The 55,626-nt window shown below is 68.8% G+C and carries 61 protein-coding genes; 14 read left to right on the top strand and 47 right to left on the bottom strand.

The window, feature by feature from the left end:
* The 22 genes from ACTWP8_RS19500 to ACTWP8_RS19605 form a co-directional block, all read right to left on the bottom strand.
* Positions 1-599, bottom strand: a 599-nt coding sequence (locus ACTWP8_RS19500; RefSeq protein ID WP_443323420.1) for a hypothetical protein, incomplete at its 3' end; no start/stop codon positions are given.
* Between the two features lie 258 nt (positions 600-857).
* Positions 858-1,751, bottom strand: coding sequence for a phosphoadenosine phosphosulfate reductase domain-containing protein (locus ACTWP8_RS19505; RefSeq protein ID WP_443323421.1), 894 nt, complete (start codon positions 1,749-1,751; stop codon positions 858-860).
* A gap of 617 nt (positions 1,752-2,368) precedes the next feature.
* Positions 2,369-3,223, bottom strand: a complete 855-nt coding sequence (locus tag ACTWP8_RS19510) for a hypothetical protein (protein WP_443323422.1) — start codon at positions 3,221-3,223, stop codon at positions 2,369-2,371.
* Between the two features lie 198 nt (positions 3,224-3,421).
* On the bottom strand, positions 3,422-4,657 hold the full coding sequence (locus ACTWP8_RS19515) for a DUF6884 domain-containing protein (protein WP_443323423.1): 1,236 nt from the start codon (positions 4,655-4,657) through the stop codon (positions 3,422-3,424).
* Between the two features lie 318 nt (positions 4,658-4,975).
* Positions 4,976-5,485, bottom strand: a complete 510-nt coding sequence (locus tag ACTWP8_RS19520; protein ID WP_443323424.1) for a hypothetical protein — start codon at positions 5,483-5,485, stop codon at positions 4,976-4,978.
* A 248-nt stretch (positions 5,486-5,733) separates the two neighbouring features.
* Complete coding sequence (locus ACTWP8_RS19525) at positions 5,734-5,943, bottom strand: hypothetical protein (protein ID WP_443323425.1); 210 nt, start codon at positions 5,941-5,943, stop codon at positions 5,734-5,736.
* A 183-nt stretch (positions 5,944-6,126) separates the two neighbouring features.
* On the bottom strand, positions 6,127-6,387 hold the full coding sequence (locus tag ACTWP8_RS19530) for a hypothetical protein (RefSeq protein WP_443323426.1): 261 nt from the start codon (positions 6,385-6,387) through the stop codon (positions 6,127-6,129).
* Between the two features lie 215 nt (positions 6,388-6,602).
* A complete protein-coding gene (locus ACTWP8_RS19535) occupies positions 6,603-7,682 on the bottom strand; it encodes a DNA cytosine methyltransferase (protein WP_443323427.1) in 1,080 nt (359 codons plus the stop codon).
* Positions 7,683-7,963: 281 nt separating this feature from the next.
* Positions 7,964-8,917 (bottom strand): hypothetical protein, encoded by a 954-nt coding sequence (locus tag ACTWP8_RS19540; RefSeq protein WP_443323428.1) that lies wholly within the window; start codon positions 8,915-8,917, stop codon positions 7,964-7,966.
* Positions 8,918-9,339: 422 nt separating this feature from the next.
* Positions 9,340-10,557 (bottom strand): DNA cytosine methyltransferase, encoded by a 1,218-nt coding sequence (locus ACTWP8_RS19545; RefSeq protein WP_443323429.1) that lies wholly within the window; start codon positions 10,555-10,557, stop codon positions 9,340-9,342.
* Between the two features lie 314 nt (positions 10,558-10,871).
* On the bottom strand, positions 10,872-11,807 hold the full coding sequence (locus tag ACTWP8_RS19550) for a hypothetical protein (protein WP_443323430.1): 936 nt from the start codon (positions 11,805-11,807) through the stop codon (positions 10,872-10,874).
* Positions 11,808-12,427: 620 nt separating this feature from the next.
* Positions 12,428-12,916 carry a hypothetical protein gene (locus tag ACTWP8_RS19555; protein WP_443323431.1) on the bottom strand — a complete coding sequence of 163 codons (489 nt, stop codon included), beginning with the start codon at positions 12,914-12,916 and terminating at the stop codon, positions 12,428-12,430.
* Positions 12,917-13,508: 592 nt separating this feature from the next.
* Positions 13,509-14,048, bottom strand: coding sequence for an RDD family protein (locus ACTWP8_RS19560; protein ID WP_443323432.1), 540 nt, complete (start codon positions 14,046-14,048; stop codon positions 13,509-13,511).
* A gap of 379 nt (positions 14,049-14,427) precedes the next feature.
* Positions 14,428-14,745 (bottom strand): hypothetical protein, encoded by a 318-nt coding sequence (locus tag ACTWP8_RS19565; protein WP_443323433.1) that lies wholly within the window; start codon positions 14,743-14,745, stop codon positions 14,428-14,430.
* Positions 14,746-15,072: 327 nt separating this feature from the next.
* On the bottom strand, positions 15,073-15,897 hold the full coding sequence (locus ACTWP8_RS19570; RefSeq protein ID WP_443323434.1) for a hypothetical protein: 825 nt from the start codon (positions 15,895-15,897) through the stop codon (positions 15,073-15,075).
* 90 nt (positions 15,898-15,987) lie between these two features.
* On the bottom strand, positions 15,988-16,368 hold the full coding sequence (locus tag ACTWP8_RS19575) for a hypothetical protein (protein WP_443323435.1): 381 nt from the start codon (positions 16,366-16,368) through the stop codon (positions 15,988-15,990).
* A 191-nt stretch (positions 16,369-16,559) separates the two neighbouring features.
* On the bottom strand, positions 16,560-16,811 hold the full coding sequence (locus ACTWP8_RS19580) for a hypothetical protein (RefSeq protein WP_443323436.1): 252 nt from the start codon (positions 16,809-16,811) through the stop codon (positions 16,560-16,562).
* Between the two features lie 229 nt (positions 16,812-17,040).
* Complete coding sequence (locus tag ACTWP8_RS19585) at positions 17,041-17,169, bottom strand: hypothetical protein (protein WP_443323437.1); 129 nt, start codon at positions 17,167-17,169, stop codon at positions 17,041-17,043.
* A gap of 850 nt (positions 17,170-18,019) precedes the next feature.
* Positions 18,020-18,223, bottom strand: a complete 204-nt coding sequence (locus tag ACTWP8_RS19590; protein WP_443323438.1) for a hypothetical protein — start codon at positions 18,221-18,223, stop codon at positions 18,020-18,022.
* Between the two features lie 11 nt (positions 18,224-18,234).
* Complete coding sequence (locus ACTWP8_RS19595; protein WP_443323439.1) at positions 18,235-18,480, bottom strand: hypothetical protein; 246 nt, start codon at positions 18,478-18,480, stop codon at positions 18,235-18,237.
* 144 nt (positions 18,481-18,624) lie between these two features.
* Positions 18,625-19,053, bottom strand: coding sequence for a hypothetical protein (locus ACTWP8_RS19600; RefSeq protein WP_443323440.1), 429 nt, complete (start codon positions 19,051-19,053; stop codon positions 18,625-18,627).
* 258 nt (positions 19,054-19,311) lie between these two features.
* A complete protein-coding gene (locus tag ACTWP8_RS19605; protein WP_443323441.1) occupies positions 19,312-20,040 on the bottom strand; it encodes a hypothetical protein in 729 nt (242 codons plus the stop codon).
* A gap of 338 nt (positions 20,041-20,378) precedes the next feature.
* Here ACTWP8_RS19605 and ACTWP8_RS19610 point away from each other — a divergent pair, with 338 nt between their 5' ends.
* Positions 20,379-21,074 carry a hypothetical protein gene (locus ACTWP8_RS19610; RefSeq protein WP_443323442.1) on the top strand — a complete coding sequence of 232 codons (696 nt, stop codon included), beginning with the start codon at positions 20,379-20,381 and terminating at the stop codon, positions 21,072-21,074.
* Positions 21,075-21,181: 107 nt separating this feature from the next.
* On the opposite strand, the gene ACTWP8_RS19615 is transcribed toward ACTWP8_RS19610, so the two are convergent.
* The 7 genes from ACTWP8_RS19615 to ACTWP8_RS19645 form a co-directional block, all read right to left on the bottom strand.
* Positions 21,182-21,637: a hypothetical protein gene (locus ACTWP8_RS19615; protein WP_443323443.1), complete on the bottom strand. Its 456-nt coding sequence runs from the start codon at positions 21,635-21,637 to the stop codon at positions 21,182-21,184.
* A 602-nt stretch (positions 21,638-22,239) separates the two neighbouring features.
* A complete protein-coding gene (locus ACTWP8_RS19620) occupies positions 22,240-22,626 on the bottom strand; it encodes a hypothetical protein (RefSeq protein ID WP_443323444.1) in 387 nt (128 codons plus the stop codon).
* 353 nt (positions 22,627-22,979) lie between these two features.
* Positions 22,980-23,504 carry a hypothetical protein gene (locus ACTWP8_RS19625; RefSeq protein WP_443323445.1) on the bottom strand — a complete coding sequence of 175 codons (525 nt, stop codon included), beginning with the start codon at positions 23,502-23,504 and terminating at the stop codon, positions 22,980-22,982.
* A gap of 664 nt (positions 23,505-24,168) precedes the next feature.
* On the bottom strand, positions 24,169-24,447 hold the full coding sequence (locus ACTWP8_RS19630) for a hypothetical protein (protein WP_443323446.1): 279 nt from the start codon (positions 24,445-24,447) through the stop codon (positions 24,169-24,171).
* A 463-nt stretch (positions 24,448-24,910) separates the two neighbouring features.
* Positions 24,911-25,339 carry a hypothetical protein gene (locus tag ACTWP8_RS19635; RefSeq protein WP_443323447.1) on the bottom strand — a complete coding sequence of 143 codons (429 nt, stop codon included), beginning with the start codon at positions 25,337-25,339 and terminating at the stop codon, positions 24,911-24,913.
* A 293-nt stretch (positions 25,340-25,632) separates the two neighbouring features.
* Entirely contained in the window at positions 25,633-26,067 is a 435-nt protein-coding gene (locus ACTWP8_RS19640) for a hypothetical protein (protein WP_443323448.1), read from the bottom strand.
* Positions 26,068-26,510: 443 nt separating this feature from the next.
* Positions 26,511-26,693 carry a hypothetical protein gene (locus ACTWP8_RS19645; protein WP_443323449.1) on the bottom strand — a complete coding sequence of 61 codons (183 nt, stop codon included), beginning with the start codon at positions 26,691-26,693 and terminating at the stop codon, positions 26,511-26,513.
* A 616-nt stretch (positions 26,694-27,309) separates the two neighbouring features.
* Here ACTWP8_RS19645 and ACTWP8_RS19650 point away from each other — a divergent pair.
* Complete coding sequence (locus ACTWP8_RS19650) at positions 27,310-27,882, top strand: hypothetical protein (protein WP_443323450.1); 573 nt, start codon at positions 27,310-27,312, stop codon at positions 27,880-27,882.
* Positions 27,883-28,369: 487 nt separating this feature from the next.
* Here ACTWP8_RS19650 and ACTWP8_RS19655 read toward each other — a convergent pair whose 3' ends face one another.
* The 12 genes from ACTWP8_RS19655 to ACTWP8_RS19710 form a co-directional block, all read right to left on the bottom strand.
* Positions 28,370-28,999, bottom strand: a complete 630-nt coding sequence (locus ACTWP8_RS19655; protein ID WP_443323451.1) for a hypothetical protein — start codon at positions 28,997-28,999, stop codon at positions 28,370-28,372.
* A gap of 278 nt (positions 29,000-29,277) precedes the next feature.
* Positions 29,278-30,249 carry a hypothetical protein gene (locus tag ACTWP8_RS19660; protein ID WP_443323452.1) on the bottom strand — a complete coding sequence of 324 codons (972 nt, stop codon included), beginning with the start codon at positions 30,247-30,249 and terminating at the stop codon, positions 29,278-29,280.
* A 93-nt stretch (positions 30,250-30,342) separates the two neighbouring features.
* Entirely contained in the window at positions 30,343-30,642 is a 300-nt protein-coding gene (locus tag ACTWP8_RS19665) for a hypothetical protein (protein ID WP_443323453.1), read from the bottom strand.
* A gap of 79 nt (positions 30,643-30,721) precedes the next feature.
* Positions 30,722-31,096, bottom strand: coding sequence for a hypothetical protein (locus tag ACTWP8_RS19670; protein WP_443323454.1), 375 nt, complete (start codon positions 31,094-31,096; stop codon positions 30,722-30,724).
* 401 nt (positions 31,097-31,497) lie between these two features.
* A complete protein-coding gene (locus tag ACTWP8_RS19675) occupies positions 31,498-32,079 on the bottom strand; it encodes a hypothetical protein (protein ID WP_443323455.1) in 582 nt (193 codons plus the stop codon).
* A gap of 236 nt (positions 32,080-32,315) precedes the next feature.
* A complete protein-coding gene (locus ACTWP8_RS19680; RefSeq protein WP_443323456.1) occupies positions 32,316-32,489 on the bottom strand; it encodes a hypothetical protein in 174 nt (57 codons plus the stop codon).
* Between the two features lie 1,005 nt (positions 32,490-33,494).
* On the bottom strand, positions 33,495-33,704 hold the full coding sequence (locus ACTWP8_RS19685) for a hypothetical protein (RefSeq protein WP_443323457.1): 210 nt from the start codon (positions 33,702-33,704) through the stop codon (positions 33,495-33,497).
* A 483-nt stretch (positions 33,705-34,187) separates the two neighbouring features.
* Entirely contained in the window at positions 34,188-34,619 is a 432-nt protein-coding gene (locus ACTWP8_RS19690) for a hypothetical protein (RefSeq protein WP_443323458.1), read from the bottom strand.
* A gap of 345 nt (positions 34,620-34,964) precedes the next feature.
* Complete coding sequence (locus tag ACTWP8_RS19695) at positions 34,965-35,501, bottom strand: hypothetical protein (protein WP_443323459.1); 537 nt, start codon at positions 35,499-35,501, stop codon at positions 34,965-34,967.
* 307 nt (positions 35,502-35,808) lie between these two features.
* Complete coding sequence (locus ACTWP8_RS19700; RefSeq protein WP_443323460.1) at positions 35,809-36,051, bottom strand: hypothetical protein; 243 nt, start codon at positions 36,049-36,051, stop codon at positions 35,809-35,811.
* A gap of 239 nt (positions 36,052-36,290) precedes the next feature.
* Positions 36,291-36,485: a hypothetical protein gene (locus ACTWP8_RS19705; RefSeq protein ID WP_443323461.1), complete on the bottom strand. Its 195-nt coding sequence runs from the start codon at positions 36,483-36,485 to the stop codon at positions 36,291-36,293.
* 932 nt (positions 36,486-37,417) lie between these two features.
* Positions 37,418-38,638, bottom strand: coding sequence for an ATP-grasp domain-containing protein (locus tag ACTWP8_RS19710; protein ID WP_443323462.1), 1,221 nt, complete (start codon positions 38,636-38,638; stop codon positions 37,418-37,420).
* Between the two features lie 531 nt (positions 38,639-39,169).
* Here ACTWP8_RS19710 and ACTWP8_RS19715 point away from each other — a divergent pair.
* The 4 genes from ACTWP8_RS19715 to ACTWP8_RS19730 all read left to right on the top strand — a co-directional run bounded on the left by ACTWP8_RS19715 (position 39,170) and on the right by ACTWP8_RS19730 (position 41,490).
* The gene (locus ACTWP8_RS19715) at positions 39,170-39,955 is read left to right on the top strand and encodes a helix-turn-helix domain-containing protein (RefSeq protein ID WP_443323463.1); all 786 of its coding nucleotides are present in this window, start codon (positions 39,170-39,172) and stop codon (positions 39,953-39,955) included.
* 54 nt (positions 39,956-40,009) lie between these two features.
* The gene (locus tag ACTWP8_RS19720; RefSeq protein ID WP_443323464.1) at positions 40,010-40,813 is read left to right on the top strand and encodes a hypothetical protein; all 804 of its coding nucleotides are present in this window, start codon (positions 40,010-40,012) and stop codon (positions 40,811-40,813) included.
* A gap of 109 nt (positions 40,814-40,922) precedes the next feature.
* Entirely contained in the window at positions 40,923-41,120 is a 198-nt protein-coding gene (locus ACTWP8_RS19725; RefSeq protein ID WP_443323465.1) for a hypothetical protein, read from the top strand.
* Between the two features lie 13 nt (positions 41,121-41,133).
* On the top strand, positions 41,134-41,490 hold the full coding sequence (locus ACTWP8_RS19730; RefSeq protein WP_443323466.1) for a transposase: 357 nt from the start codon (positions 41,134-41,136) through the stop codon (positions 41,488-41,490).
* Positions 41,491-41,551: 61 nt separating this feature from the next.
* Here the strand turns inward: ACTWP8_RS19730 and ACTWP8_RS19735 are convergent, their stop codons facing one another.
* From ACTWP8_RS19735 to ACTWP8_RS19745, 3 genes are all read right to left on the bottom strand, one after another.
* Positions 41,552-42,487 carry an MmyB family transcriptional regulator gene (locus ACTWP8_RS19735; protein WP_443323467.1) on the bottom strand — a complete coding sequence of 312 codons (936 nt, stop codon included), beginning with the start codon at positions 42,485-42,487 and terminating at the stop codon, positions 41,552-41,554.
* 334 nt (positions 42,488-42,821) lie between these two features.
* Positions 42,822-43,154 (bottom strand): hypothetical protein, encoded by a 333-nt coding sequence (locus ACTWP8_RS19740; RefSeq protein ID WP_443323468.1) that lies wholly within the window; start codon positions 43,152-43,154, stop codon positions 42,822-42,824.
* Between the two features lie 31 nt (positions 43,155-43,185).
* A complete protein-coding gene (locus tag ACTWP8_RS19745) occupies positions 43,186-43,926 on the bottom strand; it encodes a hypothetical protein (protein WP_443323469.1) in 741 nt (246 codons plus the stop codon).
* 461 nt (positions 43,927-44,387) lie between these two features.
* Between ACTWP8_RS19745 and ACTWP8_RS19750 the strand changes: the two genes are divergently transcribed.
* Complete coding sequence (locus ACTWP8_RS19750; RefSeq protein WP_443323470.1) at positions 44,388-44,963, top strand: hypothetical protein; 576 nt, start codon at positions 44,388-44,390, stop codon at positions 44,961-44,963.
* Between the two features lie 174 nt (positions 44,964-45,137).
* Here the strand turns inward: ACTWP8_RS19750 and ACTWP8_RS19755 are convergent, their stop codons facing one another.
* Positions 45,138-45,824 carry a GntR family transcriptional regulator gene (locus tag ACTWP8_RS19755; RefSeq protein ID WP_443323471.1) on the bottom strand — a complete coding sequence of 229 codons (687 nt, stop codon included), beginning with the start codon at positions 45,822-45,824 and terminating at the stop codon, positions 45,138-45,140.
* 520 nt (positions 45,825-46,344) lie between these two features.
* On the opposite strand from ACTWP8_RS19755, the gene ACTWP8_RS19760 reads away from it, so the two are divergent.
* From ACTWP8_RS19760 to ACTWP8_RS19775, 4 genes are all read left to right on the top strand, one after another.
* Positions 46,345-46,542: a hypothetical protein gene (locus tag ACTWP8_RS19760; protein ID WP_443323472.1), complete on the top strand. Its 198-nt coding sequence runs from the start codon at positions 46,345-46,347 to the stop codon at positions 46,540-46,542.
* A gap of 21 nt (positions 46,543-46,563) precedes the next feature.
* Positions 46,564-46,737 (top strand): hypothetical protein, encoded by a 174-nt coding sequence (locus ACTWP8_RS19765; protein WP_443323473.1) that lies wholly within the window; start codon positions 46,564-46,566, stop codon positions 46,735-46,737.
* 340 nt (positions 46,738-47,077) lie between these two features.
* Complete coding sequence (locus ACTWP8_RS19770) at positions 47,078-47,689, top strand: hypothetical protein (RefSeq protein ID WP_443323474.1); 612 nt, start codon at positions 47,078-47,080, stop codon at positions 47,687-47,689.
* Between the two features lie 4 nt (positions 47,690-47,693).
* Positions 47,694-48,320, top strand: a complete 627-nt coding sequence (locus ACTWP8_RS19775) for an OmpA family protein (protein WP_443323475.1) — start codon at positions 47,694-47,696, stop codon at positions 48,318-48,320.
* 159 nt (positions 48,321-48,479) lie between these two features.
* Here ACTWP8_RS19775 and ACTWP8_RS19780 read toward each other — a convergent pair whose 3' ends face one another.
* Complete coding sequence (locus tag ACTWP8_RS19780) at positions 48,480-49,325, bottom strand: hypothetical protein (protein ID WP_443323476.1); 846 nt, start codon at positions 49,323-49,325, stop codon at positions 48,480-48,482.
* Positions 49,326-49,715: 390 nt separating this feature from the next.
* Positions 49,716-50,987: a DUF1173 family protein gene (locus ACTWP8_RS19785; RefSeq protein ID WP_443323477.1), complete on the bottom strand. Its 1,272-nt coding sequence runs from the start codon at positions 50,985-50,987 to the stop codon at positions 49,716-49,718.
* A gap of 315 nt (positions 50,988-51,302) precedes the next feature.
* Here ACTWP8_RS19785 and ACTWP8_RS19790 point away from each other — a divergent pair, with 315 nt between their 5' ends.
* The 3 genes from ACTWP8_RS19790 (at position 51,303) to ACTWP8_RS19800 (ending at position 54,995) form a co-directional block, all read left to right on the top strand.
* The gene (locus ACTWP8_RS19790; RefSeq protein ID WP_443323478.1) at positions 51,303-51,626 is read left to right on the top strand and encodes a hypothetical protein; all 324 of its coding nucleotides are present in this window, start codon (positions 51,303-51,305) and stop codon (positions 51,624-51,626) included.
* Positions 51,627-52,178: 552 nt separating this feature from the next.
* On the top strand, positions 52,179-52,820 hold the full coding sequence (locus ACTWP8_RS19795) for a hypothetical protein (RefSeq protein WP_443323479.1): 642 nt from the start codon (positions 52,179-52,181) through the stop codon (positions 52,818-52,820).
* A 774-nt stretch (positions 52,821-53,594) separates the two neighbouring features.
* Entirely contained in the window at positions 53,595-54,995 is a 1,401-nt protein-coding gene (locus ACTWP8_RS19800) for a helix-turn-helix domain-containing protein (RefSeq protein ID WP_443323480.1), read from the top strand.
* Positions 54,996-55,626 lie beyond the last annotated feature (631 nt).

Raw genomic sequence — 55,626 nt, forward strand, 5'->3', positions numbered from 1 at the left:
CCCGGGAGCGCGTCATCGACGCGCGAGCTGAGAATCTCGGCGGCCTGGGTGTGTACCTGGAACAGCAGATCGTCGGGCAGCTGCTCCAGGTCGATGGGCAGCTCACGGCCGCGGATCGGGCCGTCGATCTCCTCCGGAGTGTTGAGGTCGACCTGCACCATGGCCGAGAGCTGGTCGGCGCGGGTCACCTCGTAGACGCAGGCGATACTGCCGGGATCACGGTGGCTGGCCAGGGCGCGGCGGGCGGCGTCCTGGGGGCTGGAGGCGGACAGTTGTATGCACCAGGTGACTTCGTACTCGCCTTGGCCCGCCGGGGCGGGGAGCGCTACGGGCTGCCAGTCCTGGCCGGGCAGGCGGGAGACCACGGTCAGGTGCGGGCGGCCGTCGGCAAAGGATTCAGCGGCCTCACGGTCGGCCGCCAGAACCAGGGTGGAGGTGGCCGCGCTGACGGCCCACTGACGGCGAGCATCGTCGTGCGGGCCGGTGACGATGGACGCGTCGCGCGGGCCGGGTGCGGGTACGGGTGCGGGCGACGGTGCGGGGACGCCGGTGTCGGTGCGAGCCGTCACGGTCGGCCGGCGGTGGAAGTGGGTGGTCATGGCAGGGTGACCCTTCAGCAGTCGTCGTGGTGGGTGCCGGGCATGCGGAACCTGGCTGGCACGAACGGTGGAAGGGCGGGCGGTTAGCCCCGCAACCGCAGGCCCACGCACGGTGGTTGCCGGGGGTCGCCGCAGACGGCCCCTGCCCCTCGCGCGCGGCTGTGTGCCGGGCACGAGGGGCAGGAACGGTGCGGGTCAGGCGGCTGGGAGGGGCTCGCTGGAATACCCGGGGTGCCGAACTGCTGGCTTCGTTCCGGGTCAGGCGGCAACGACCAGGCCGGCACGGAGTCCCTCGAGGCGGCCCAGGTACAGGGCGGTGGTGGACTTGCCGACGTACCCGGCCATCGCCGTGCCCCGTGGCGGCTTCCGCAAGGGCCCCTGCTCGGCTTCCAGAGCGGCGGCACGCCGGATGATCTCGCGCATCGACAGCCCCTTCTTGAAGTCGGCTCCGACCTGGATTTCGACCGCCGCGTACTCGGCGGCCTTCTTCGGGATCCGCCGCGCGGCGAGCACCAGGTCACCCACGCATCCCAGGACACAGAACATGCAGCTCAAACGCTGGTTACCCCAGTCGTACGCCTCGTGGTACGGCAGGCCGGACCGGGCGATCTCCCGCCACACCTCGGCGTCGCTCCAGCCGTGGATCGGCCGCCACGTCGTAACGTGCCGCTTCCCATTGCTCGCCGAACGGTCGATCTCCACCGGGGCCAGCTCAGCCCGCTGCTCGCTCTCCGCGGCCCGCTGCCCCAGGCAGTTCAGGATCCGCACCGGCCGCCCCAGGTGCGCCAGTTCGTTCGCCAGACGCGTGAACAGTGTCCAGATCGGGGTCCGCTTCAGGTCCGACGTGCACCAGCGCGCCGAGCTCGACGGCCACGCCGGGGGGACCTTCGCCGTGGCCGGGTCGCGGCCCTCCTCGCGGGCCTTGTCCTCCGCCTTCGCCTTGAGCTTGAAGAACCGCTCCACCACTCGTTCGAGGAGGTCACCGCCCTTGGCGCGCACGACCTCGAACCGGCGAACGCCCGACAGCCGCGCCTGCTCCTCGGCCAGCTTCTTCACGCCCTCCCACTCGATATCGTCCAGGTCCGCGTGCACCACGACGACCTTGTCGAGCATCCCCAGGGCCCTGGCGCGGCGGACCACGGAAGACAGCATCGCCTGACTGTCCTTGCGTACGAGCTGTTCAGCACAATCCGGTCTGCTTGGCGAATCAGCTCGTCGGGGACGGTCGTCGACGGCTCGTACGGCACGGACGGGTGGATACGCCGGACACGCTTCTTCTTCCGCACCGGTGCGGGGTCGTCGGGGAAGAGGGTGAGCTGATCAGTAGCCATGGAGGGGTCCTCACAAAGGGGTGTCGAACGGACGGAGGGCGGAGGGCGGTCGACGGCGGCCAGCCCGGGGTGCGGGGCACGGGAGGCCTTCAAACAGGCCGTGGGGTGCTCCGGGAGCCGGGAACGGCAAGCGGCGGAATTGGGCATGGGGTGCCCGGCGGCCGGGCCGTCGCCGCGTGCAATGACCGTGCGCGGGCAAGGGCTTAGGGCCGCAAGGCGGCTCCCCGGGGCGCGCAGTCCCGGGGGGGGCGGCTCGGGGCATGACAGGCACGGTGCGGCCCCGCACCGCACCCAGAACGGGGGCGGTGCGGGGCCGCATGGTTACTTGAAAAAGGGAAGGGACAGCTGGCCGGGGCATCCACGCCGAAGAGCTCGGAGTCGTGCGAGGTATTCGGGGGTGATGGCCGCACCATGCGGTGACGGCGGGAGTGGTGCAGGTCAGGCGGCTGCCGGGGCTCGCTCGAATGCCGGAGTGCCGAACTGCCTAGCTTCGTTCTGAGTCATCGAGGGGTCGATAACGGCGGGCACCGAGTAGATGGCGTGCCACCTCTCACTGGCGCGGCCGCCGGGTACGTCCTGGCCGTCGACGTCGAACACCAGGCGCCGCATGCCGTCGGTGTCGGCGGCGATCACCCCGCCGGTGCGCTGCTGCCAGGTGAACGCGGCGGCGTCATCACGCGGGCTGGCGTACTTTTGCCACGTGCGGCCGTGGCGGTCGGCGAGGGACACCATCCACGCCACCAGGGCGGCGGAGTCGGCGGCGTAGGTGCCGGTGGCGAAGTCGCGGAGGTCTTCCTCGTAGGGAGGCTGCTCGTTTTGCATCCAGTGGCCTTGCAGGGAGCCGTGTTCGCCGATCGGGTGGAGGTTGGAGCACTCCGTCCCGTAGAGATCGGTTCCGGCCCAGGTCACTTCCGACTGGTCGGCGAAGGTGTAGCGGGCGTGGGTTCCGGCGGAGTCGCACCACGCTTCGCAGGCGATGCCCTCGGCCGCCAGCCGTAGGTACACCGACCGGGCCACGGTCTGGGAGGGGATGATCTCCGAATGCGTGTCGACCGGGACCGTCCAGCACTCCCGGCCGGTGTAACGGAACAGTTCTTCGCCGGTCGCGCCGTTGTACTCCACCCACGGCCGGGGGTCGCGGGGATTGCGTGGCTGGTAGGCCACCGGTGTTCCCCCGCTGTGACCCGCCACGATCCGCAACATGGGCTCTTCTCCTCGATGGGCCAGATACGCCTCGTACGCGTTCGTGCGGGCGGTCAGCAGTTCTCGGGTGTAGGTCCTGCGCTTGGGCATGACGGTGTGCCTTTCGCGTTCGTCGACTGGGAGGCGCGGGCCACGTGATGCGGCCCCCGGGCAGGCACGAACGGTGGCGGCACAGCCGGTTAGGACCGCAAGCAACAGGGCGGGCAGCACCGACGGCCCGCACCGGGCCGGGGTGCGGGCCGTACGAGGGGGTGCGGGCGGGCGCAGGAGCCCTGGGGTGACCAGGTGTCAGGCAGCGTCCAGGGGGGCCAGGCTCCGTCGCCGGCAGCGCCTGGTTGCTCGTGCGTGGTCGGCAGACGCGCCGGAAGTGGCTGGTGCGGTGGCCGGTTCGGTGAGGTGGCGGCGGTCGGCGGCGGCGAGGATCCGTGCCGTCTCGTTGGGGTCGGCCTCGTCGGCGGGATCGAACCAGTAGTAGTGGGCGATTCCGGCGGCGAGCCGGTGGACCTGCTCCCACGGGGCCAACCCCACCTCGGCCTCGGCGACGCTGTTCGGCGGAGCCAGGAGCATGTCGATCACGACGTCGAAGGCTGCGGACCGGAAGTCCCGTGCGAGCAGGCGGCGTTGGGACTGGGGGACGCCGGCGAGATGACGGCGTGCGGCTGAGTGGCGCTCCCAGCGGCCGTAGAGGCGGGCGGCTTCGGTGGCCCGGGTCTCGGCCTTGTCAAGAACGCGCGGCAGCGCGGACAGAAAGCGCGAGACGTTCCGGGGCGTCCCGCGTACATCAAGAGTGCGGGCGGCCCCGGGTGCTGCATGTACCTGGACGCCGTAGAGCGATGCGAAGCGCTCGGCGGCACGGGCCCGGGCGGTGGCCTCGGCCGGGCTGCCGGGGAACTCCACACTGCCCTGCGCGCGACAAGGGCGGAGGATGAGGACGCGGGAACACTTGGCGTAGCGGGCACGCTTGTTCGCGGCCTTGGCGTCTTCAGCGTTCTGGCGGGCAGCAGCGGACCGCTCGAGCTCGTCGATGAGGTTCGGGGTGCTCGATGGCCGGTGAGCAGGGGACGGTGGCACCTGGGCCGTGTGGCTTGGGCGGTAGATGTCCGCGAGCCGGCCGAGCTGCTCGCCGATGCCGCGCGATCCTTCCAGCGGCGCGGTCAGGTCTGGCCACACGGTGCGGCTGGCTTCGACGTACGCGCGAGGACCAAGGACGGTCGCCTCCGCGCCGATAACGCCGAGGTCGATGGCCTGCTGACGAAGCTGCCCACTGGTCACCGACCCCTCGTCGCCCATGCGCAGGTCGTACGGGGTGATGGGGTCCTCCAGAGCGAGAAGCCCATGGAGAGCGGACAGGATGAACACGCGGCCAGTGCGGCCGCCGTGCGTGAGCGCGTCGGCGGCGCGGCGAAGGGCCAGGTGGTAGCTGCCGGTGTACATCTGCCCTGCTGGGATGGGCTGTTTAGAGGTGCTCTTGCGTCCACCGCAGGCCACGATGACCACGCGTGGGCGGAGTGTCGGCGCGCGCATGTGGGTTCAGCTCCAGGAGGTCGATGGCTCGGTGCGGGGCCAGCTGGCCCGACTCCGGGTGGCACACGGTGTTGATGACGACTGCTAGCTGCGCAAGTGCCGCGTGCGGGTTAGCGCAGCAACCGGCCGATGGCGGCCGGGGTGCGGGACGCGGTCATGGGGCGGCCCCAGCACCGCGCACGGAGCGGGTGCCAGGGGCCGGGGGGCCGAGCCCCGGGCCACCGAAGCCGCCCGCCTCTACGGTTTGCGCGGGGCGGGGCGGTGGTGGTCAGGCGGGAGGGCGACCCGGGGCGCGGCGTGCGCCCCGGGCCGGGGGCATCAGGGCTGTTCGCGGCGCAGCGTCACGCGGTGCGCTTCCTCGCGGCCCTGGTCGTACAGCTCGATCAGCCCGTCGGGGAACGACGTGGTGACGCTCTGCCGGTACTCGGCGGCGCCGAGCGCGTACGCGGCCTGCCCGGCGGTGTGCGGCACGCCGTCCTCGCCCCACACGGCCCACGGCCACATACCACCGACCAGGTACCGGCCGTGCACGTCCGGCACCACGACGACGACGCGCCCCAACGCGTCGTACTCCTCGGTCCACTGGAGCGTCAGGGTGCCGTCGGCGGAGAACGCGTAACTCATGCACAAGTCGTCCCGGGCGACGTCAGCAGCGACCTGCGCGGCGGTCTCCCGGGTGAACAGGTGCGAGCTGTCGTCTTGCCACAGGCGCGTGACGGGCAGTCCGACGTACGGGCCGAGTCCGGTCCCCGCGATGGTGAACAGCTGGATGCTCAGGGGCGTTCCGTCGGCGTGCGTGGCGGGCGGCGTGGGCGGGATAGTGGGCATGACGTCGGTTCCTTCCGGGCAGCGGGGAAAGGGGCAAAGAGCGGCCCGGCCTCCGGCAGGCATGACCGGGCGGGTGCGGACCAACCGTGGAGCGCGGCGGTGCAAGGGCCGCAACAAGCCACCCACCGACGGACACAGGGGCCGGTACGGCGGGACAGGCGCCGGGCAGGAAGCGGGGAAACGCAGTAACGGCCCGCCCCCGGGGCGCGGGGCGGACCGGTCGGCCGAAAGGGGGTGCGGGCGGTGGGTCAGGTTTGCGGCTTGGTGCCGCGCTTGTGCCTGGCGCGCTCACGGCGCAGCATCAGCAGCACAACCCAGGTCAAGGCGGCGAAGAAAACGACGTACCCGGCCTGTTCTTGCAGGAAGCACCACACAGTCGCCAGAGTGAAGGCCCCGGCCAGGATCGCCAGTGTTTCCGTAGCGGACAGCAGGCCGAGCCACCGCAGCAACACAGGCACGACCGCCGGAGGCGGGCATGGAACGGCCCCCACCACCACAAGGGCGGCAGGGGCCGGGGCCGGGCAGGCGGGGCGCGGCTGGTGGCGGGGTCGGCCCCCGACTCCCGTACTGGTGAGGGATGTCGGGGGGCCGGGGGCGGACAGGCTGATGGCCCGCCCCGGGGTCGGGGCGGGGGGAGGTTGTCAGGCCTTGGGCGTGGGGTTGCGGCGGGTTTGGTGGCTGAAGTGGCGCCACATCAGCGCGTACAGCACTGTGACGGCGGCAAGGGTGAGGACATCGGACAGGGGGCGGGACACGGAGGCCACCAGGGTGCCGAGAGAGGACGCTGTCGTGAGAACGGTCAGGGCGGTCTCTCTTGACAGTTGGCGCAGGACCCAGCCGAGCACGGCCCCGGTGGACACTCCGACAGTCACGGCGAGCAGCAGGTTGCTCCAGAACGTCACAACAACTCCTTGAGGAAGCGAAGAGGGTTGAGGACCGGCCCATGCGGGGGTTCCCTTCCGCGGTGGCGGTACGGCCGGAGCGTGGCCCACCGGCCGGCTAGAGGGGCAAGCCCCTTCCCGGCGGGGTGCGTGGCCGGGGCGGGGCGGCCGGGCGGCGGGCGCGGCAACAGCCCCCGGCCCGCGCGTAGCGGGGGCTGGGGGCTGCGGGGGTCGGGTCAGGCGGCCTGTGCTCCTGGGCGGGCGGCGAGCTCGGTGGCCATCGCCCGCCGGATGACCGCCTCCGCCAGGACCGGCGGCATCGCGTTGCCGATCTGCTCGTACTGCTTGGTCCGGGTGCCCTGGAAGGGGTGGCCGGGCGGGAAGGTCTGGAGGGCTGCCGCGTCGGCGACGGACACCCGGATCACGTCCTTGCGGCCGCCGCGGTAGGCGGGCAGCTCATCGGCGTCCACCAGCCGGGTGTCGGCGATCCAGCGGCCCGCGTCACGCTCCCCGTACAGGGTGGCGCGGCTTCCGGAGCCGCCGACGCAGGAGGGGTCCGGGCCCCCGGCTGCGGTGCCGACCGCGACGGTGAGCGCGGGACGGTGCGTCATCCCCCAGCCGAGCGCCTGGGCCATCGACACCCAGGGCAGCAGATCCCGGTTGCCGTCGTCCTGGTCGGTGGTGCGGCTGTAGCGGCGGTGGGTGGGCGTAGGCAGTGCCGCCTCGTCGTGGCGTCGGGCGACGAGTACGGCGCGGGCGCGGGTCTGCGGGACGCCGTACTCCTCCGCGTGCAGACGGCCCGTGGCCACGGTGTAGCCCTCGCATCGCAGGATGTTCGCCATCGCGTCCCACACGGGCAGCACGGTGGGCACCTGTTCCAGCATCACGGTGCGGTAGGGGTGTCCGGCATCGAGGGCCGCGAGGGTCCAGCGCAAGGGTTCCAGGACCAGGCCGGTGCCTTCGTCGTCCAGGGTGGCCAGGCCGGAACGGATGTCCTTGCGTGCGGCCAGTTGGGCGGCGAAGTGCAGGACCGTGTCCAGGGCGCGGCGTCCGGCGCCTTTGCCGCCGATGGAGTACGGCTGGCACGGGGGTGAGCCGATCAGGTCCGTGGCGGTGGGAAAGTCGGCGGGACTGTAGGCGCGGACGTCGCCCTGGACGGTGTCGAGTCCGGCAGCGCGGCGGGACGCGCAAGCGGAAGGGTCGTGCTCGATCCCGGTGACGGTAAAGCCGAGTTGGGTCGCGGCGACATCCCAGCCTCCCGGGCCTCCGAACAAATCAACTATGTCGACCCGATCGACGTGGGCTTCCTCTGACATGAGGGGGTTCTCGCTTCCTGGTATCACCGGGAAGCGCGAACCCCCGGCGGGAATGGACCAGGAGAGAAAGCCACATGCAGGGTTAAGCACCGCAAACACCCCAACACCAGGCATCCCACGCCCACTTCACCCGACAGCGGCACCCTTAGACCTGCAACCCCAGGGCGGCGGTCGGCGGGTGTCGCCGGGGCGGCGCATGGGGCTTCGCCGGGGCGCGGCGTGCGGTGGCGGGTACGCGAATGGCCCGCTCCGGTCACCTGGCCGGAGCGGGCCCTAGCTGGTCAGTGGCTGAGTGGCGTCGGGAAGGTGACTCGATACAGGGCGGTGGACTTCTCGTCCGGGACGAGCTCCCAGCCGGACGCGTTGATGTCCTCGGGGACGGCGGCTTCGTCCATGGCCATGCGCAGCACCTCGTCGGCCCAGCCGAGCGTCTCGGTGTCGAAGGGGCCGGTGTCGTCGGCTGTGTCGAGCTCGCTGTTCCCGGCGAACACCGCGCACACGCGGGCGAGGTCGGTGAGGTCGACCAGGGCGGACGTCGCCTCGGGTGCCAGGGTGCGGAGGAGCTGGCCGACCTTGACGCCCGCGGTGCCCAGCGGCGCCTTCGGCTGGCTGTCGCGGGTGAGGCCGCACGGGCACTGGGTCTCGTGCCAGTCGAAGTCGTTGCCGCAGGCGCACCACCAGGAGGCGAAGTGCCATGTCCACTCCCAACCGCCGATCGAGTACAGGCCCTCAGCGTCGGGGCTGACGATGGTGGCGGCCGTATCGCTGCCTTCGTCCAGGTACTGCCAGCGGATGTGTACGACGACCACGCGGCGGGCGCCTCGGCCGGTGACCTTGCGCTTGCGGGCTGCCTTGCGGGCCTGCGGGGTGGCGGGGGTGATCGAGGCGTTCGCGCCTCGGCTGAGGCCCCGCCAGGGGACGTGCACGGCGACGGCCTGGATCTCCTCTGCTTCTTCTTCCTCGTCGTGGTGGCGGCTGGGGCCGCCCTCGATGACGTGGACGGTGTCCTGGCTGTCCGCGCGGCCCTCGATGACGTGGATGGTGTCGACGCAGTCGTAGCCGTCCTCGTCGGCGAGGCGGAGGGTCTGAGCGGACAGGTCCCGGACCGCGTCCAGGGCGAAGTGGGGGCTCAGCCAGCCGTTCCACCGGTTGGCCGGGTCCAGCGTGCAGTCGAACGGGCCGAGCATGTCGTCGATGCAGACGCGGGTGATGATCGTCTTGCGGGTAGGGTTCACGGGTTTTTCTCTCCGTTCGCGTGGATCGCCCCGAGGTCCGCGCCCCAGCCCGGCACAACTGGCTGGGTGGGGTCGGCGGCTTCGCTGCCGGGGCGGGGGTTGGGGCCGCTTCCTGGCGGCGGGTGCCGGTCGCCGCCGTGCACCCAGAGGGCTCGTGCGGGGCGTTCCGGCTGACCAGACGGTGCGGCTCGGCGGGTGCCGGTCGCCGCAGGGCACCAAGGGGGTTGGTGCGGGGCGGTTCGGCTGGCCACACGGTGCGGCCCGGCGGGGTTAGGCCCGCAACCCCGGCGGGCGAGCGGGAGGGCGCGGGGAGTTGGGTCTGGAGCAGCTGCGGTCGGACGCGGAGCGGCAGGCGCACGGCCGCCGCCCCCGGCCGGTGGGCGCGGGGGCGGCGGGGGCGTGGGTGTTCTCCCGGGGGTGGGTCAGCGGGGCAGGACGGCCTTGACGCGCCGGGCGAGCCAGGCTGCGACGTTGACGGGGACTGCGTTGCCGACCTGGAGGCGCTGGTCGTCCTCCTCCCCGGCGAAGATGTGGTCGTCGGGGAAGCCCTGCGCCCGGGCCTTCTCTCGGTTGGTGAGCGGCCGGTACTCGCACTCGTCGATGCTCAGATCCGCGGTCGGGCGTACGAGGTAGTGGTGACCGCCGCCCTTCGCGGTGAGCGTGCCGATCGGCTCATCCAGGGAGCTGGCCGAGCAGTTGTTGCGCAGGGTGACGATGAACGGCTTGCCGCGGTACTTCTCCAGGCCGATGGCGACCCGGGCGCGGGTGGCCTCCACGTACGGGACGTAGCCGCCCGTGAAGTGGTCGAAGTAGCCGTCGCCGAACCTGTCTCCGCGCACGCTCGGGTCGATGACGTTGCCGATGCCTCGGGTGATCGGCTCAACTTCGGCTCGGCAGCGTGGGTTGGGGCACACGTAGTAGTACTGGCGCCTCTTGCGGCCGTACTCGCCGACCGGGAAGTCGGGGTTCTTCTTCCAGTGCTGGACGCCTTCGACCGGGCCGCAGGTGGGGCACATGGCGTCGCAGGTCGGCCGGAGGTCGGGCAGGCCGTTCGCCTTCGCGATGTCGTTGCGGAGGAAGCACCAGACCACCCTGTCCCGGGACTGCGGGAGCGGGGGGATCCCCTCGACCTTGAGGTGTGCGGCGTTCACCGACGCGATGACTGGGGCGTAGCCGAGGGCTTCCCAGACGACGAGCCATGCCTTGAACAGCGGGGAGGTGCCGAACTGGGCGACGTTCTCGCCGACGTAGGCCATGGGGCGGTGGACCTCGGCGTAGCGGACGGGCTCCCACATAGTGATGCGGGTTTGCGGCCAGTCCGGGCCGGGCTTCGGGCGGCCGTTCTCGTCCAGTTCCACGGCCTTGCGTGGGGCGGCCTTGCCGCCCGCCGGGGATGCCTCAGTGCAGATCGGCGACGCGACCAGTACCTGGGCGGAGGGCACGCAGCGCATGTCGATGGCCTGCACATCGGCAGGGCTCACGAAGAGGCCGGGCCAGTTGATGCGCGCCGTTTCCACCGAGGCGGGGTGGTGGTTCGCGGCGTACAGGGACAGGAATCCGGCGTCGGTGAAGCCACGCATGTCACCGCAGCCGCCGGTGAAGAAGTGCACCGATGTTGGGCCGTTGAACAGGGCCGTCATCGCAGCATTCCCCTTCCAGGAGCAGGGAGTTGGAGTGCGCGGCCAGGGGTTTGGCCGGGCGGTGACGGCACACTCAGGGTTGGCACGGCAAGCCCCACAACCTCCCACCAGCGCGGACGGCCGACGGCCGGACGGAACGACCGGCGGCAGCTCGGCGGCCGACAACCGGCAGGGACGGGGATGCCTCGGACAGGTGGCCTAAGTCCGGCGTGTTCACGTGCCCCGCCACCACACGGTGGCGGGGCACGTGAACGGTCGCCCCCCATGGGCGACGGGGTCTCAGTGGTGCGACGAAGTGGAAGGGAGGTTGGAGATCAGGACAGGTCGCTCACCTGGGCAAGGGCGATTTCCTCGCGGCGCCCGTTGGTGTGCTGGAGCCGCACAACGGCCATGCCCTTGTCGTTGCGCAAGGTGCTGGTGAGGCGGCCGCTGCCGCTTTCAGTGGTGACCTGGGTCGGGGAGGTGGGGCAGAACTCCCAGGGGGTGGTGGGGATCTCGTCGAGCCAGCCGTCTGCCGCCAGGGAGACGTGCTCGTAGTACGCGGCGAGGCCGTCGACCTTCGGGCAGGAGCAGCGGACGTGGACGATGCAGGTGCCGGTGTCCGTGTAGCCGATGCGGACGGGCGGGACCGGTTCGAGCCCAAGGACGTGGACGCGGTTGTGCTCGACCTGCCGTGCGTGGGCGCGGCGGCGCTCGGCCAGAGCGGACAGGGCGCCGCGGATGGCAGTGTCCCGGTCGGGGGCGGCAGCTCCGAGCGGGCGACGGCGACCGTCGACGTCGTAGACGGTGAACTCGGCCTCGCCGGTGTCCGGCCCGGTGGTGCGCACGACCGCGTAGTAGACGACAGCCGCGAAGGTGATGTGGTCCGGCAGGGCGCCCGGGAAGCTGTCGGGCACGGTGAAGAACTGTCCGTCGTGGCCGAGGAGCTCGCGGACCGTCTCTTGGGTGACGGAGCGGGGTCGGCGCCGGGTCGTGGCAAGGCGGGGGAGGTCTCCGGCATTCAGGTCGGGTGTGCTCATGGTGGGGTGTCCCCATCTCGTGGCGGCCCTGCGTCTGCGCGGGGCGAGAGGGACGGTGTCGATCGCGCCGTATCCGAACTCCGCCACGGCGGCTTGGGTGTTCTCCGCGATCCGGCGCACGGTCTCCAACGTGAAGTACGGCTTGACGTACCCCTCCGCGTGCCGCTCGCCGGGGTCAACGAACGCCGGGTATGCGTCCTTGTCGTTGTTGCTGACCAGCAGTTCGAGCATGGTTAGTCCTTTCGCTCTCGGGTCGGGGCGTCAGCCGGCATCCGGCGGCCCGAGGGGGTGTGGTGGACTGCGGGGCCGGGGTGGCCTGTGGTGAGGAGAAAGGACCGTAGGAGGGTAGGGAGTTACGGCCGCAAGCCCGGCCCAGATGGGTCAACACGCGGTAGCTGGGGAGTTGAGCAGCGCGGGGCGGGCGGCGACGCATGGCGGCGGGCGGCGGGCAGTGGGCGGCGGGAGCGCGGACTGGCGAGCGACACCACGGCCAGGCACGGGCTCGGCAACTCTCCCCCACCCGAGAGGCCACGGCACTGGGGCGAGGCGTCAGGACGGCGGCGGGTGCGGCGCCGGGACGGCACGGCGGCCGGTAGGTGAACGGCGGCCAGCAGGGCACCAGGCCGCCAGGCGTCAGCTGGGAAGCGTCGAGGTCGGCGCCCGGGGCACGCATGGCCCATCGCTTAGCGGGACCCGTCCGGCATCGACACGGCGGTGCGCGTGGAAGGCGGGGCGATGGCTCTTCGTGAGGGCGTATCAGCGGCCGGGCTGATCCTGGCAGGGCCCGCCGAGGGCGGCAGCTCGGTGGCGCTCCCAGAGGTTGACGCTGTCGGGGATCTTGATATGCGCGGCTACCGGCGGGACCGGGCGCGCAGCTTGGACATCCAGCCCGGCAGCCAAGTCATGATGGTCACCGTCGCGGCCAGGCTGCCGATGGTCACCAAGAAGGCCCCCGGATAGAGGTGGTTCACCCAGCATGGCTGCCACTCGTCGACGCAGAGGCGCGAGGAGCTCCTTCCGGGGATCGTGCGGGAGACGGCCAACGCGGTCACCACGGCCAGCGCCGCACACACGATGCCGGCCACGGCCCATCGGGGCGAGTGCCTGCTCCCGTCCGAGTTGACCCGGCGGAAGGAGCGCTTGGCGGCCGTGAACGTGATCGGGAGCAGCACGCCGACGGTGACGCCGAATCCGACGCCGGTCGCTGGCCAGTACGCGGCCAGATCCCACAACTCGTCACCGAGCCACAGCGACAGTGGAAAGAATCCGATGAGGGCTACGAGCCCGGCGGCCTGCTTGGCATTCTTCTTCTGGCTGGTACTGCGCGTCGAACGGTTCATCAGCGGACCTCTCTGTGGTCTTGCACGTGCGGCCCGTGGATTCGGGGGACGCTGGTGAGGGCGACCCAGCGGATCCCCCCACCCGCGCGGCCCCGGCCCGCAACGGACCCGGCTCGTGGAAGACCTCCGGGAGCCTGTCGGCCAGGTCTCGGCGCAGACGCCGACCTCTGCGGTAGCGCGAGAGCCGCAGCATGTTCCCCATCAGCACCGGATCCGGGACACCGGCGCACACGAACTCCCCAACGCCAGGGCCGGTTCTGCATACGCCCCCGCGAGCTCTCCCACTGCCACCCCTGACGACCCAGCACGTCGTGCCACTCATACTCCGGCGGCACAAACCTAATGATCATCAAGGTTCGCTGGCAATGCTCAAGGTCGATGGCGCAGGACAAACACGCGGCGGCCGCCCGGCCCGCTGACCCGCCCCGTGCATTCCCTCACCCCACGAGCCGCATTTCGTCGGTTCCCCCACCGGGGGGGCAGGGCACGAGCTGCAAGTTGAATTCGTCGCCCTCGACAGAACGAAAGGACCACATCACGGGGGCCTCCCTTGCAGCACCTTCCCGGTGCGTTCTGTCAATGCCTCCAATCTTCAGCGGAGCTGCCCCGGCATGAAGCCCGCCTTGATCACAGCGCTGCCCACGGCCTTGTCGTGGAGGCATTGCCGGTAGGGCGCATCCCACAGGCACCACAAGGGATTCAGCAGGCCCCCGAAAGGCACGAATCCCAACACGATGTGGACCGCCCAACGCCCCATCGAGGCGCTCATGGTCAGGCTGCGGCCGTCACGGATGCGGGTGACGCGAAGCCCCATAGCGTGTTTGCCGAGTGTGCAGCCATAGCGGGCCGTTGTCACAGGCTCGTAGACGAGCACCGCGATGGCGCCCAGGATGGCGACGATCGCGATGGTGGCCTGGTAGGGGATGGCGTCGGGGCCTACCTTCTGGACGATCGCTGCGAGGAGGCCGATGGCAGCCCACCCCGCGACCATCAAGATGCCGTCCAAAAGGCGCGCAACGAGGCGTCGAAGCGGGTTAGGTACGGCCTCTTGGGGTGGGCCCTCCAGCGATGACGCCGGGTATTGCGTCAGCGGGGACCGGGGGTCGATGGAGTACGGCGGGGGCTGGCTCATCTCGGTGTCCTTGGAGAGACGGGGGCGGGGGTGCAGCGCCCGGGCATGGCAGTACTGTGCGTGCTGACACCGCGCCGAGAGGCGGCCGGGAGAGCCGATGCTGCACGGTCCCGGCCAGGCTCGGTGAGCTGTCGGGTCGCTCGTTCCACCCCCCTGGGATGTTCCCGCCAGGCAAACCCGATCGGGTCCACTGTGGCGGGACAAAGCGCCGGGCCGCCGTCGTCCCAACAGGCCCGCGCGGGTGTCCGCACCGCCCCACCGGAGGCCCCTGTCGGGGCGCGGCGGGTTAGCGCAGCGACCGGCCGACGGGGCGGGTGTGGGTCGGCAGGGCAACGCCGGGGAGAGTGCCGGGGCGGGGTGCCGTAAGAGAGTTGGGGTGTCAGACGTCGGGGTGGCAGGTGCGGCCGGGCGGACACAGGTGGATGTCGCATTCCGGGTCGTCGCCGCGCTCGGCCTGCACGTACGCGATGGCCGCCGCCTTCATGTTCTGGTTGGCGTACCAAGCGCCCGAGTGGTGGTAGCGGCGCTGCTGCTGGTTCATGCCCCGCGCCCACTCGACGGTGGACACGAACGAGTCCAGGGCGGACGCCACATGCCCGTAGCGCCACACTTCGGCCTCGGAGCGGACAGAGCGCTGGATGTGCTCGGGCCAGTCGGCCAGAGCGGCGGGGTTCTTCTGCTCTTCGGTCAGTCGCATGCGCGGGTGTCCTCTCGGGTGCGCTTTGGATCATCGGTCGCCGTGCGGTGCTGCTCGGCGGCCCACACGGTGGCGACGTCGGCGGCTAGGGCGGCAACCACGCGGGGCAGGGGTGGGCAGGCCCCCGGGGGGCCGGGCCGAAGCAGCAGCGGGGAGGGGGTGTGCCTGCTACTCCGGCCCGGCAGGAACGACCGTAGGAAACGCCCGAGTTAGCAATGCAACACCCGAGAGAGACAGTCGGCCGAGTACCCGAGGGCAGCGGGAAACGGGTGCGGCCCCGCCCCCTGGGGTGCAGAGGGCGGGGCCGCAAGGGTGTGGTACCCGGGGTCAGGTCAGGTCGCTCCAGGTTTCGGCGTTGGTAGGCAGAAGCTGGTAAGACTCGTCGCTCTCGTCATGGTGATCGGCACCGTCGTTCTCGAGGCCATCCCCGTCGGGATTCACGTGGATGATCCGCTCGGTGTCGGCGGACGACGGGGTGTCCTCGGTCGGCTCGAATCCCCGGAGTAGCCGGGCGTACCGCTTGCTGCCGGTGTGGTGCCTGATCATGGCCCACATGCCCGCTTCGGGGGTGGCGGCGCGGCCGATCTCCTGGTGTCCCTCACGCACGGAGTAGGTGCCGTCGTCGCGCTGCTGGAGGTATCCGACACCCGACCCTGCTCCCCGGGTGTCTAGGTCGACGAGGTAGCCGTCTGTTGTTTTCAGGAGGCTGTAGAGGACTCCGGGATCAGGGATGAGGGAGGGACACAGTGTCGCATTCAGCTCCACCTTGGTTCGGGTGGATGCGCGTCGGGTGCCCTCACACGGGCACCCGTTGGTCACGCAGCAAGCACACAGCGACAGCTCGAGGGCGGCGGCGTTGTCCGTGGCGGTGTGGGGGTTGGCGCGGCCGGCGGGCCTGCTGCGCGCCGACTGGACCGCGGGCGCAAACCAGTAGAGGAACTCGGCGGCCAGCTGGTCGCTGGTGAAGCCGGGAACGCTGTTGGTGTCGGGGCCGGGGAAGTCGGCAGTCCAACCGGCGCCGGTCGACTCCCACACCGTGCCGAGAAACTCCCTCTCCGCCTGGGGCTGGGGCCGGGGATTGTCAGGGGTGTCGAGGTAGACCCAGAGCCGGGTGGGGTTGTCCGGATCGGGTTCGAAGGTGAACGCGGGCATACCGGTCCTTTCAGCTGCTTGAAAAAGGGGCGGGGCGCACCGCCGCCCCGGGACGTGGCCGCCCCCCAGGGGGGTGCGGGTGGCGGGCCGCTACTTGGCGGCGGGCGTGGGAGCGGCCTCGCAGATGATCCTTTCGGTCTTCTCGTGGCCATACTGTGCGACCAGGTAGGCCACCTGCCGGTCCAAACCGTGGTTGTTGATGTTGTCGGCGGCCTGGCGTCCTGCCTCGTCATACAGGACGTCGGCCGCCGTCTCGTCGTCGACGGCCCCGGTGCTGTTGCACGCGTCGCTGGCGTAGCGCCCGGCCGCGTCGTGGACGGCCTCGTCGAGGTCGGCCGGGGCGACGTGGAGAGATGTGGCCAGGGACGCGAGGCGGGCGGCGTGGGCGGCACCCTGGGGGTTCACGACGGCTTCCGCCTCGATGTCGATGGCGTGTTCGGGGCTTTCGGGGATGGGCATCGGGTTGTTCATGTCCGGGACCGTGGCGGAGGCGGCGGATAGCGCCGCAAGGGCACCCGGGCCGGGGCGAAGACGCGACGGGCCCGCCCGGCCGCGAGGCGGCGAGGTGGCGGGGCGGGCCCTGGGGTGGTGCGAAAAGGAGAGCCGGGCGTGGCAGCCCAGGGCCGGACTGCTCGGGCTGCCGCTCGCTCCCCTCGGGGCTCCTACTCGGCGGTGGACAGATCGACGGGGCGCAGGAGAGCCGTCGGGTAGACGGTCCAGCCGGTGTATTGGCCCTGGTCGATCAGATCGTCGAACTCGTCCCAGGTCAGCTCCGCCTCGCCCGCGTCACCGTTGTACTCGTCCTCGACATGCCGGATTTCGGCGTACCCGCGGGCGGTGTCACGGTCGGTGCAGGGAACCCCGCCCGGATCCTCTGCGCGGCCCACCATCCATACGGTCTGCTGCTCACTCATCCCGGCCTCCTCGATACCGACACTCAACAACGGGGCTATCGCCAGAACCGGGCCGCAAAGGGGCCGGGGCAAGCACCCACGGCCAACCCCGCCCGGTCCTGGCGCGACGCACCATCACCGCCGGGCCACCAAGGCACACAACCGGCTTGGACTTGGCCCTCCGCGCCGTTGACGCCCTGATCGGGCCCGCGCCCCGATAGAGCGCGGGCCCGGGCGCCCGGGACGGGGGTCAGCGTGGGAGGCGGGTGCCGAACTCGGCGGCAAGCGCGGACCTGTTCAGCCGCCGCCAGGCCCAGCCGACGCAGGGGCGAGTGAACGCCTCGTCGTGGTGGAACTCCACGAACCCGACCTGTTTCACGCGCGGCAATCCTGCACGGCGAAGAGCTGCTCGGCGTCCTCGACCCGGCGGCGCAGTGTCTCGTGCGCGCACCGCACGCAGCGCACACCCAGCCCAGGCGCGGCGAGCCCGGCCGGGGGTCACGGTACGGCGGACTTTCCCGTCCGCGCAGCGAGCAGCAGTAACGCCCGGCCAGCGAGATACGCCGCATCGGGGCCGGATGCGGTGAAGCGCTGACACAGCCAGCGCCCCGCCTGCTTCCTTCAGGCAGGGCGCCACCTGCGCCGCCTGCGTGCGGGACTCCGCGGCGCGTTCTCCAGAACGTGACAGGTCAGGCTATGGAGGCGGCGTAGCTGTCGTGATTCCCACCTGCGTGGTGCGTGCGACCGAATATCCCTGTCCTGGTGCTCACTGCTCTGCGGTGGTGGGGACGGGGCCGGCATACTCACATGCGGGCACATGCCGGGGAGTGCATCGCTGGCTGCGGAAGCTCTCTGCACACTCCTCAGAGGGGCAGGCGGCCACCTCCTCGGCGTGCCGAGCGACCGCGTGCCGGGCCGCCAACCGAGCATTGTGGGCCATGGCGGCACCGATCGCATCGCCGATGGTCGGGTAGTACTCGGGCATGGTCAGTTCTCCTGCGTGACGAGATACAGCAGAGGGGTACCGCCGACGCCTCCGGCGGGGTGACGTCCCAGCCTTCGGCTTCGAGGGCGTACCGGATCCCATCTACACCGAGCCCGCTGCGGCGCAAGTGGACGTGGACGCGCCCCCCTCCGGGCCCCCGGGGTGGCAGGCTCCACCCGGTCCACGAGGCCGCGCCGATCGGCGCCCGCGAGGACGCCGATCACGGCGGTCAGGGTCGGCATCGTCAGTTCTCCTTCTTCATGGCCTTGAGGCAGCCGCCGCAGGTGACCCCCGCATCGTCGTCGAGCCAGTGATTATCGGCCATCATGTCGATGACGTAGTCGCACGCGGTCTCTACGCCCCCGCTAATGGTCAGCTCGCGTGCGGCGTGCACGCTCCGCCCGCGGTACAACCGCACACGCATCGGATAGTCGGTCCGGGTCGGCATGATCGCACTCCTCACTGCTCGGTGGTGCGGGCGGCGTTGATGATAGCGAGGCAGTCGGTGCACCAGCGCTCGCCCGGCCGGTCGAGATCGAGGGGGACATCCTGATTCGGTCCCGGCAGGACGATGCCCTCCACGCTGCTGCACGCAAGCGCGTGGAAGTCGCACTCGCCGTGGCACTGTTCAGGCTGCACGGGCTTGTGCCAGACCACGACTTCTGTCCAGTCGCTCTCATGCACGCGCTCCGGGGTAGCAAGCATGGTCAGTTCTTCTCCTTCTTCATGGCCTTGAGGCGCTGTCCGGGCCCGGTGTCGCCGACCCTATTCGGGACGGGCGCAAGTCCGGCAAGCGGACGGCCCCGCCCCGCGGTTGCAGGGGCGGGGCCGGTGGGGGGGCGGCGTCGGTCAGGGGGCGGGGAGCGGATCGGCGTCGATGCTGGCCCGGTCGATCGTGTCCGCGCCGGCAGCAAGCTGGCCGAGCGCGGCATGGACCTGGGCTGGGGTACGCGTGCCCCAGAAGAGCCAGGCGGCGTCGGATTCGGTCAGGGCCAGTTCGGCACGCGCGGCGGTGTTGACAAGAGTGGCGGGCCGACCGGGCTTGGAGGCGACGACGCATTCGTCTTCGTCGTCGAACTCAACTGCGATGGTGTGGCCGGTGAGGTGGGCGGCGAACCCGGCGACGCACAGTGTGGTGCCACAGCTCAGGACACCGCCGGTGAGGTCCTCGGCGGGCAGCAGGATGTCGACACCGTCGAGCCAGTGGGTCTGGTCGTAGTGGTCGGGGCGTTCGGTGATCTCCCGCAGGATGCGGGCAGCCAGCTCGGCGTTAGGCACGGCAGTCTCCGTTCGTGAAAGAGGATGCGAGGCCGGGGGCGGTACGGCGGGAGCCGCTGCTCGGCCTCGGGCGTGCGAGGACAATGACCGGCGGCAGGGCAAGGACCGCAACAGCACACACGCGCGCCCGCGCGGGGATGGGAACCGGGGCGCGGCCCCCCGGGGTGCAAGAGGGGGGCGGGTGACCAGCGGGGCAGGCCCCGCTGACCGCGCCCGCGCCCCCGAGAAAGCGCGGACCCGGGCGCCCCGGGACGGGGGTCAGCGTGGGAGGCGAGTACCGAACTCGGCGGCAAGCGCGGACTTGTTCAGCCGCCGCCAGGCCCAGCCGCCGCAGGGACGAGTGAACGCCTCGTCGTAGTGGGCCGGCTCCACGCCGTCGGCCGGGTAGTGCTCGATCTGGCGGATGGTGCTGCCCGTCCACCGGTCGCGCAGAGCTGTGTGCAGTTCGGCGGCAGCGTTGGTCACGGACATGCCGGGCCCTTGTTCGGTAACGATGCACGTGATGTGAAACGGACCGGTACGAAACGCCCGCAACGGGCGGGTGACCTGCCCAGTAGGCGTCTGGTAAGTGACGGTGCTCGCCTCCAACTCCCTTGCCGCGGGACCAGTGTGAGCAGGCGGAACACTGGCGTAGACGATCTGACCGTCGAGGCGTACCTCGGTGGGCACGGCCTGGTCCGGGCCCTGCCACAGGGCAGGGTCGGCCTCGTCGTAGTACGCGCCGAGGAGGAACTCGCCTTGGTCGGTGATGTAGGCGCCGATCCGGATCCCAGCCAGGACGATGACGGGGATGGTGTCGGGGTCGCAGGTGTCGGGGGCCAGGTAGGCCGCGGCTTGGTTGAAATCGCGGGCCACCTCGGCCGTGGTGTGCTCGCCGTCCGGCGCGGGGTGGTTGCAGATACCGGTCTCATCGTGGTCGATAGCCGCGCCCGGGCAGCCAGGCTGCCCCTGGTGGTCCTGCTCGGCAGGGGTGCCGGATGTGGTCATAACTGATGCCCTCCACTACGGGTGAACAGGGTGGTGTCGGGCCGAAGGGCGGACATGAGAGCCGCTCTGTCCCCGGCCCGACACCGAGCACCGTGGAGGAGTACGGAGCTAGCGCCGCAACCCCGACAATTTGAGAACGCACGACGGTCGGCGGCATATCGACGGCGATGACGTCGTCCCTCCCGCACGCCCCGGACGAGCGGAGGTGTTGCGGAAGATGACGGCGAACTGAGCGGGGGCCCCCGCCCAGTAGGCACCTGACGAGACCTCGCCGATGAATCTGGATTCCGCACCCCGTACGCTCGTCCAACAGGCCGGCGTAGACGGAGAGGGAGCGCATGGCGGGGGACAAGGACATACGCGGGCTCGCGGACGGAGCCGACCGAGCGGCCCAGCCGGCCGAGAACGCTCCTTCTCGACGCCGTACGGGCCCGATTCACTGGTTTCTGTTCAACAGCGCGTGCGTGGCGGCCTCGGTTGCCCTGATGTGGTTCTCGCCGGTGGTGCCTCTGCCGGCCCTGCTGCGCGGCGCGGGTTTCCTCATCTCCGCGCTGCTGATACCCCTGGCGCTCATTCTGGTGCCGGTCTTCTGGTTCCGCCGCGTCCCTCGGAAGAAGCGGAAGGTGGCCTGGGAGCTCATCATCGCCGTCATCGCCGCAGCCGGGCTTGCGGTCGTCTCCAATGGGGCCGGCGACGATCGGGCAATGCAGGAACGTGGCCGGTGGACCAAAGCCGTCGTGGTCGAGGTCGAGGACCTCAAGAGCGACAAGTGCACGCTCCGCACTCGCGACGGCCAGGAGATCTCCCCTCAACTGGGGGAGGGCGACGGCTGTGATGCGGAACGGGTCGAGCCAGGCGATGAAGTGCAGGTGTTGTACGACCCCGAGGGCGTGGCCGGTCCGGCGGACGAGATGCAGACCAGCTCGTACGGAGGGGCGATCGGCGGCCTGGCAGCACTGATCGTCGCGACGGGCACGTGCGGATGCCTACGGATGAACCGGTGGGACAACGAGTACGACGGGGACACCCCCTAGCACAGGCGGTGCCGACGAAGCGGATGGTGCACGCCTGCATCCGGATGCGCGGCACGGACCCTGCGGCCCGTCCGGCGTGGTGTGGTGGACCGTGCAGGAGTGCGGAACTAGGGGGCGTCGTTGCCCAAAGCCGCTCGGGCTGCTGTCAGATAGGCGCTGCGGACCGCTGCGACGGCCCGGGTGGCGTGCTCGTTGGCTTCTGGGCTCTGCGCGTCGAACGCCTTGGTGACAGCCGCGCGGAGAGCTTCGATCTGCCGGTACAGGACCGTCGGTGCATACAGGGACGCGATGTCGGCGGCGCGGCGGAAGGCGTTGTCCACATCCGTGCGGGTCTCCTCGCAGCCCGGCGTCGAGAAATAGCGGATGACGTTGTCCGTAGCGGTCAGAAGTTCCGCGTAGACCTCACCATGGCGCTCGTACTCCTCCCTGCGGTCGAACGGCGACGGGACCGCAGCCGGGACCGCAGCCTGAGCCGCCCGCTTGACAACGCGCAGGACGACCAAGGCCGCCGCGGACAAACCCAGGAAAGCGCCGAGGAAGGCGGCGCCGACATCGGTGAACATGGTCAAGATCTCCTCATGCACGGGGTTCCGGCTGAACCGGGGGCTTCCGGGAACCACCACCGGTCCAGCGCAAACTACAGGCACACCCCGGGGCCGGCCCCCTCCAGCCGCAGGACCGAGCGTGCGCTTCGACGGTGACCGTCCCAGCAGCGCCGGGCTCAGGGGAAGACGCGGCGGTGCCCGCCCGGCCGGACGGCGACCGGGCGGGCCCAGGGGACGCTGCGGAAAGGAGAGCCCGGCTACTCCGCGGTGGTGGTGCCGGGGGTGGTGTTGGTCATCGCGGCGGGATTCCTCTCGCGGTTGAGGGTATGCCTTGTGGTGAGGGGCGCGTGTGGGCGCACGCGGGTACCGGGGGCTGGTTAACGGGGCTGCGGCCCCGGCGGCGCGCGCTCGGCGGGCAGACCGTGACAGCAGGCGGTAAGCAGCTAGCGCGAGCACCGGCCATCCGGGGCGATGCCGGTGCCGGAGAGTGGGGACGTGGACTAGTTGTCGAAGACTGCGCCCCTGAACGCGGCGGCGACCTGTTCGGGTGCAGTACCAGGCAGGGCCAGGAGGCCGAGGTCGGACCAGTCAGTTGGGTCAAAGGGGTCCTCGTGCTGCAGTCAATAGCCCTTCTCACCCCGGTCGTCGATGATCAACCGGTCCGGGACGGCATCCTCGACGAGCACGTAGTGCCGTCCGCGCATCTTGATCGTCGCGGCGGTCTCGTATCCGGCAAGGATCAGGTGCGCCTCAATCCGGCGGAGCGCGGCGTGGTGAGCCGCTTGCCTGCCGGGATCTGCGCAGATGTGCGGATCCTCATCGTCGTCGGCGATGACCTCGCCCTCGACCGGGTCACCCACGTAAGGGGGCAGGGCCCACACGCTGCCGCCGAGCGGAAGTTCATCGGTGGAGCCGTCCTCTCCCACAGACACGCGGGTGACCTGGCGGCTGATCGGATCGGTGACGACCGTGGCGTACAGGCGCAGGGCGTCAGATGGTTCGGGCACGAGTTGTCCTCTCTATAGGTAGCCGGAGCCAAAGCGGGTTGCCGGTCGGGCACCGGCCTCGTGGGTGGGAATCGCCCGGGCGGCCGGAAGCTGAAAGTGCCGGACCGGACAGGGCGTGAAAGAGAAAGACCGGGTGTCCCGGCCCGACGCGAACCACCATGCGGGAACCCCTGGTTAGCGATGCAACCCCGAAACACTCAGGCCACAACGGCGCCGGACCCCTCGCGCGCCGCGAGAGCGGCGCGCGAGGAGCCCGGCAGCGAGGCCCGCAGGCCGGTCAGGGAATGACGGAGCCCGCCCAGCCGGACGGCGGCCGGGCAGGCCCGGGGGCCGATGCGGGAAGCGGAGCCGGGCTACTCGGTGGTGGTGTTGGGGGTGGCGTGGCTGCCCGCAGGGAGAAAACCCGCGGTGACCTGGGCATCCAGCTCGTTCTGGGCGCGGGTGAACTCGGCGCAGCGCTCCTTGGCCCGCTCGGGGGTGTAGGCAGTGGCCACGTCTACGCCGGTGAAGGTGTCCATCACCAGGTAGGGGCTGCCGAGGAGGGAGCCGAGCACGCTGTCGTCGTGAGTGACGGTGTAGCGGAGACCGGTCGGGTCGGCAGGCGGCTCGGCGAAGAACACCACGTACATATGGCCGGGCACGGTGACGGCCAGGCCGGTGGCCGCCAACGCCTGGGCGAGTTCGAGGCGCTTGGCATCCTGCTCGGGGGTATCGGCAGCGATCTTCTCCTTCAGGTCCCACACCGCGATCGGACGGCCGGAGCGGGTCTGGATGCCCCACCCGTCCTGCCGGCCGGGGACATGCTGCGGGAACCGAGCAGCCAGAGCGAGCGCCGCCCGCTCGACAGCAGCAACATGCCGCGGTGGAACAGAGAACATGACGGACTCCCAGGACTGGTAGGGGCAGGCGGTGCGCACCATGCCGGGGGCGGGACCAAGCCCCGCAACGCCCGACCCGCCCGGCCACAAGACGGCCGAGCGGCCCGAGGGGGCCAAGGTCAGTTGCGGGTACACGCTGGACTTGGCCCGTGTGCGGGTCGCGGCCCACGCCAGTTGGGAGTTACCGGGCGGGCTCGGTCACGGGGCAGACCTCGATGCCGTAGACGGCAGGAGCGCCAGTTCCTTGGCATGCTTCAACGTGGGCTGTGCAGCGGCTCCGGCGTTCCGGCGAGGTACAGCGGGCAGCAGGACGCGCGCCGCGCGGTGGGTGGTCCTGTGCGGGGGCGCGGTGCGGGACCGGGTAGGTGGCGACGACCGCGCCGATCCGGGGAGTGCGGCCAGGCGGCATGCGACGTGCCCCGGCGAGGAATGCCGGAGGGACCGCCCCGGCACCGGTCACGCGGTGGGGCGGGCCCTTCGGCGGGCAGAGGGCCGGCCGATGGTGGGGGTCAGCCCTTGAGCCATCCCATTCCGTGACGGTGGGGACGGCTAGCCGGGCAACGGCGGCCGGCCGCGGTGGTGAGGGCGGGCGCTTGGTGAGCGTTACGAGAACGGCCCGCTCCCGGGGCGAGCGGGGCGGGCCGTGGAAGGGCAGTGCGCAGGGTCAGCCGGGAAGGTCTGCGTTGTCGCAGTCTTCGTGCTCGTCGTGGTCCTGGAGCTGGGACCATTCGCCTTCCTCCATTCGCAGGTTCTCCATGATCTGCTTGAAGTGCTCGCGACGGTTGGCGAGGCTGTCCTGGAACTCGGAGTGTTCGTCACGGTCCAGCAGTCCCGTGGTGCGCAGCAGCTGGCATGCCTGTGCCAGTGCGTCCTCAAGGTGCGTCACGCGGTGCTCCAGGTGTACGAACGCCTTCCGGATCTCTCCGGGCAGTTCGGTCTTCATGCGTCGTTCTCCCTTGATGCTGGTGTTGCTCCGTCCCGCGGTGAGGCCCTGGGCGTCTGGGCCTGGGCCGTGCGTGAACCGTAGATGGTCGGAGGGTTAGACAGGCGCGCGTGCCAACTGGGCTCCCGCTCCCCCGTCGCAGACAGCGGGGAGGCGGGAGCGGGCGGCGGCACGGAGTGGTCAGGGCCATCTTGAGTGTCGTTGAACAGGGCGGCCTATCAGGCGCGGAGTGCTGGAGGTCGTCATGGTGGTCGCTCTCGCTCGCGGGCGGTGGGGGTTCGGCGGCACGACCGTGGCCGGAGGCGGGGTTAGCGGCGCAACGACGGCGCCGGTCCGGGTGCGGGGATCCGCCCGCCCGGGGAGTGGGGAACATGAAGCGGGCCTGCCCGGCCGAAACGATCGGCCAGGCAGGCCCAGGACTTGCCGGGGTATGGCCGGGGGCCGCTCAGCGCAGACGCACCTACTACGTGGGCGGGGTGTCCTCCGGACCCTGCTCCGGCGCGGGATCCTCGCAGGCCGTCGGCTCACCAGGCTCAGCCCGATCCTCACCACCGGGCCGATACCACGCGTAGGCACAACCTCCCTCCGTGAGCGCGAGCACGGTGAAAACCGCCGTCCAGACCCACCCCGCTCCCCCGACCACACTGACCACCACCGCTACGGCAAGCAGCACACCAGAGCAGGCAAACATCACCGCGAACGGCGTACTGCGCGAACGGCGCTGGCCAGACGTCAAGCCGAAGAACAGAGCCTTGAGCAGCTGGTGTCCATCCTGCCCCTGGGGGCTCACAGCACGCTCCAGCGTCAGCGCGAACAGCGGCAGGGTATGCAGCAGCATGGCAAGCATCGCCAGCCCGGTGATCGTGCCGGTCGCGCCGGTCACATCCGACATGGGTATCCACTCCGTTCCTTACATCAAGGGCGCCCGATGCGCCCGCAGGCAGGCACACTGACCGAAGCAGGCACAAGCCCCGCAACACGCGCTGCCGGGCGGCGGTGTTGAGGCCGAAAAGCGGAAGCCGGAATGCACGACGAGGAGGCGGGCGGCCGTCGTGGTGACCGGGCGCCGGGCACCACGACGACACCGCCACAGGCGCGCACGTGCCGTGGCCCCTGCACCCGATGGGGGATGGGGACACAGGGGCCCACGCTCAGTTCCGCCGCCCGCAGGGACAGGCTGAGGATTTAAGTGCGTGTGAAGGCGTCGGCGGTCGGCCACACGGGCTCGACGCCCTGGCTGGTGCACAGGTCCGCGAGGTCGGCATCCGGTCGGGCGGGCAGGAGCAGCACCTTGCGCGTGGCCGGAGGGAAGAACCTCGTCAGATCGAAGAGTGTGCCGATCGCGTACCACACCCCCGCTCTGCCGTCCCGTGCCAGCGTGGCGCAGGCAACGACGAGTTCGCAGGCAGTGACGTCGAACAGCTCCACCGGCAGCCGCCACTCCGGGGCCGTGATGAGGTAACCGGTCACCTCGTGGCCCTGCCCCTGGTGCAGGAACCGCTCGTAACGGGCCAGCAGAGCGCGTCGCTGCAGTTCGAGGGGAGTCACCGGCTCGTCAGAGGGGTAATCCAAGTTCTCGCGGCACTGCGTGCGCTGAACAACCGGGTCCGGCATGGCCATAGCGGCATCCTTCCTGGTAGAGCCGGATAGGCGGGAGATCGCCGGGCAGCAACGCAGCGTGGTGGGCGACGCGCAGGTGCGCCCAGCTCCGGGCCGGTCCAGCCCACGCACCCTCGGCCAGACAGCACCAACACGCGCAAGCTCAGGCAAGTTACAGCCCAGCTGACCCCCCTCGCCGGTCAGCCCCCGAGCGCGGCGCCGGGCCAGGGACAAGGCAGGAACCGGGAACGGCCCGGGCCCCCTGCGGCGGTCCGCAGGGCCGGCCAGGAGTCCAAAAACCGGCACAGCGCAGGACGCATGTCGCCGGGCCAGATGCCGCAGCAGGTGCGAGTGGGGCCTCCAGCGCTCTGGATGCGCCGCTCCACATCCGACCAGAGGCACGGTCACACCTCCGGGTCCCGGCACCTGCCGTATGCGGCGTTACCGGGCCCCCGGAGGCGGGCCTACTCGTCCCCGGGCCCAGGCTGGTGCTTCTTTGGGTATGGGTACGTGGTGATGGTGAAGTGGCGGAGCTCGCGACGTGGACCGATCAGGCAGGCGTAGCGATGATTGCCGCGGTGGTCGAGCGTGGCCGCGCCGATCGTGGCCAGGGCCTCCTTCAGCCAGGCGCCGCTCCGCCCCGGCATGCCCTGGCTCGTTGTGACAGATTTTCGATTTCACGCGGTCGCTGAGAGCCGAGCCATCCGGCAGCTCGGTCAGGCGTCTGGGGCGCGTCCGGCCGAGGTAGCGCATCCCCAAGGCCTGGTAGACAGTGCCGACGTGCCCGGGGAACACGGATTCTTCGCCGCTCGGTCCCTGGCGCATCCGTGGGTGGGGATCGCTGTGCACCACGATGCCGCGGATCCCGTGCGCCGCGGCGAGCCGAAGCGCCCGGGCGGTGAACCAGCTTTCGGCGGGGGCCGGAACCGGATCCACGAGCACTAAGCGGGACAGCTCCAGCGACTGCTGGTAGGGGACCTTCTACGAAGCGGGAGAGTCCGTCGCAGCAGTTCACGGCACACTTCACCTGTGGGTCGAAGCGCTGAGTCACAGGCGCGTTGGTATGAGGGTCGCCCTCGACCGCTATGCTCGACGTAGCGCACCTCGCTTGTGCGCGCCGGCCCGGGCCCACCCCCGGGATACCGGTGAACCGTGCTGCCGCGCGGGTGCGAGCGACGACCGGTGCCCTCTTCCGAACCGCGCACCCTGGCCATGCTCGTGGTGGGACGAACTGCAAAGCCAGGACGCGACAAAGGAGAAGCGATGGCCCCGTCCTCCCGCAACACCACCAACCAAGAGCGGATCGCCCGCGCGCTGAACCGCTCGACCGGCTGCGGCTACCAGAAGGCCCTGCAGCGCGTAAAGGCCGCGGCCGACGCGGGCAAGCTGCCCGCCAAGCTCGACCAAGCCGGCCGCGAAGAGGCCGTGCGGATGCTCACTGAGAACCACACCCAGCCCACCCCGGCCCCGGCCGCCGTGGCGAGCGGCCCGTCCTCCCACACGCAGTCCCCAGTAGTGACGCGCGGGCTGGTCCGCGGAGGCATGGACAAGACCGTGGCCGCGATCGACACTGGCGCCTTGGCCCAGCAGGGCTACCGGGTGCTTCCGGTCGACCTGCCCGAGTCGCTCACCGAACTGATGGTCGAGACGCACCAGACGATGGAGGCGCACCGAAACTTGCGAAACAAGGAGCGAGTCGTCGACGCCATGCGGGCGCAGCGGGACCAGGGCCTCAACCCGTACCTCCTCCCCACTGTGCCGCAGGAATTGGCGAAGCAGGTGGAACTGCTGCTGGAGCAGACCCGTCGGCTGCCGCGGAGCGACGAACCGCAGTGAACCACCGTCGGCCGGCCGCGCTCAGGCGCTCGGCAAGCACTCGGGTCCGGTGAGGATCACATCCAGCACCTCTCACAGAACCCCCAACGAGTTGCGGTCGCCGACGCCTTCCTCAGAAGTAATTCGTGGCCGGTGACGGTGCGCCCTCGCGCCCGGGCGCAGAGCTTTGAGGATCCACCCGCACCGCAGTGCTCCGGGGTCAGGCGTCAGACGCGTCGGCCCGGCTAGGGTCGCCCTTGCCCCCCTGGGCTGGTCCTGGAACCTCTGCCGCGATCAGTCGACTGTTGTCGACCGTTCCCTTCCTTGGACGACGACCTCGGCCTCGCCGATCAGCGGTACGCCGACGCCCGACACGCGGCCCCAGCCCTGATGCGGTGGGTGGACCCCCTGCTGGGGTTGGGGAATCCGACTTCACCACGAAGGCCGCCTTCGCTGCCTGACTCCGGGCGGTGGGCGCGGCCGCTCATGGGTGCGAACTTGGGCTGCTTCAGGCATCCTCTCGACATGACTTGCTGCCCCTCTGTCCCAAGTATTCGGCGATCTGCCAGTCCCCCGCGCTTCCCTTCTCGAGTACCGTGCGAATCTCGATGAACGGGTCCAGGTTGGGCTCGTTCCTGTCGACCCTGCCGCTCTTCACGTCCTTGTCGAACGCCTTGCTCTGGTCCTCGCAGAAGGTGACGAGCGCCTTCTTACCCTCCTGCGACATCACGGCTCGCCCGTAGAATCGGTCGGTTCCGGTGATCGTCGTGCCGCTCTTCTCGTATTCGTCGAAGACCGCCCGGAACTTGTCCGCGGCTTCGCCTTGCCAATAGCGGTCGAAGTTGTCCGTGGCCTCTGCCTTCGCGTATGCCTCCTGCATCGCCATCAGCGCGTAACCGTGGTCCTTCAGGACCTCGTCCGTGGTCTTGTTACCGGTGGTGTCGTCGTCGATGACGACCTTGACATCTGGCGGCAGGTCGAACTCTGGCGCACCCGTCTCCTTGGCAGACGGCGACGCCGGCTCCTTGTCCTGCTTCTCCACACCCGCGATCTCATCGGGATCCTTGTCGTGGTCGTCGTTGCTCCCGCACGCGGTCAGCAGCAGAACTCCAACCGCGGCAGCGGCCGCGGCGGTCACGCATCGGATCTTCATTTGAGTAGGCCCTCCCAGAGGCTTCGTGGTTGGTTTGAGGGTGAGTCAGGTCCAGGGAAGTGGGGAAGGTCAGGGTTATCAGCTGTCTATCGCCGACGGTGATCCGCGACAGGCGCGAGACCTCGCCTGGCTGCCGGATGTTCGGCGCGGCCCCAGCACTCTGCACCTGGAGGACCGAATCTGCCGGCCGAGCTCGGCGGCGAGCCATTGATATGGCAGGGTGAAGCTATCCAACGGCAGGCTCATAGAACGACTCCCGGCTGTCAGCAGGCGCGTGCCCGCACCGCCACATTCAAGATCATCCATCGGTCCCCCCATTTTTCAGCCGTGGTCACGGTCACGTATCGCGTCAAGAACAGCTGCTGGCTGGGCAGCAGCTCCTTGCCGGTCGTGCCGTTGATGCGCACCCACCTCGATACGTCCAGGCAGTCCTGGATCGTGGCCATGGGGAATCTTCGGTTCATGTCCATGGCGGTGACCCTCGGATTACTGATCGGTTTGCCTCGCGTCACGATCCCGGCTTTCCGCAATGTCTTCACATCGGCCTCAGCGCGGGCCAGGGCCGCTCCCGTCGTGTAGTGGGTGAGCTGGGTGCCCTGGATCGCGGCCTGCGCGTAGGCCCTGGTCTGCTCCTGGCGGAAGTGCCAGTACACGGTCAGGGCCTCGGCCTTGTCTGGGGCCAGCGGATCCGCGCCGACCGGCGGTGCGACCAGCGCCCTTTCGGCACCTGCGGAGTCCGGGGCACTGAGGCCGTCACTCACCCCGCAGGCGGACAGGGCCAGCGATATGCCTGCAGCCGGAACGAGCCAGCCGAAGCCGCGCGCTCTGAAGAGTCTTGACGTCCTGGGCTTGGGCACTGCGATCACTACGGTCTTCCTGAACAACCGCTTCCGACGTGGCAACAGGGTGTCGGAGACAGGGGCAGCGACCATCGGGTGCAGCACCCCAGGCAGCACCAGGGGCTGACGCTGGTCAGATTCGGGCACTGGGCTGGGCTGGTCGGCGCGTTGTGGAGAGTTGTCGTGACTGCGGTTCTCGGGCGAAGAGCGCCCTTCACGAATCGGCATGCGCAGCACTGTGGCCTCGACGCCACGACGGCTGTAGGACGCTGCCGGATCGCTCCCGCAGTCCGGGAGACTCAGTCTCCGCACCTGCTGTTGCTGTCCCGCGGCGCGGGATCCACGGCTTCGCTTGTCGGCGGCTTTTCGCTCGCCGCTCCGGATGCGGCCGGTCACCCCTGGGGCCTCCGGGCCCAACCCGCCGGGGCCGGCGGGGCCGGCGGGTTGGGGCGCAGCGCCCCCGTCCGGGCGCGCTGCCTGGCGCGGGGCTCAGCCCGTGAGGCTCGGCATCCCGTTGGGGAACGCTCGGAGGTACTCCAGTCGCTCTTGGTGTTGCCGGGTGATCTCCTTGTCGCTCAGCCGAACGCCGACGACGGCAGCGGCCTCCCGGGCGAGGACGAACCGGCCGTGCAGCCAATCCAGTTCGGAGCCCGGCGGCCATTCCTCCTCGTCCTTGCGGGGCCACACCTGGGCCCACTGCTCCCCGTGCTCAGTGAGTGCCACGGCGTACGCGGCGAACTCGCGGAACAGCAGCTCCCCGAGGGCGTCACGTTCCTGCTGCGAGGACATGCTCACACCTCCGCCGGGGCGTTGGCGGCCGACAGCACAAAGACATGCTGGCACTCGTGGACGAACCGGTAGCCGACGCTCATGTACTCCGGCTCCCGCTCGTAGTCCGGGCATACAGGCGCCCCGACGGTCGGTGGTACGACACCTCAGGGCGCCTGTGCTCAGCGATGATGGTCACCAGCACGTCGAGCATCGCGCCGAGGTTGATCGCGTCCGGGATGGTGTGCGCGCGATCCGGGTCGTGCCCGGCGACCAGCTCCCGCACGGTCACCAGCCGGTTGTTGGCGCCGTTGTAGACGTACTGGGCGGCCGATCGCGCGGAAGGCAGGGTGAGGAACCGCAGGTCCACGGCGGAGTGCAGCCGCGTGCCCGGCAGCGGCCCGCCGTCCACGGGGCGGGGCACGAACCGGGCTGTGTCCCGCTGCTCGATGGCCCGCGTCAGGTCGTCGCGCACCTCGGCGTCGGTGAGCCACCCGGTCCCGTCGTCGGGCTCGGGCCTCCATTCCCCGCCCTCGCCGCGCCTCCAGGTGTCACGGGTACGCCACTGGTAGCGGTCGCCGCCGATGAACCGCAGGGGCGCGGCGGGCGGGGGGGAATGTGGCTGGCGGGCTGGCCAGAGTAGACAGCTCAGCAGCGGACACGGAAAACCTCCAACGGTGAGTATGTAGGCGGGCAGCACGCACGGTCGCCCATGTGTGGTGGGGACTTCGGCCCGGCGCGCACCATGGCGCAGCGGGTGGCAAGCCGCGCAACCAGCAACCACGGGGCAGCATGGGGCCGCGGCGAACGCTTCCGGCCCCGCCCTGTCCTGTGCGGACGGGAGCGGGGCCGAAACGTGTGGGGCCGGGTGGCGGTCTAGGCCTCCGGCCGCATCTGTGCAATGGCACGCCACGCCGACCGCATGTCGTAGCGGAGCTGCCCGGCCACCTGGTGGCAGGCGGCGCGCAAGTAGGCCGCGATCAAGTAGGTGGTCAGCTGCTCGGAACGCGGTAGGTCCGGCGTGCGGGGCAGAAACAGTACGTGTACTGGGGGCAGCAGGCCGAGGCGGACGTACGCCTCAATGAGCGACCAGTGGTCCTCGCCTGTCCAGTAATCCCGTTTGGTCAGCGACAGGCCCTGTTCGCCCTCGTAGAGCCCGGTGAGGAACGCGACTGGCAGATGGTCGATCGCGGCCACCGTCCTGTCCTCCGCCGTCTCGTCGTCCGGGTCGAACAGGTCCTCGGGAAGCCCAAAGTACTCATTCTTGGCGGGCTCTTTGCCGCCGAGCGCGGTGTACGCGGTGTGCCAGTCCTCGACCTGCACACAGCCTGCCTGAACATCGCAGGGGTCTGTGTGCTCCCCCGAGATGCGTACCCGGCCCAACCAGCCCGGGCGGCGCAGGGCCCGGACCGGGGGCAGGTCTTCGTCCGGGCAGCCCTTCCAAGCTGCGCGCAGCACGGCTCCGATCCGGCGAAGCGTGCGTGTCTTCGGCGGCATTGGCCCGGCTGCGGACCAGCCAGCACGGTTCTTCGGCATGACGTCTCAACTCCTAGATGGCAAGGGAGTCAGGCACCTTGTGATGCCCGGTGCCGAAAGCGGGCCGTATCCGGCCCCGCCTCGATCGGCCTGCCAACCGTCCGTCACCGCCTGCCAAGCGCCGCAACCACGGGCAGGAGCGGTTATGGGCCCGCACCTCAGGGGCGGTGCGGGCCACGGGAGGCGGGCACGTACGGCTGCGGAGCGGCGCGGGCCGGTGAGGTCAGTGGGCCGGGCTCGGTGGCCATCGGGGCCGTGATGTGCGGGGCGACGCGGACGGCGGCGCCACCAGCGGCGCGTAGCAGCAGACCGCTCACAGGCGGAGCGGTCACGCGGCCGCGAGATCTGGGGGTATCCGCCGGGCCGCACGGTCCTGCGACCATCGACAGCCAGCGGCCCGCGCACCTTCGCCTCCGGGCTGCCCAGCCACGCAACCCCGCCCCGCGGTAGCTCTACGGCCGTAGGCGGCACCGGCGGCCGCGCGCCCAGAGTCAGGGGAATCAGCCGGGCCTGGTAACACGTAGGGCGGAAAGCCCGTGCTCCCTGGCGGGAGCACGGGCTGCAGGGTGGTACCTGGGCAGTGATCTGTGCGGCCGTGGATTGGCCGAGCCGAGGGGGAGTTAGCGGTGCGCTGACAGGTGGTTCAGCTCGGCAGACGCCGTGCACTGTGGAACGTCGTCTTGGCCTTGCGGGCTCGTGCCCGGGCTGGGGGCCCTGCTTGTGCGGCGGCGGACGAGCCTGCGGTTCTCGGGCACGCTGCGGCCACGGGTTTCCAATGCCTTCTCGTCGGCGCGCAGAAGGGCAGCGACGGAGTCCACAGCGATCTGGGCCTGTTCCGGGCTTGCTTTGAACGCAGACGGAATCACCGCGCTGGGGCGCAGTGCCTTCGAACGCAGCTCTTTCAGGATCCGAGTGTGTCGGGCAAGGCGGTCGCGCACGTCTTGCTCACTGACGCCACCCGCTCGTCCCTCCCAGATACGTTCGTACTCGGCGTCCTCGTGGGGGCTGAGGTGTTCTGCCGGCGGCGTTGCTGCAGCTGTTGGCATCGTGGTTTTGTCCTTCGTTCGTCGTGCCGCGCCGAGTACGGGAATCGTTGGACGACCCCGACTGGGGAGCGCGGGTATAGAGGCGGGGCGCGTCTGTCGCGCTCGCCGCCGCCGGAACGTAGGGAGCCGGGATGTAAGAGCCGCAACTGCTAGGCCGACTGGATTCTGCGAGGGCGGTAGTCGGTTCGGGGCGGCGTGATTGCGCCCCGCCGACGCCGGGGTTCGGGTTGCACGGCGTAAGCGAGGCGCAGTTCGTTGGGGGCCCGACACGTGCGGCACGGAAAGTTGGCGTTAGAGAGCAGCTCCTTCGCCTTGGGTTTCTCGGAGGTGGTCGCGGAACCGAGTGATCTGGTTCGTGCGGCTGTCTGACTTGGGTTCCAGTAGGCCGCCGCAGGTGCAGGCGACGGTGCAGTTTGCTTCGGTCGTGGGCTCGAACAGGATGGTATGTCCGGGAAGTGACTCGATCTCGGCGAGCACGGCCTGGTTGACGAGGGGGGACATGGGTCTCCTCTTCCTGTGACCTCGAGGTCACAGCCTTGGGGTGTACGGCAGGTGGGGGCTCACGCCTCTGTCCCTGCCGAGATGAGGGACCGTAGATGGCGGAGGCCTTAGCGCCGCAACGGCCACCGCGACGCAGTGAGCGAGCGGGCCAATGGAAAAGTGGAGGCTGGCGGGTGTGGCTGGAGCCCTCTCGGGGTGTCCTGACCACCGCTCGCAGGCAGGTCCAGCGCCCGCCTACGGGGCGCATGCCGGCACGTGATGCATGGGGCGTACACCTGGCGACAGCGACCGACGAGCTCGACGCACGAGATCAGGACTTGCGGATGGCCGTACACGTCCGTTTGCGTGAAGCCGCGATCGGTGTGGGGTCGGCTGCCGCTCGGGCCCCAGGGGGGAGCTGGTGCCACCGTCGGCGATCAGCGCTGGCGAGGGGTGCGCCTGCGCAAACTTGCTGATGCAGGCGCACCCCGCCGGGTGGTCTCGCTAGTCCGGCATGCAGGGGGTCAAGGCGTCCACGGCAAGGGCGACGTGGGCTACCTGGTCCGGCTCTGGTGCACGGATGCCCCAGTCCCCGAGGTCGGCGACAGCCTCTCCCATGAGCTTCCTGAGGCTTTCAGTGCCCGCGTTGGGGTGCGGCCGCGAGACGGCCGCGATGTAGAGGGCGATGGTCATGGGCCCGGACAGGTTGTCCAACGGCCTCAGAGTGCGCAGTAGGTGGACGGTCGCGACGCGTTCGGGATGCCGCTCCGGGTCGATCGTCTTGGAGTGGGCACTGCCTTGGGCCAGGAGAAGGAGTTGGCGGCCGGTGTTCCATCCGTGGTGGACAGCGCCGGGGTGTTCCAGGTCGGGATACGAGTCGGGCGGGAAGATGGCATGGGACGTTGGAATCTGATCGATTCGGGTAATGGGAGGCATGTCTGTCCTCGGTGGTCGTGGTGCGCCGGGGTGATCCGGCGTGGTGACCTTAGGGAGAGGGAGTGGAAGCTCCGCAAGGGTGGCTTGTCGGCTCGACGGGTGCGTTCAGCCAAGGGCTGGGGCGACGCGGTGTCGTCGCGGGCGTCGGCCCGAGCAGTGCGGTCCGGGTGCCGATTCGGGGCGAGGAGGCCGACGGCGGCGAGAACACCGAGGGCGATGGTGGCGCTGAACGTCACCGCGCCGGCTGCGCTGAGGGATGCGGCCCTCCCCCGCCGCGCAGTAGCGCGGCGGGCTGTCGCACGTCAGGTCACGTTTCTCCACGCCGAGGGCAGCCGCGGCTCTGATTCACACCGCGCTGTCGACCTTGCCCACGGCGGCCTCGATGTGGCGGTCCACAAGAGCAGGTGCGCCGACGAGGAGCACTGCGACGTTCCCCTTGCGGACCGCCACCGTTTTTAGGATCTGCGGTCCGGCTGGCAGGCCCATGGTGGACGTGTAGGCGAACTGCTCGTCCCCGACGCGCGGCGGGTCCGCCTTGGTCACCTTCACCTCAATCGGCGTGGTCCCGGAGGTCATTGTGTACGAGGGGCACCCGGTGTAAGCGGCGAAGAGAGCACGCAGCTTCTTCGACAAGGTGGCCGGGGTGTCACTGTGAAGCTCCTCGCCTAGTGAGGAGTTGGTGTTGTACGTGTAGCTGACCTCGGCTTTGCTCGCGAATTGCATCTGGCTGCTCTGCTTGCCGAGTTTCTCTAGCGATGGGCAACCCTGTAGTGAGATATCGTCGTAGCGCTTGCCTTCGTCCGCCTTGGCGGGCTCCCGCGTATAACCTGCGCCCAGGTCTGCCTGGGTGAGCAGGAGGGACTGTAACTCGCTCTTTGCCATCGGCCGCTGGTTCCGCGCTGTCGCGGACGGCGGTGCTGCCCCAGCCCCACCACGCGAATCCTCATCTGCGTTGCTACAGCCGGATGCAAGAACACCACAGAGTGCCGTCACCACGGCCCATGGGCGATATCCCATCGTCGACTTCCGCATCTGTAGGTCAACTCCTCCCCGATCAACGGCCATGAGACTACTGCCTCAGCCCTTCGTTGAAGAGACAATCCTGTGCCGCGGGTTCGGATCTGTCGCACTGAGCCGCAAGTTGCTCGGAGCTTGCACGGACGAGGCTTGCGCCGCTGGCGTGTGCTGCCTACCGCTGTGTCGAGATGGCCCCGACCGGGTACGGGCCCTCGACGGCATTCATCCGGGCGAGTCCGGTCTGCGCCACCCGGCCCGACACCTTGTGGTTGCAGCCGCACCCGGCCCCGGAACTCTCCTCGTCCTCCCCCAATGTCTCGCGGGTGAACGCGTGCCTTGACTCCGCCCGTGTCAGCAGGCACGGCAGTCCGTGAAAGCCGAGTCGGTAGTGGTGGCGGTACTCCCCACTGTCCATCGAGGATCGGGTTCAACGTGGTGGTCGCGCCGATAGCGCGAGCCGTCTGCACGCGAAGGTCCACAATCGCCGCAACCTCCACTCCCCTGGCCCGCCGCAAGTGCCACGGTGGCTCTCCATCGTCCTGCGGGTAGATCTTCATACACTCAAACGGAAGCGCTGGGCAGCTGAGGCGGGGGCCGTGTCCACCATGGAGACCATGGTCCGGGGAGCTGACCACCAGCTTCTTAAGACGCGGGTCAGCGGGGGTTAGAGTCTCGGGGGTTCGGCGCGGGCACGAGGATGTCGAGGAGCACTGGCATCCAGCGCTCGGCGGACGCCTGGCCGTCGAGGCCGAGCACACGCACGTCTTCGAAGACGCTCTTGTCCGCCCCTCCGGGGGCGGACGGCACGACCGGAATGGTACGGGGGTGCTGGGGCTCCTGGGCGATCACACGAGGCTCCTCGTCGCGGCGGTGCTGACCAATCGAGCGCACCCGGCCGCACTGAAAGCTCGGGTCCGACTCGGCCGTCTCTCCCCAACGACCAGTGCCGACGGCCACGTCGCCCCGAAACCACAGGGGCCACGGAAGCCGGGTAGCGGGGTCTCAGACTGATCCCACGGAAGGCGGTGCTCTCGTGGCGATGGTGGGGCCCGCTTTACGTGCGAAGGAAGCGGGCCCCGTCGAGCGCTCTCGGGTGGGCGCTCAACTGCAGCGTAATGCGCAGTCGCCGCCGGCTCATGCTCGGCACGGCCATATGGGAGTGGAATCAGGATGCCGCCGGTGTCCTTGGTCCGGTTGCCCTGTGGCGGGTAGGTGTGGCGGCGCCATCCAGTAGCCGCGGGCTTGGCGCGGGATGAGCCAGCGGCAGCAGGCGCGGCAGTTCTGCAGCGAGGAAGGCCCGAGAGCACATGCGGGAGTCTCCTGTTGTGAACGAGGGTGGTAGTTGGCGGATCATGCTCACTTCGGTGCAGGTCACGGACGTGCAGAGGAGCTGGTTGGCGGATCTTGAGCGTGATAGTTGGCGGAGGTCAGCGCCCAGCAGGAACACATTGCCGCAGGTGAGAGCTTCGGCTGTCGATAAGGCTCAAGATCCGCCACACGGCGTGCTCGCCCCGCCATCAACAACCCTCGGTCACTGTAGGTTCGGCGTCCGGCTGTCAACTGGCATCGCTCTGACCTGCGGTTTCCGTAGCCATCCCACCGGGTGTCCCTGGGGTCTCGTCCCGCCGCTGTGTCCACTTCCTCGGCCCGTGCGTCACCGCCGGCTCGGGAGGCGGAGCTTCACCTGCGGATTCCCATTCCCGTGTCCGATTGGCCACACGATGGACATCGCCGGTGGGAAAAGGACACGAGATCTGGGATCCCACAGTCACACCTGTGGGTTAGGCACTGAGGCGGGTGGTATGCAGCTGGGCGACGGCGCTGCGGAGCCGCGCGATGACTTGTGGGTAATCGGTTCCGGTGACCAGGAGGTGTCCGCTTCTGCGCAGTGGGCCGATCCGGCCCTCTGGCTCGTACGTGTGAAGGTCGGTGAAGGGAGTGATGTGGGGGTGGGTCTGTGGGGAGGTGGAAGGCGCGGTGGTGCCCGTCGCCTGTATGTAACGCACAGCTGCCGCTCCGAGTGGTGCGTACTCGATGTGCGGCGTGCGGCCGCGGGCGTGGGCCCCGCTGGCTGCGATGAGGTCGACGCCGGTGACCTGTTCGATGAGCTGGGCGACGAGCGGATCGGTCACGTGGGTCGAGATGCTGATGACTCTTGGGCCGGTGGCGGTGATACGCAGGCGTATCTGGGCGGGGCCCTGATGGTGTCCGATAGCTGTGAGAGCTCTCCTGGCGATGTCTTCAATTGCCGCGGCGCACACGTCGTCGGCGTCCACCACCACTTCGACAGGCAGGAGTGCTGGCTCCGCCTGCGGATCGAATGTGGTGTGGGAGACGGCGATGACACGGGTTCCGGAGCCCTTGGCATAGGTGTAGGCGGTGGCCTCGATGCCTTCGAGGAGCGGCTCGATGACGGTGCCCGTCTCGGGCCAGGTGGCGGCGGTGGCGGCGGCAAATGCCTCTGCCAGCTCGGGGAGTGCGCCTACGATGCGGGCTGCGTAGCGTCGCTTGGGCGAGGCGGGTTTACATATCAGGGGGAATCCGACATGGTGGGCGGCCTCCAGGGCCTGGTCGAAGGAGTCGGCGTGTTGGCTAGCGCTGCTTTCAATGCCGGCCAGGTCGAGGAGTTCGGCCGTGCGGTGGCGCAGTGCGGTGGCCTCGAGTGTCCCGGCGGCTGGGCCGGGAAGGCCGAGCTCCTGGCGCACGAGGGCGGCCGCCCGCAGGTGAGCTGGATTGAAGTTGATGACGCCGGCGATGGGGTAGGCGATGGCGAACCTTTGGGCCACCTGGAGTACCTGAGGGGCGTTGAGGAGGTTCGCAGTACGCGCGGCGACGAGGTGGCTCCGCTGCCAGGTGGGTTCTGCCTGGTCGATCAGGAGTAGTGGACCGTCAGCAGCAAGGCGTCGCAGAGCCTGCTCCCAGTCAGCTCGCGGTCCACTGCCGAGCACGACGAGGTGTCCCGGAGGGCTGTTGGCGTCACGCTGAGGTGAGTGGGTGTTCACGACGGTACTCCAGGTGTAGGCGTGGATGCGTCGGCTGGTGGGAGATCCAGGGCGGTGCACTCACTCTCGTTGCGCGTTCGTGAAGGGGCAATGCCCCCGCCCGGCGTCTCCCCGGTAGCGGTCGAGTTAGGGCTCGTTGTGTCACCTAGCGGGACGTGAACTGAATTACCGTTCTCCGCTGGCGGGACGCGGTCCGCACCATGGTCCATCCGGTTAAAAGCGCAGGTCAGGCCGTTGATCGCCCTGAGTAGCCGACGAGCAGCACGTTGGGTGATCGTTCGTCGGGACCGGTTACTGCACCGGGGTGGCACCTATGGTCGGGCCTTCTGGGCAGCGATGTTGACCTGCAGAAACGCCGCTCGTGTTGGTCAACTCGGCGTATCTGTACGCACCTTTGTGCGCCCATAGGAAGGGCCTCTTCCTGGAAAAGGCTGTTCCTCCACAATTTCGCATTTGCGCGGTAGAGCTGTGCCTGGCGGGACCCGAGAGGCGGGACCTAGGGCCAACATCGCCTACGAGGAGGGACTGTCGATGATCGACTCCGATCTTGTGGATGCCCCGGACACGGCGGATGACGGAATGACCGCGCACACTCGTGTCTACCTCGTGCTCCAGACGCTGCACAGCATGGGCCCGGGCCTGCATCCCCTCCGCCGGATCATCGACGAGTCAGGCGTGACTAAGTCCACGGTGCACCGGATCCTTAGCGCTGGGGTGGCGGCCAAGCACCTTATCCACCGGGCCCCGGGTCGATACGGCATCGCTACCGACGTGGCGAACCATCGTCCGGACGCGAGCGTGCACCTTCCACTCGCGCACGACAGCGCGCTCGACCGCGAGACCACCACACTGCAGCGGCAGACCGCGCAGGTGGCGATGGCCTTCGGTGCAGTGCTCATAGATGACACCCCCGGACGGTTGATGCTTAATCACTCTTACGGCCGACGCTCCGACTTCCAGGCGGCGTTCAACCACACTGACGTCGATGCGAAGGTTGCGCTGCGCTACTCGCCAATGACGGCCGATGCCGCCGGCTTGGCGATCCTCGCCCACCTCGACGGTGCACCTCAGAGCCACTTGATGCGCGAGATTCGGTCTGAGGGGTACGTGTTGACGCAGTCGCCGCTGCCTGACTGGAAGATGCTGGGTGTGCCGCTGTGGCGAGGGTCCACCGTGTACGGAGCGTTGGCTGTTATGGGGTTGCGACCTCAGATGGAGCGCAACCGCCGCGAATACGCCGCGGCGGCACTGGCCTGTGCAGCAAGACTCAGCCACCGCTGTGAGCTGGGCAGCGGGCAGATGCGCCTAGCGAGCTGACAGGAAATCACGGTAGAAAAACTGGGGTATCCAAGCAGCTGCTAGCGTGCCGGTATGCACGAGCATCTGGTCGCTCTCGAGGGACACATGCAGCAGCTGCAGCAGGCGATCCGGCAGGCGCTCGCGCAGGATGACGCCGCCCAAACGAGCATCTTAGGCGAGGAGTTGAAGCGCACGCAGCGCGCCTGGAATGTGCTGTGCGGTCTAGGCGACGACCCGGACACAGCCCAGCCGGAGCCCGCGCCGCCAGCAGCCGTCGAGCCCGGCCAGGGCGGCCTGCCTGTACGCGACCAGGTCCACCAGGCGCTGACCCTCCTCACCGTCCCTGCCGCGCCCAAACTGCTCAGCCAGGTCCACCAGGCGTTCTTCTCCGGCCCGCTGAACACCGCACGCCTGACCACCCTGCGCCGCGACGAGGAACGCTCCTTTCGATCCGGCCCCTACGCCCGCGCTTACTACATCTGCCCCGCCCTGACATCCGATCTGCTCTCACCGGCCCGCGCCCTGCTCGCCCTGAGTACCTGGCCGCTGGAACAGCGCCTGGTGGGACCGCCACCCAACGAGTCCACTTCCTCACCTCGGCTCTGCGGCTTGCGGACGCCGCCGAACGCCTCGTCGCCGACACCGAGTTGCCGGAGTCCCTCCAGCAGCTTCTCCTGCGCTACAGCGGCAACATCCACGGCTACACTGCCCGGGGCCCGCTCGACCTGGACGCGCTGCGCCGGGCCGCGGCAGCCGAGCTGGCTATCCACGCCAGCGACGACGCGGACACCCGCGCCGAGACGGCCCGGCGTACGTCAGCAACTCGGCGAAGTGGAGCAGATCTTCGGCGAGACCCTGCGCAAGACCGCTCGGTGAAGTCGCCGCCGGTCCGCCACCCAAGCAGACAAGGCTCACGTGTCCGGGTGTCGTTAGGGCTCCGCGTCCGGCCGTTGCCCGTGATCTGCTGGACGGGGAGGACGGCGCATTGACCGTGCTCGGCGACTCCGCCTACGGCACCGGCGACCCGCGCGAACGGTTGCGGGCCGCGGGCCACACCCTGGTCATCAAGACACCGCCGCTGCGGGAGGTGGTCCCCGGCGGCTTCACCATCGTCGACTTCCGCATCGACCCAGCCGCCGGCACCGCGACCTGCCCGGCCGGACGCAGCGCCAACCTCGGCTAGGTCAAAGCGGACGGTGCCCGCACCGCCCAGTTCCTCTGCGCCGACTGCCCCCTGCGCGGGCGCTGCACCACCTCCAAGACCGGACGTACCCTCCATCCATGTCCATCCCAAGTACGAACTGCTGACCGCCGCCCGTCGAGAGGCGGCCGACCCGGCCTGGCAGGCTCAATGCCGCAGATGGCGGCCCCCGGTCGAACGCGCCATCGCCTGGCTGGTCGCCGAGGGCAACCGCCGCGTCCCGCACCGCGGCATCATCGCCAGCAACATTTGGCTCCACCACCGCGCCGCCGCCGTCAGCCTCCGCCGCCTGATCAACCTCGGACTCACCCGAACCGGCACCACCTGGCACCTCACCCCGGCCACCGCATAGCGAAGAGGGCCGCCCGGCCCCACGCCCGGACAGCCGCAACGACAAGACTTTCAGCAGCCTTCTACGCGGCGTGGCGATCGTGCGCGTGCCCGCGCTCTTGTGTGCAGCCCTGGGGGCCAAAGTCGTCGTCGAGCTCGGTGAGTACGAAAGTGATGCGGGTCAGGCCCAGGGCCTGAAGCGACCTGGGGGTTTCCTCGACTAGGCGGCAGCCTTGCAGACCGACCTGCGGATCGGGGTGGCGCAGCGCACGAACGGCTCCTTCGTTGTGCACCAGATCGGCGCCAGCACTTAGGACCCAGCTCGGCATGTCGTTGATGTAGGCATGGTGCAGTGCGGGGTGAAGGTAGACCTCTCGACGGATGGCCTGTAGAGCGGGGTCCTGGTCGTGCTTCTCCAGGCTCGAAGCGAGCTGGGCAAGCATGGATAGTTGCCAGTTGGTGTGGTCGGCCAGGATGGACGGCGCGTCTGGGTGGAAGAGTCCGAACCTCAGGAAGCTCCGGGCGGGCATGGCTGTGGGGTGGGGTCGCACTCCGCTGAACAGATCGCGGTACGCCTTGTTCGCGATCTTCGAGTACCACCGATGGTCGATGAGAATGGTGGGGAGGGAGAGGGCGTCCATCATGACGCGGTAGTCGTCCAGGAACGCTGTCGTGGCCGGATCCTGCGGCAGGGTCTTGAGGAGCAGGGCGTGCAAGTCTGGCTGAGGAGCTCGCTCAACGGCTATCCGGAAGAGCCGCTCGACCTGGTACTCGGTCATCTCCAGCGCTTCCGCCAGGGCACAGAGCTTTCGGTCGGTCCACTCCTTGACCCGTCCTCGTTCCCAGTTCCCGTATGCGCGGGCACTAATGTCCAGTCGGGCAGCCACATCCTCTTGGCTCAGCTCGAGGTGATCGCGTCGCCCCTTGATGAATTCCTGCAGGCGCTTGGCACGCATTGCCGCGGCCATCTCGACCGTGTCAATGGCATCAGCCGTTTCGGCCCCTGGTTCACTCTCCAATGCGTCTCCCCCTTGCTGCTGTTGCCCTTCCGCTGACTGCGGATGGGAAGTAGCTCGAGGTGCTTGGCCGTAGAACGCACCTGCAGGACGCATGCTCGAGTGCCGACTCAGCATCGTATTCGCCATCGCAAGCGCCCCTTCGTAGTTGTCTAACAAGAGTCAGGTCCTGCGCCGGCCCGGATCGATGGCCCCACCAAGCTCGCCGCGCAGCTTCCATCCTCGGCAGCCTCCGTGAAGGGCTCGGCCAGCTCAGGCCGCCCTTCACCAGCGGCCGCACCCCGGGGGCGTGTGGCGGGAAGCCGCGATGCCGGTCTGCCGAAGCAGTTGGCGGCAACTAGAGATTGATCACCAGAAGGCGGCAAGGCTTCTCGCCGGGGTTCTGGGGGTGGTGATGGGAGCCAGCGCGCCCGAATATCACGGTTCCTTCGGAGTGCCCGTCGGGAAACTCATCTTGGCCGTCATAAAAGACGCCGGAGAGCACACAGTGCACTGAATCGACCAGGTGAGGATCCCTGACGGGTGGTGCGCCTGCCTGGAGTTCGTACAGCTCGATCTCGGGCCCCCCGTCTCCTCTCTCTCGCAGCGTGCGCTTTGTGATCCTGTCGGCCACTTCCTGTGCGGGGATGTCCTCCATGTGGGCGATTTCAAATCCGTCGATGGTGATCACGCTGTGTTCCTGTTCTTGTTAGGCGAATTTCTTACGTCTGTCTGCTGCGTCGGCCACCGGTAGACCCATTGCCGGGGAGAGTTGAGGGGTCGACCAACCCTCGTGCTTGGAGTTCGGCGATCGCCGTCTCCGACAGCGGCTGTAAGCCAGACTGCGGGCCCACCCGAGCGAAGGAGATCGGACTTGTGCGGGCCTGTATGGCTGTCAGCTCGGTCTCCCACTGCGCCAGGTCCTCGGCGAGACTGGCGGGTATCGGCGCGGGCGGGGTGAGCCCGAGACCGGGCTTGAGAAGTGCTGTCAAGGTCAGCCCATATACCAAGTCGGCGTCCGCCTGCAGGTATGGCGCTCCCGGAATCAGCTCGGCGGGCAGCGGACCATAGGCTGCGGTGCGGTCAGCAGACCAGTGCAAGGGGGCGTGCACCACCGTGACCCCGGCCTCGTCGGCCAGAGTGTCAAGGGCTTGAGCCTGCTCGGCGGTCTGTGGCCCCATTTGTAGCCAGAGCAGATCCTCCGGCAGGGCGGGAAGAACGAACGGGGCGACGACGGCCTCGAGGATCGCTGGGTCATCGAATGCCGTGACGACGACTTGGCTCTCGGAGAGCATGTCGGCCCAGTCACCCGCCTCCGCCGCCAGGGCCGCCGCGTCTACCGCGCTGTACTGATCGGGCAGAACCCATGAAAGAACTGAGCAGCCAACCGAGCGCAGACCATCCGTGACCCTGTAGACCACAGGGGCAGAAGCGAGCACGGCGACGACCGGCAGCGGCGTCACGTCTTGTTACCTCACCCTCAGATAGCAACTCTCTGACCAGGTGGAACTCTCCACAACGGTAGGGAACTTTGGGCCAAGGCTGCTACGGCGGGCATGCACAATCGGTGGCATGGCACCCATCACGCACGCACAGTCATGCCTCCGGACGTGCACAACTGCGGCCGGTTGCACCATCAACAATGCACAAGCCACGCCGGGACGGGTGCTGATCCACGCATCCACGCCGTGCCCGCAATGACACGTCACCGATGAACTCGTCGCGCTCGGACTGGGGGCGTCGACACGCAATTGTGGGCTGCTGGCGAGTCTCTTGCCTCCCCTGCCTTCCCCTTCGCTATCGGGAGGTGTCGTCACGACCAACCCACGGCGGCCCCTGGAGTCTCCTCTCCATGAGGAAGCTGGTCGCGGTCTCTTGCGTGTCAGCTACTGTGCGAAGCCAGGACCTCTAGGGAGCCACGATCATGAAACGCCCACCCCGCCGTACGCCGATGCTGGCCGCCGTCCTCCTGGCCGGTGCAGCGCTGCTCACCGGCTGCGGGGGCGCGGACTCCGGCTCCGCCTCCTCCGCCGCTCCCGAGGACTGGAAGACCCTCAAGGGGCCGACGTTGTCGCTCAGCTACCCCACGGCATTCACCGAGCAGTCGGACGCGGAGCGCAGTGAACAGAACGACGCCGTCGCCACCCTCAAGGAGGGCGGTCGGTACGTGGCGCTGATCTCGATCCAGAGCGGTTTCACGCAGGTCAAGGACGCGGAAGAAGCCGCCATCGCGATCGAGGCATCCGTACAGTCGACCGCGGAACTCAAAGACACCACGGACGTGACCGTCGAAGGGACGGACGCGGCCAAGCAGGTCGATCTGAGCTACCGGTCCACTGGCGAGAACCAGACCCCGCAGCGCGGAGCGACCGTCGAGGGCTCGGTCATCACGGGCGTCGACTCCAGGGGCAAGATCTTCTCGGTGCGTATCGACGCACAGCAGGGCAAGCTGAGCTCGGCGGACCGGAAGCAGATCATCGAGACCATCAGCGTCAAGTAGCCTCCGGGCGCGACAGGTGGAGTAGCAATCATGTCCCGCGTCCAAGGCCAGGGGGCGTTCGCCCGCGGCGGCGCATCGGAGAAGCCCCCGGTTCCTGCATCTGATGCTGCCCTGGGCCGTGGGCGGGCATCGTCATCGCCCTGCACCGCCAGCGGATGCATAACGCCACGGTCCCTAGGAGGCGGCCACCCGTTCGGCTTCGAGAGACGCGACCAGGGCCTCCAGCCGCCGGACAAGATCTTCCATCTTGTCGAGCACTTCCATGATGCGCTCCCACACATCAGCCCAGGTCACCTTCGCCACGGCGGGTGCAGTCTGCGGGAGCGCCGGTGGCGGGACTGTGCCACAGGCCAGCGGTTTTGAGGGGGACGCGTCCAGCGCCTGCACGCCCCCGGCACGGCTCGGTGGCGGTTCAACTTCCCATCCCGGTACGGGGATGGGGGATGCGCCGACCACGGCCGACTGCGCGAGAACCAGGATGCCCCGCGGGTAGCCCTGCGTGAGCCCCCTCTTGCGTAGCTCGTTCAATGCGACGCGCACGATGCCCTGCGGCACGTCGTACCGGAATGCCAACTCCTCGGCTGGCGGAAGCCAACTCCCCACGGGATAGACATTTCTGGCGATCTGCGCCGACAAGTCATCAGCTATCCGCCGTACGACATCTCGCCCGCTGCTGTCGTCCGCCACTTTCGCCCTGCCCCTCCGCCACACCCCTGCGACCTGGTCATGATTGATGGGGCCGGACAGAGCAAGTGTGGGCGGGCGCACGCGCCTCCCGCACCCGCGCCGAGGCCCGGGGCCGAGCCCGTCCGTCGCGACGTCCTCGGCGAGATACGGGTACACCGTCCGCAGCAGCACCATAGCCTGCTCACCCTCGCCGGGCCCATGGCCGGATCGAGGCGGGGCCCCGCCACCAGGCGGCCACGCTGGTGCCGGGTGTGCTGCTCCATGGCCTGCTGCTCGGCGGCGAAGGCGGCACCCGAAGCGCCACCACCGACCGCACCCGTCGGCCCTGCTTGTACGGGCCGGTGGCCGTGCTCGTCTGGGACGTCATCGCGGGCGGTGACCCGCAGTCCATGGCCTCTGCTGCCCGTACCGTTCTGCTGCTGCATGTGCCGGCCGCGGTCTGTATCGCCCTCGGCACCTGGCCGGCGGCGAGGGTCCACTGCGAGCACTCCCGTGACTCGCTTACCCGCCACCTCGCCACGTCCCTGGCCCCGCCGTCGGGGTCCAGCTCACGCTCTTCCTCTCGCAGGGGGACTCACTCACGTTCATGAGCTTGATGCTCCAGCTGAGGGGTGCTGCTCGCGGGCTGTGCCCTGGGCTTCCTCGCTGACCGGCTGGGGAGCGGCAGGTCCTGACGGGCACCGGGCTCCTGATCATGATGCTGCCGGTGCTCGCCCTCTTCACGGTGGTCTACCCGCGCCAGCTCGGCAGCAAGGTGCGGACCGCGCGGACCGGTCTCGTCGCCACGAGGCACTGCGTCCGGGTCTACTTCACGCAGTCGGGCCTCGAGGTGGCCAACTACGGCCCCTCGATGCGGAATCACGTCTTCGGGTTCACCACGCAGTGCGGATAGTGGGTCGAGTTCGAGGAGTCGGTGGCGGCGCACCAGGAGGAGGGCGGTCCGGTGAAGGTGCACTACCAGCCCGAGGACCCGCGGCGGACCGCCAAGGTCTCCAGCAGCCACGGCTCGTCGATCTTCGGTGTCATCGCTGTCGTCCGATTTGGATCTTCACGCTGCTGCTGGCCGTCGGCCTCCTTCTCGCTCTGACGTAGGGCGGCGGAGCCGCAGTGGCGAGTTCGCGTTCGTAGTCAGCGGTGGTCGTTGGTGCTGTGCGGGACCACTTCCCTTCGCCGGCGGCTGATGGACGGGGTCGGCTCCGCCGCGTCGGACCTCTCCGCCTGACGGGACGGAAAACGAAGTTCCCGTTGCACGGGGCGGGAGCAAGCCCGGCAATCTCACAGCCCTTGGCCCGCATGCCCGAACAGGTCCGGCACGCTGAACCCCTGATCTTTGGCCGCATAAGGGAGGCGGATCGTCGCCGAGCACAGCGGACGAGTACGCGCGGACTGACCGACCTACCGAGCGAACAACCAACAGAGGAAAGCAGATGCATATCCCACACGCCCGCCGCGTGGCGGCAACGGTCACCTTGGCGGTGGCCCTCACCATTACCTCGGCCAGCTGCGGAAGCAGCGACGAAGCCGAGCAAACGTCAGGCTCCTCCCCCTCTTCATTTAAGGAGGACGGCACGCAGAAGCGGACGGAGAAGCAGACGCAGAGGCAGAGCCCTGCGCCGCAGGAGCCCGAAAGCGTGATCGCCACGCTCAAGGGCGACGAGGACATCACACTGGCCCTCACCTCGGCCGTCCGTGACGCCGGAGGGTTTGTCACCATCAAGGGAATAGTCAAGAACTCGGGCAACAAAAGCTTTTATGGCACATCTTTTTGGGCCGGTCCCGACCTCGCAATATTGAAGGGCTCCGGAGGGAGCTCATTCGGCGGCGCCACCCTGGTGGATCAACGCGAGAAGAAGCGCTACTACATCCTGCGCGACACCGAAAACCGGCCACTGTCCACCACGGGGATCCCGGTCATCGAGGCGAACTCCGAGACGCCTGTGTACATGCAATTCCCAGCTCCTCCGGAGAGCACCGCCGAGGTCGACTTGCAGGTCCCGACCTTTGAGTCCACCACCCTCGAGCTTCAGGAAGGTGAGTGACCGCATGCCGATCAGGACGACTATCCCGATGAAACGGCTGGTCTCTACCGGATCAATCGCCCTGGCGCTGGTTGCTGTCGCAGGTCCTTCGGCGCTCGCCGAGGACCCCACGCCCTCACCGACTTCGGTCGCGACAACCGAGGTCGATACCAACGACCCGGGTCTCCGGCTGCCGGACGGCGCAACGCTGGCTCCTCCGAAGGTACTCGAGATCAAACAGATTGTAGGAGACGAAGGCGGGCAAGAGACTCGGGAGGACAGCAACTCCGATGTCAAGTTCACTCTCCCGGCCGGCATCCTCTTCAGTAAGGACAGCGCGAAGCTCAGCAGCGCGGCGAATTCCCGCATCAAGCAGCTCGCCGAGGAGATCAAGAAGCAGGACGCCAAGAAGGTCCGCGTTTTCGGCTTCACCGACAACCTGGGCTCCTCAGCGCACGGTGACGTGTTGTCAAAGCAGCGTGCTGAAGCCGTCCAAAAGGTCCTGGCGAAGGATCTCGGTTCGACCGTCACCTTTGAGATCCGTGGTTACGGTGAGCGGTATCCCATTGTCGAAAACAAGGATGAAGAGAGCCGGAAGAAGAACCGTCGCGTGGAGGTCTCCTTCAAGCGCTCCGATGGCTCCCAGAGCTGACGCTCGCAGTTTGCGAGTGACTCTCACAAGTTGGGATGGTCACTCGTTCGTGGTCCGGACTTCGGTCCGGACCACGGCTGTCTGCGCTGGTACTTTGGCTCACAGTCACGTGTCCGCGCGGCTGGGGGTGCGAGGTGGACTGTCCCGAATGCTAGCGGACTAGTGGGAGTCGACCAAGGCGTACTCGAAACCAAGGATGCTCGGCTTACCCGCGGTCGGCAGGTCGGCGAGCGCCTGGCCATGGTAGTCACTGACGATGAGTGGACGAGGACGCGGGTTGTAGACCGCTTCGTCCTTGGCCGGGTTGACCTGCAAGCCAGGCCTGGTCACAAGGATTTCCGCCTTGTGGGAGAGCGGTACGAGCGCCAGACTTCCGCGATCAGTCTTCAGGGTATAGATCTTGGTGTGCTCTGGCGTGGTCGCGAAATAGGTGACCTTCCCGCCCTGGGGGCCGAGCTTGTCATTGCGTGTGTCGTGAATCTTCACGGCGGTCTTGGCCGCGGCGGTGGTGCGGTCGAGTTGCTTACCGTTCCTCTTTCCCCCGGTGGCGTAGAAGTCTTCGAACGCCGGACCCACCTGCTCGGGTGTGAGCGTGCCCGATGCCTGATCGGCAGGCACGGCCGTCGCCACGCCACTGCGTGTGGTGTCGATGGCGGGGAGTGGGTCATCCGCAGTGACCGCGGCTGTCATCTTCCAGGAACCGCCTGCCTTGTCGAAGACCAAGACGTGCTTCTTCTTCGACTCATTGGTCTGGGCGGTCACGGCGAACCAGGTAGTACCGGACGGAATGAAGTACTCGCGGTGAGTGTAGAAGAAGGGTGTGCCGTAGTCTTTGCGTTTCTCCGCGGAGAACGTGGAAAACTGCTCGTAGTCGGCTGTGCTGCGCTCGAAAACCTGCCCGCCTTCCACCGTGGCGAGGACGTCGCGATTACGGGTCGCATTGGCGCGGTTGTTCTTTGACTGGTACGCGTCAAGAATCTTCGATGCTTCTGCCTTGGTGACCACGCCCCTGGGCGACGGACTAGTGGCGGCTCGGCTGTGGCCCTCGGCGCGATCGCTGTCCGGTTGCGGGCCACCGCACGCGGTCAGGGCAACTGTCAGCCCGGCTCCAACGGCTGCTACGGCGAGGGCGCGGGGGGAACCAGGGCGGGCGAACACAGATCGGGACACGGGCGGAGCTCCTCATGAGGCGACGGGCGGCGTTCGCCCAGCCTGCCGCCGCGGGAACCTTGGGAGCCCGGCCATCGGGGGCCTTCCCGTGGGGTGGGAGGCAACTTGAGTAGCCGTCCCTCTGCCCGGACTGTGCTCTCTGCCTTTGGCCATTGCGCGCCGTTGATGGAGTCGCTCGCCGCCGCAACGGCTCTGGGGAATCGGCTTCTTCATGAGGGGCCCGCCTCAATTGGTCCAGGCGCCCTGGTGCGGCAGTCGACTACCCGGAGGGTGCCCTGTCGCGGCAAGGGATAGATCAGGCATCGGCTGGGCGACATCCCACTCAAGCAGAGGGGCGCCCCGCTGCCGGTAGATGACTTGCTTAGCGCGCTTTCGACGCTCATATGACTCACGTCCGCGGATGCCATACACCTCTACGACCTGCCAAGGGGTGACGTCGACGAGGAGGAAGTCCGGGAGAACGGCGTCGCTCGTGTCATAGCGAAGCGGCTTGAGGTAGGACCGGCCTGCTGCGGCGAGTTGGTTGGCCATCTGGGCCTCGAAACTGCTGTCCGCCGGGATGTACAGCCGTGAGCAGAGCATTACGGCCAGATCGAGGACCTGGAGGTAGCCCCTCGGGCTGGCTTCGACGACAAACAGGCCCACCCGACGGGTGCCTGCCTTCGCGGTGTGCGCGAAGGCAGCGCGGTAGGAGCGGCATGCGCGCTCATGGAGCTTGGTTGAGGCGAACAGTGCACCTCGCAGGTGGGCGAGGCGGTATCGCACGCCATACCGTGTGGCAGCGGACTCTTTGATCTCGCCAAGGACGAGGCCTCTCTGTACTGCTTGCCTTTGATGCTGGAGACGGGTTCGAAAGGCTTCGAAGGTCTGTGCGTTCCGGGTCGCCGATGCGGGATGGAACGGCGGTACCACGTAGAGGATTTCGGTGAGGTCCTGCCCATTGAGCAGGCAGCTGTCAGCCTGCTGGCGCAGCCGAGAGTGGCAGACACCCCACCCCCGATGCCGCCATCGAGGGTTCCATGAAGACAGCTGCGCCTCCTCCCATAGCCAGTGGAGCAGTCCCAGCGGCGAGACGGCCGCGCGGCTGGGGCCTGATTGTGTCTCGCGGTGCATTGAACTACCGCGTGCCTGCAAGAGTTGACGTGTCAGTGCCAGCTCGAACCGGATCGCAGTCCCTGTGTCCATGTCCTGAATGGCCGCACGGGTGTAGCCGGTACGGCCGCTGTCGCTTGGGAGGAGCTTGTGGAAGGCACAGCCGGGGTCGTGCTTGTCGCCCTCGCCCGGCCAGCCGGCCAAGTGGTAGCGCCCTGCCCGGGTGCAGCGGACCACGAGCCGGAGAGGCGGGGTCCGACACAGGCAATCTCCGTGTCCCAGTTCGGCCTTGGCCCGCGCAAAGAGCGGGGCGTAGCCGGCTGGGCGGTCACGCAGGGCCGCAAGCGGAATGACCCGGTCAGCCAGCCGTACCCAGCCCTCGGTGGGATGTCTCGCGTCGAGCATGGCCCTCCCTTGGTCTGGGCGCAGTAGGCCAGGACAAAGGGTGCAGGCGCCACGACGCGCACGACTGAACCCGAGGCTGATGTCCCGACTGGGGGGACAGCTCGTGGGCCAGCTTCCCGCCTGAGGCCACTTTGCCCATGCGGGTGGCTCCGCAGCCACCGAGATGGCGTTGCCTGACCAGCATGCTCCGGTGTCGGCCGTCGCTCACGGCACGGAAGGAGTTGTGGCCAAGCGACAGCAGGAGGGTTCGGGATGGGCTGGCGGCGAAGGCGCGATTGTCTGCGGACCGCTGCCGGAATAGCAAGGATCCGGCTGGTGTGCGCCCCGTCGGTCTGGTCGGCTCTCGTGATCAGGTGTGCGAAGCGGTACGGACAGGCGCACTTCCAGGACAGCATGGGCGATGTGGCCGACGACGGACTGGTGACCGTCGTCCTGGCCGGGGTCGAGCTCTCCGAGCTGGTGGAGACGATGTACCAGGGGTCGCGGTGGTGGAGCCGGGAGGATGCCGCAGGCAGAGCGCTGTGTCGTACGGTGTACGAAGCTGTGGCCGCCGTCCTGGATCAGGTAGATCTGCGGGAGTACCCGGCGCCATGGGTTCCCCCAATCGTGATCTCGGCCGGCGCAGCCGGTGCGAGGTGACCTCCGGCGCGGTACCGGTGTGCCCGCCACCGCATCCCGCACCCCTTTTCGTCCTGGAATGCCCTTATCTTCACGGCTCAACGTCCCGGCAGCTAGGAACTCACCGGGGCCAGTGGCTGACTACTTATCGACATTCCTCAGAAGCGGGTCGTGAAGATTTCTTCCACATCTCCGCACGCGGAGCAACCACCAATCCGTTGATACCCGGTGGTTCTGTGACGTACTGCGTGAGTGATCTCACTTTGGGTCACCGGAAGAGCCGTTTCCGGAAGCGCCGTTTCCTGGTCAACCTCTCCTGTCCTCGGTAGAGATCGTGTTCGAGATACCCGACAGCACCAATTGCCCTGAGTGGAGTGCTGTTTCGCACGATCCGGAGGAAATGTGGATACCCACGCACGGTCCCCCAAGCAGCGTCAGCGCCAAAATCGCGACCGGACATACGCAGTGCTCCACACCCTGCTCCAGTTGGGGCCTGGGCCGCACAAGTTCCGCACGATCGCAGACCGCAGCGGCCTGAGCGTTTCCGAAGTCCACCGGCGTTTGCTGCAGCTCATGGACGCCAAACTGTGCCACCGGCCCAGCCACGGGTACTACGAACTCCACGCCACCACGGCCGACATCACCGGTGCACCCGGCCTTGTGTTTCCCACCACCACTCCCCTGCTCGACGTGGCCAATCTCCTCGACGAGCTACACCGGCGCACGGAGCATGTGGTCCTGCTCCACACCTACTTCCCGCTGAGTGGCGAGCGACTGTGCATAGGAGCGGCCGGCGACTACGAGGCCAAGTTCCGCCGCGAGCTGGCACTCACGCCTGGGGCCATCGACCTGCTCCGCCAAGCGCCGCTGGACTCCGACGCCCCGGGCCTGGCCATGCTCGCCAACCTCACCGGCCATGACGTGCCGCTGCGCGAGGACCTGCGACGGATCCGGCATGCCCAACTCGCCCGCAGCGAGTCCCCGCTCCCCGGCTGGAGCTTGGTTTCCGTACCGGTCCGACGCCTTCCTGGAGCACCGGCAGTTCCCGGGGCAGAGCCCCGAGTTGTCGCAGCTGTAAGCATCCTGGCGCCGGGGCCGTCCAACGGCGCCCATCTCGTCGCCTACGGACAGCTGCTTCAGATCACGGTGCGTACGGCTATCGAGACATCTGTAGTCATCGCGCGCCCGGACTTCGCCGCGGCCCAGGCAGCGTGAGCGTTCCCGGCCGCCACTCCCAGACCAGCCGATGCGGAGATCGTCCATTCAGGCGCCCGATTAGCGGACCACGCTGGCGGGCGCTGACGCACGCGTCGGTTCCCCAGGAGGCAACACCCCACCCAAGGAGGATGACGTGTCCGCTGACTATGGCAGAGATCTTCCCGAGGAGTGCGCCATGACCTAGCGCCGCCTCTGGACGGCCCTGGGTGCGCATGCCAACGCACCTCGGCCGCCCCGGCCGTTCGTCGGATGCGGTGAGCCACCACCCCATCCACCGTGCGGCCCTGACGTCATCGCCCGACGTGCCGGTCGAGCGAGCCTTACCTCTCCTGCCAGGGAGAGGCCGGGCGAAATCACTCCCAATCCGGAGCTCGTGCCCCCGGCTGGGGGCTCCGACGTTCCATGAGACCTGGAACGGATCGTGTTTATGATGCAGCAGACGGCTGCCGTTTGTCACTCGGCCTTGCCCGATTCCTCAGCCCGGGCACACCCGTGGCCACCACGGCCGGGCGCCGGCCCCACGGCTCTCAGCGGTCCCGCCCCACAACCGGCAGGCCGCCCGCGCCTCGGCGCTGCAGGCCACCCCGAGGGCAGCCTAAGAGTGGCCAATCACATATCTCTGCACCGCGCCCCAAGGGCCGCGCAACAGGCTGCTGGCGCCACTCACGGGCTGCCCCGGCGCAGCGCCTCCGCAGCTCGGCGGGGCACGCGCCGACCTCCCCTGCCTCACGCAGGAGGTTTCATGACCCCGCTCGCCGCGGGGGTGACCTCTTGAGCGGCACCACCCAAGCACTGATGACCCAGCAGCGCACAGGGCTCCTCGCTTCCCTTCCTCCCCTGTCGGCACGCATGCACAAGCTCCTCGTGATGGGTGACCGCGATACCGCGTACGCGACCGGCAACCTGCAGCGCGGCGGCAAGAACACCGCCTCCTCCGACCACGCCTGGGCTGTCACCCGCGCCATCGCCGCGGACGCTGTCCGGGTCGGATGGGATCGAGCATCGTTCCTCCAGGTCATCCTGGATGGCCCGTACAAGGCCGGCCAGCACGCCCGCATGCTCCAGCACCGCCGCGGCTACGACCGGGCGGCCGCATGGGTAAGCCGGGCCTGGGACGGCGCACGGCACTACGTAAAGTCCACGGACCCCATCACCTCACGCCAGGACTTCCACGCCGCCCTCGCCACATTCCGTGCCAGCATCGAGCGCACCCCCTGGAAAGGCATCGCGGGAAAGACCGACATGCGCAACCTCATCGCCCGCATGGGGATCTGCACACAATCTGGAAGCTGGGACCACACGGTCTCAGAACGCGACCTCGCCGAGCGAATGGGATGCAGCCGCACCACCGCCCATAACTCCAACCAGCGCCTCCTGGCTGCCAAGCTGCTCCGCCAGATCGACAACGGCTCCCCGACCGAGGGCGCTCGATGGATGCTCATCTTCCATGTCCCCCGCACAACGTCTCACCTCTGGGCCACCCCCAAAGGGCCGAAGGCTGGGGGGGCCATGAGTGGCCCAATCCTGAGACAGCCCAACGCCGAGGCCGACATCGACTCCCGGGCGGCGGCCCAGGTGATGCACCTCGACGCCTTCTCCCACCACGGACTCGGCGGCAGCGGCCTCGCCATTCTGGCTGCCCTGGGCGAACGCGACGGACAGAGCCTCGCGGAACTCCAAGGCACCGCCTCGGTGTCCCGCCCGACCGCCTACCGGCGGCTCGGCAAACTCAAGTCCCTCGGCCTGGTCTCGCAGAACGGCGAGTGCTACCACCTCTCCCCCACCGCCCTCGACGGCATCGGCACACGGACCGACGAGTGCACGGAACCCGTCTCAAGCTGGGCCGATGCCGCCCAACGACTCGGAACCCGCGGTGTGGGCAGACTCCGCAGGAAGCGCCACGAGGCACAGCGGGCACATTGGCGTAACGAGCAGGCCCGCCTTGCCGAGCACCGGCGTACCACCACCACGAGCCCGCACCCCGCGGTGGCACAGTGCGAACACGTCCGCGCTGATGGCTGCGCCGTCGACCCTGCCACAGGTCAAGTCATCGACGGCCTGTACGTCGCCTCGGATGGCCAATGGATCTGGCACCAAGAGGAGCTTCAACAGCCATTGCCTTCCGATTACCCGACTACGGGCGATACGTGGTGGGTGGGAGTTGCCGCATGAGAGAGCCGATCAGGAGGCACGTCTCCTTCCCATCCGGGCTGGCTGGCAGCCCTCGATGGGCCCGGCGCTTCCGTCCCTGGCCATCAGCCAGTTCGCTAGGACACTGCTCCCGATCGATGTAAGCAGGAACGACACCGCGCCTACCGCGAGGCGCAGCAGACTGAGGTCCTGGCCCGGCAAGACAACGACAGCGCAGACCGCTAGTCCGCCGGAAACTGGCGCCGCTACTCCGAGGAGGAACGGTCGGTCCACCCGGACCTTCATGCTGTCCTTCTCTCTGAAGAGTTTCGCGTCGCCCGTTCGCGCAGCGCGACAACGGGGCCTGCGCAGCGGAGCAGCGGCCGGAGACGGTACGCGGTGGGATCGGGGAAGCCATGCAGGCATTCTCCCGGGGCGGCTGCCCGTCATTCCTGGTCCGCTTGCTGGACCTTGCCCTCCCCCGACTTGTGGAGTGCCTGCGCATCGACGAAGAACATCGACTCGCGCTGCCACGCGAGGGTGTCTTCCTCGTCCATCGAATCCATTGGATAGAGCTCGTCGATGGAGTCGTCGTGTGCCTGAGCGTCGATGCGGTCGGAACCCCAGCTGGCTATGTTGCGGCGACGGAGACTGTGAGGGCCTCGCGAGCCGC

The organism is Streptomyces sp. 7N604 (genome assembly GCF_052245475.1).
Taxonomy (GTDB): Bacteria; Actinomycetota; Actinomycetes; order Streptomycetales; family Streptomycetaceae; genus Streptomyces.

Excerpts from the sequence above, each read along its gene's own strand:
- ACTWP8_RS19505 (WP_443323421.1), bottom strand. The coding sequence starts at position 1,751 with ATGCTGTCTTCCGTGGTCCGCCGCGCCAGGGCCCTGGGGATGCTCGAC.
- ACTWP8_RS19510 (WP_443323422.1), bottom strand. The coding sequence starts at position 3,223 with ATGCCCAAGCGCAGGACCTACACCCGAGAACTGCTGACCGCCCGCACG.
- ACTWP8_RS19515 (WP_443323423.1), bottom strand. The coding sequence starts at position 4,657 with ATGCGCGCGCCGACACTCCGCCCACGCGTGGTCATCGTGGCCTGCGGT.
- ACTWP8_RS19520 (WP_443323424.1), bottom strand. The coding sequence starts at position 5,485 with ATGCCCACTATCCCGCCCACGCCGCCCGCCACGCACGCCGACGGAACG.
- ACTWP8_RS19535 (WP_443323427.1), bottom strand. The coding sequence starts at position 7,682 with ATGTCAGAGGAAGCCCACGTCGATCGGGTCGACATAGTTGATTTGTTC.
- ACTWP8_RS19545 (WP_443323429.1), bottom strand. The coding sequence starts at position 10,557 with ATGACGGCCCTGTTCAACGGCCCAACATCGGTGCACTTCTTCACCGGC.
- ACTWP8_RS19550 (WP_443323430.1), bottom strand. The coding sequence starts at position 11,807 with ATGCTCGAACTGCTGGTCAGCAACAACGACAAGGACGCATACCCGGCG.
- ACTWP8_RS19555 (WP_443323431.1), bottom strand. The coding sequence starts at position 12,916 with ATGAACCGTTCGACGCGCAGTACCAGCCAGAAGAAGAATGCCAAGCAG.
- ACTWP8_RS19560 (WP_443323432.1), bottom strand. The coding sequence starts at position 14,048 with ATGAGCCAGCCCCCGCCGTACTCCATCGACCCCCGGTCCCCGCTGACG.
- ACTWP8_RS19565 (WP_443323433.1), bottom strand. The coding sequence starts at position 14,745 with ATGCGACTGACCGAAGAGCAGAAGAACCCCGCCGCTCTGGCCGACTGG.
- ACTWP8_RS19570 (WP_443323434.1), bottom strand. The coding sequence starts at position 15,897 with ATGCCCGCGTTCACCTTCGAACCCGATCCGGACAACCCCACCCGGCTC.
- ACTWP8_RS19575 (WP_443323435.1), bottom strand. The coding sequence starts at position 16,368 with ATGAACAACCCGATGCCCATCCCCGAAAGCCCCGAACACGCCATCGAC.
- ACTWP8_RS19580 (WP_443323436.1), bottom strand. The coding sequence starts at position 16,811 with ATGAGTGAGCAGCAGACCGTATGGATGGTGGGCCGCGCAGAGGATCCG.
- ACTWP8_RS19590 (WP_443323438.1), bottom strand. The coding sequence starts at position 18,223 with ATGCCGACCCGGACCGACTATCCGATGCGTGTGCGGTTGTACCGCGGG.
- ACTWP8_RS19595 (WP_443323439.1), bottom strand. The coding sequence starts at position 18,480 with ATGCTTGCTACCCCGGAGCGCGTGCATGAGAGCGACTGGACAGAAGTC.
- ACTWP8_RS19605 (WP_443323441.1), bottom strand. The coding sequence starts at position 20,040 with ATGACCACATCCGGCACCCCTGCCGAGCAGGACCACCAGGGGCAGCCT.
- ACTWP8_RS19610 (WP_443323442.1), top strand. The coding sequence starts at position 20,379 with ATGGCGGGGGACAAGGACATACGCGGGCTCGCGGACGGAGCCGACCGA.
- ACTWP8_RS19615 (WP_443323443.1), bottom strand. The coding sequence starts at position 21,637 with ATGTTCACCGATGTCGGCGCCGCCTTCCTCGGCGCTTTCCTGGGTTTG.
- ACTWP8_RS19625 (WP_443323445.1), bottom strand. The coding sequence starts at position 23,504 with ATGTTCTCTGTTCCACCGCGGCATGTTGCTGCTGTCGAGCGGGCGGCG.
- ACTWP8_RS19630 (WP_443323446.1), bottom strand. The coding sequence starts at position 24,447 with ATGAAGACCGAACTGCCCGGAGAGATCCGGAAGGCGTTCGTACACCTG.
- ACTWP8_RS19635 (WP_443323447.1), bottom strand. The coding sequence starts at position 25,339 with ATGTCGGATGTGACCGGCGCGACCGGCACGATCACCGGGCTGGCGATG.
- ACTWP8_RS19640 (WP_443323448.1), bottom strand. The coding sequence starts at position 26,067 with ATGGCCATGCCGGACCCGGTTGTTCAGCGCACGCAGTGCCGCGAGAAC.
- ACTWP8_RS19645 (WP_443323449.1), bottom strand. The coding sequence starts at position 26,693 with ATGCCGGGGCGGAGCGGCGCCTGGCTGAAGGAGGCCCTGGCCACGATC.
- ACTWP8_RS19650 (WP_443323450.1), top strand. The coding sequence starts at position 27,310 with ATGGCCCCGTCCTCCCGCAACACCACCAACCAAGAGCGGATCGCCCGC.
- ACTWP8_RS19665 (WP_443323453.1), bottom strand. The coding sequence starts at position 30,642 with ATGTCCTCGCAGCAGGAACGTGACGCCCTCGGGGAGCTGCTGTTCCGC.
- ACTWP8_RS19685 (WP_443323457.1), bottom strand. The coding sequence starts at position 33,704 with ATGTCCCCCCTCGTCAACCAGGCCGTGCTCGCCGAGATCGAGTCACTT.
- ACTWP8_RS19690 (WP_443323458.1), bottom strand. The coding sequence starts at position 34,619 with ATGCCTCCCATTACCCGAATCGATCAGATTCCAACGTCCCATGCCATC.
- ACTWP8_RS19695 (WP_443323459.1), bottom strand. The coding sequence starts at position 35,501 with ATGGCAAAGAGCGAGTTACAGTCCCTCCTGCTCACCCAGGCAGACCTG.
- ACTWP8_RS19700 (WP_443323460.1), bottom strand. The coding sequence starts at position 36,051 with ATGGACAGTGGGGAGTACCGCCACCACTACCGACTCGGCTTTCACGGA.
- ACTWP8_RS19715 (WP_443323463.1), top strand. The coding sequence starts at position 39,170 with ATGATCGACTCCGATCTTGTGGATGCCCCGGACACGGCGGATGACGGA.
- ACTWP8_RS19720 (WP_443323464.1), top strand. The coding sequence starts at position 40,010 with ATGCACGAGCATCTGGTCGCTCTCGAGGGACACATGCAGCAGCTGCAG.
- ACTWP8_RS19750 (WP_443323470.1), top strand. The coding sequence starts at position 44,388 with ATGAAACGCCCACCCCGCCGTACGCCGATGCTGGCCGCCGTCCTCCTG.
- ACTWP8_RS19755 (WP_443323471.1), bottom strand. The coding sequence starts at position 45,824 with ATGGTGCTGCTGCGGACGGTGTACCCGTATCTCGCCGAGGACGTCGCG.
- ACTWP8_RS19760 (WP_443323472.1), top strand. The coding sequence starts at position 46,345 with ATGATGCTGCCGGTGCTCGCCCTCTTCACGGTGGTCTACCCGCGCCAG.
- ACTWP8_RS19770 (WP_443323474.1), top strand. The coding sequence starts at position 47,078 with ATGCATATCCCACACGCCCGCCGCGTGGCGGCAACGGTCACCTTGGCG.
- ACTWP8_RS19775 (WP_443323475.1), top strand. The coding sequence starts at position 47,694 with ATGCCGATCAGGACGACTATCCCGATGAAACGGCTGGTCTCTACCGGA.
- ACTWP8_RS19785 (WP_443323477.1), bottom strand. The coding sequence starts at position 50,987 with ATGCTCGACGCGAGACATCCCACCGAGGGCTGGGTACGGCTGGCTGAC.
- ACTWP8_RS19795 (WP_443323479.1), top strand. The coding sequence starts at position 52,179 with ATGGACGCCAAACTGTGCCACCGGCCCAGCCACGGGTACTACGAACTC.